This window comes from Salipiger sp. PrR003 (genome assembly GCF_010500785.1).
Lineage (GTDB): Bacteria > Pseudomonadota > Alphaproteobacteria > Rhodobacterales > Rhodobacteraceae > Salipiger > Salipiger pacificus_A.
In genome coordinates, this window is record NZ_JAAGOV010000052.1 from 1 (window position 1) to 47,130 (window position 47,130).

The following is a 47,130-nucleotide window of genomic DNA, read 5'->3' on the forward strand; positions in this document are numbered from 1 at the left end:
GTCGACGCACACCACCTCGTGGCCGAAGTCGGAGAAACACACGCCCGAGACAAGGCCCACGTAACCGGTGCCGATAACTGCGATTTTCATAAGGGTCGTCCCACAATTCCTTTTGCCGGTTTATGGGCTGCGCACCGCGACATTTGCAAGAGCAAGGGCGACGCGTCTCCTGCCTCACGCGCCCACGGAAGCAGCACTTCGCTCATGGAATAAGCGCTCAGGGCGGATCGCCCCTTTTTCCGCGGCGCTTTCCTCTGTAGACAAACCACGAGACTGTAGCGGACGCGAAAAGTTAAGATTTATGCTGGAAATAGAAGAAACTGCCCTCCCCGGGGTGAAGCTCCTCACCCCCCGCCGGTTCGGCGACAATCGCGGGTTCTTTTCCGAGAGCTGGAACAAGGCGCGGATGGCCGAGCAGGGGCTCGACTATGAGTTCGTGCAAGACAACCATTCGCTCTCGGCGAAGACCGGCACGGTGCGGGGGCTGCACTTCCAGGCGCCGCCGCATGCCCAGGCCAAGCTGGTGCGCTGCGGGCGCGGGCGGCTCTTCGACGTGGCGGTGGACATCCGCAAGGGCTCGCCGACCTATGGCAAATGGGTGGGCTATGAGCTCAGCTTCGAGAACGGCCGCCAGCTGCTGATCCCCGAGGGCTTCCTGCATGGCTTCATCACCCTGCAGGATGACACCGAGATCATCTACAAATGCACCGATTACTACGCCCCCGAGTGCGACGGCGCGGTGCGTTTCGACGACCCTGGGATCGGCATCGACTGGGGCATAGACACGAGCGGCGCGGTGCTTTCAGAAAAGGACGCCGCCGCCCCCTTGCTGGCCGATTTCGACAGCCCCTTCACCTTTGAGGACTCCCAGGCATGAAACTTCTGGTCACCGGCGGCGCCGGCTTCATCGGATCGGCGGTGGTGCGCCTTGCCATTGCCCGCGGCCACGAGGTGGTGAACCTCGACGCGCTCACCTATGCCGCCTGCCTCGACAACGTCGCCTCGGTGTCCGGCAGCCCGCTCTACGCCTTCGAGCAGGCCGACATCCGCGACCGCGCCGCGCTTGACCGGATCTTCGCCGCCCATAAACCCGATGCGGTGATGCATCTGGCGGCGGAAAGCCATGTCGACCGCTCGATCGACGGCCCCGGCGATTTCATCGAGACCAATATCACCGGCACCTACAACATGCTCGAAGCCGCCCGCGCCTACTGGACAGCGCAGGGCAAGCCCGAGAGCTTCCGCTTCCACCACATCTCCACCGACGAGGTCTTCGGCTCGCTGCCCGCCGATCCTTCGGTGCAGTTCACCGAAGAGACCCCCTACGATCCGCGCTCGCCCTATTCGGCCTCCAAGGCCAGCTCCGACCACCTGGTGCGCGCCTGGCACGAGACCTACGGGCTACCCGTCGTGCTGACCAACTGCTCGAACAACTACGGGCCCTACCACTTCCCGGAAAAGCTGATCCCGGTGGTGATCCTCAACGCGCTGGCCGGAAAGCCGCTACCGATCTACGGCACTGGCGAGAACATCCGCGACTGGCTCTACGTGGAGGACCACGCCGACGCGCTGCTGCTGGTGGTTGAAAAGGGCCAGCTGGGCCGCAGCTACAACATCGGCGGCGAGAACGAGCGCACCAACCTTGAGCTGGTGAAGACCCTCTGCGCCATCCTCGACGCCAAGCGCCCGAAGCAGAGCGGCTCCTACGCCGACCAGATTTGCTTCGTCACCGACCGCCCGGGCCATGACGCGCGCTACGCGATCGATCCGAGCCGCATCCGCGAAGAGCTCGGCTGGCGCCCCTCGGTGACCGTCGAGGAAGGCCTCGAGAAAACCGTGCAATGGTATCTCGACAACGAGGCCTGGTGGCACCCGCTGCAGGCCCGCGCGGGGGTCGGTGAACGCCTCGGAAAAGGACGCTGACGTGCCGATCATCCGCATCGGATCGCGATTGTGCTTTTTTGCCCATGTGCCAAAATGCGCCGGCTCGTCGATCGAGGACTATCTGGAGGAACGGTTTGGACCATTAGCTTTTCTGGACCGGAAATACCGGCAGACCCCCAAGCGCTTCCGCTGGACCAACAGTTCCCCCCAACACATCCCGGCCGACGCTCAGGTTAGGCTGTTCCCGGGAGACTTCTTCGACGCCAGCTTTGCAGTCGTAAGACATCCGTATGACCGCCTGATGAGCGCCTTTCGCGTCCAGCGCGACGGATTGGGACGCATCCCCCCCGATACCAGCTTGTCGAGCTGGATTATGGGCCTGCCGAAGCTTCTACGGACAGAGCCTTTTGCCTTTGATGGCCATTTCCGCCCGATGGATGATATTGTCCCCCCCAACTGTCGAATCTTCCGCCTCGAAGACGGGCTTAATCATCTGGTCGATTGGCTGGACAGGCTCTCAGGCGACGCGCAGGGGCCACGGCATATCGGCCAAAGCAACAGCGTTGCAGAGATCCTCGCTGAACAGAACAGCGGAATTTCGTCTTTAAAAATGACTCGCCCGGATCGAGTCCGTATAGCCCGCATCTACAGTGCAGATTTTGATCGCTTCCGGTACGAACCTTACGGGATCGCCCCGAGAACGGAGTAGGATGTGACGCTGCAAACTCCCGGAAAGACAATCCTGGTCACAACGAAAGAGCTGCGGCGTATTCCCAAGCCGCAGCCGTCATGCCTTTCTGCGGCAGACCTCACAGATGCCACGCTCCGGGCGATGCTTATAGCTCGTCCGCTTGGTGCCGCGGCAACCGATACCGCCAGCGGCACCGATGCGGGAAGTTCCGGACAATGACGGACCTGCTGCGCTACGTCCGCTCCGAGGATGTGACCCTGCCACAGAACAAGACGCATGGCTTCGCAGCCCATTACGCATTGGTGCATCACTGTTCCGGCGCGGTCTACAGATTCATTCCGAAGAACGCCTGCTCGAGGCTGCGCTATTCGATGGCGGTGGCCAACAAGTGTATCGAAAGTCCCGAAGACAGGACTTGGCTCCACCTCAACAACAGCACTTTCGCCGCCATCCTGCCCGAACAGGTGCGCGCGCCCCTCAGCTTTGTAGTGCTGCGCTACCCGCACGTCCGTCTGGCCAGCGTGTTTCTCGACAAGACCGTCGAGAATACCCCCGAGCTCTGGCAGCTCTACCGGCTGACCAGCGACGGTTTTGATCCCGATGCGCTGACCTTCCACGACGTCGTCCCCCTGCTCGACGGGCAGGTTCCACTGAAGGTCAATTGGCACTGGCCTCCGCAGCAAGACTTCTTGGTCTACGAGCACTGCAGCCATGTCTTAGCGCTGGAGCGGTCCCTCGAGGCCACCCCGATCCTGCAAGATACGATCGGCTTGACCATGCAGGGCGCGCCCGGCCTCACCGGCCATGGCACCGACCAGTTCGAAGTGATCCGCGAGGGCGATTTCGCCGATGTCCCTATCGCCGCACTGGCAGAGATGAACCATAGTGGCCGACTACCTGCGCATGACCGGCTCGACGCCGGCGATATGACCCTCTATGCGGCGCATTTCGGCGCGCATCTGCTTCCCTTCCCACGCCTTCTCCCGACTGAGGTACATTTCCAAGATGACCAAGCGCAAAGGTATCATCCTCGCCGGCGGCTCCGGCACGCGGCTCTATCCCATCACCATGGGCGTGTCGAAACAACTGCTTCCGATCTACGACAAGCCGATGATCTATTATCCTCTATCCGCGCTGATGCTGGCCGGAATTCGCGAGATCTGCCTGATCACCACACCCCAGGATCAGGAGCAGTTCAAGCGTACGCTCGGCGACGGCAGTCAATGGGGGATTTCGCTCACCTACGTGGTGCAGCCGAGCCCCGACGGGCTGGCGCAGGCTTTCATCCTCGCCGAGGAGTTCCTCAACGGCGCACCCTCAGCGCTGGTGCTGGGTGACAATATCTTCTACGGCCACGGGCTGCCCGAGATGATGGCCCAGGCCGACGCCCGCGAGAGCGGCGGCACGGTCTTCGGCTACCGCGTCGCCGATCCCGAGCGCTACGGCGTGGTGGATTTCGATGCGGACGGCCGCGCCACCTCGATCATCGAGAAGCCCGAGGTGCCGCCCTCGAACTACGCGGTGACCGGGCTATACTTCCTCGACGGCACGGCGCCGGAGCGGGCCAAGCAAGTGCAGCCCTCGCCGCGCGGCGAACTGGAGATCACCACGCTCTTGGAGATGTACCTGCACGAGGGCCAGCTCGACGTGAAGCGCATGGGCCGCGGCTATGCCTGGCTCGATACCGGCACCCATGGCTCACTGCTCGACGCGGGCAACTTCGTGCGCACGCTGGAGAAGCGTCAGGGCCAGCAGGCCGGCTGCCCCGAGGAGATCGCCTTCGACCAAGGCTGGATCGACCGCGAGCAACTGGCGGTCCGCGCAGAGAAGTTCCGCAAGAATGACTACGGGCGCTATCTTATGGGGCTGCTGCGGGGATAACCCTGCACCCCGGATCACCCGCCACACTATCAAGGCCACATCGTAAGTGCTCTATGCTTAAAGGTTTCAACAATGAAAATCGGGACGGCCGTCAGCCAACTACAAGAAAAACTCGTGCGTCGAAAGACTGGCAGTTTTTACGGTAACATTGATCTCTTCAACGAGACTGTTCTGGCAGGATGGCTCAAGCGTAGAACCGACGACAGGCCCCAGTCCGTCGATATCTACCTGAACGGGACCCTTATCGCGTCAGGCATTCCCGCTGACCTCGAGCGCCCCGACGTCCGCGAAGCCGGCTTCGGTAACGGCTTTTACGGCTTCCATATTGCGCTGAACGACCTGACCCCTCCCTTACACGGGAGCGTCAAGGTCTCTGTCCATCCGGCGGGCGTCAACACTCCGCTGTTCAGCCAGATCAAGACCTTTACCGCCGGGACCGTCTCGGTGCAGCCAAATGCCGCGCAGGGAAATCAGCCCGTCTTCCCTGCGGCTAATGCCCCTGCACTGAAGCCTGTCTACGAGTTCGCATTCGAGAAGCTCTCGCAGCGCCACCTTCAGGGCTGGGCAGTCGATACCGGTGAGACCGACCGTATCTTCGACGTGCGTGTTCTGATCGACGGCGTGCCCTATTGCACCCTGCGCAACAACATCCATCGAAACGACCTGCTGCGCGCCGGCGTCTCGAAAGGGATAGGTGGCTTCGCAACCTCCTTCAACCTCGAGCACCTCGAACCTGGCGATCACACTGTCACCGTCCAGCTTCCGAACGGCACCTCGGTGACAGAGACTATTCAATGCGGTCGGTCGCAAAATAACAACAAGGAGATCATCACCGTCACCGGCAAGGACTGCCCGCAAACGGTGAACGCGTGGCTGTCGAGCGCGCCTTACCCTCTTGCGGTTGTCGTTCCCGTTTATAATGCTGCTGAAGATCTCGAAATCTGCATCGAGCGCTTGGCCGCCTACACACCGGAATGGGTCGATATCCTGTTCGTGAACGACGCTTCTCCGGAACCCGCGATCATGGAAATCCTTTCGGGGACCGAAGCCCATGCGAACATGCGTGTCCTGCACAACGACGAAAACATGGGTTTCACCCGGACAGTCAACCGGGGCCTTAACGAAACCGGGCGCGCAGATGTCATCATCCTAAATTCGGATGCACGGGTGACTCCCCGCTGGGTCGCGGGTCTGCGCGCAGCCGTCGTTTCGCGACCCCGGGTCGCCACTGTCACAGCGATGTCGGATCGTGCTGGAGCCTTTTCAGCACCGACGATCGGCAACGACAACGAGCTGCCCGCCGGCGTCGACGAGGTCACCTATGCCCGGGCCTTTCGCCGCCGCAGCCTAGGCCTTTACCCCGCAGTTCCAACCGGGAACGGCTTTTGCATGTATATCACCCGCGCTTGCATGGATGATATCGGCCTGCTCGATGCCCAAGCGTTCCCACGCGGCTACGGAGAGGAAAACGATTTCTGCATGCGCGCTGGACGTGCTGGCTGGCACAACCTGATCGACGATCGCACTTATGTGTTTCATGATCGGTCCAAGAGCTTCGGCGACACAAAGACCGACTTGATGCGACAGGGGCGCGAAGTCGTCGATGCGCGCTATCCTGAATACAAAAAACTTACTGCTGTCTACAAAGAACACCCGGATATCCTGATGGCCCGCCATCGCGCCGCATTGGCGCTGCGCGATTGTACCATGCCGGAGATGAGCCAGACCCGGGTGCTCTTTGTAGTGTCCACCAAGACTGGCGGAACGCCTCAGACTAACCGCGATCTGATGAATGCCCTGGACGATGCGCTCGATGGCTGGCTGCTACGCTGCGACTCGCATATCTTAGAGCTCAGTCGGCTGGTCGAGGGCAGGATGGTCACGCTACGGCAACACCGGCTGACGGAACCGGTGGATCCGATCTCGCACGGTTCCACCGAGTATGATGCAGTCGTGACGAGTTGGCTTACCACGCTCGATCCGGACATTCTCCACATGCGTCATTTGGGCTGGCACGGCCTGTCGTTGCCGCGGATTGCGCGCGAACTCGATATCCGGACCGTGTTCTCCTTCCATGATTTCTATGCCCTCTGCCCGACCGTCAAACTGATCGACGCCGAACAGCGCTTTTGCGGGGGCACCTGCACCGCCGGCCAAGGCGACTGCAAGGCAGAGCTCTGGCCGGAAAACAGCCTGCCGCGGCTGCGAGACGGGTGGGTTCATACATGGCGACAACGCTTTTCTGAGGCGCTAAGCCAATGCGATGCCTTCATTACCACCTCCGAAAGTGCCCGGGCGCGGATCCTGTCGCATCTTCCCGGAGTGTCCGCAGAACGGTTTTCGGTAATTCCGCACGGTCGTGATTTTCCGGATTTCGGCACAGTCCGCAGCACCCCTGATGGTGATCAGAAAATCCGCATCCTGATGCCCGGCAACATCGATGAAGCCAAGGGGCTGCGGGTTATCCAGGATCTGGTCCGGCAAGACAGATCCAAGCACCTGGAATTCCACATTCTCGGCAAGATATACGCCCAGAATTATGAACCCCATCCGCAGATCATCCTGCATGGCTCCTACACGCGGGAAGAGTTCAAAGAAAAGGCAGCACAGATCAAGCCTCACCTGGGCGGCATCTTTTCGATCTGGGATGAAACCTACTGTCATACGCTGACAGAGCTTTGGTCGATCGGCTTGCCCGCCCTGGTCTTCGATTACCCCACCGTCGCCACGCGAGTCCGTAACAGCGGTGCCGGCTGGGTTCTAGATCACTCCGATATTCCGGCTCTTTACGAGCGTATCCTGGAGCTGGCACTCGACGACAAGGAAATGCAGGAGCGGGTTGCCGCCGTCAACGCGTGGCAGCGCGGCTATGGACGGGGTAACACCACGCGCCTGATGGGCGCCAAATACCTGAATGTCTATCGCAAGGTTATGACCCCCGGTGCCCGCGACATAACCCGGATTGGTGTCGTATGCCCGCAAAACGCGGACCTACGCAATGCCAACGCGTCGACGCAGATTCGTATTTGGGCTCGGACGCATAACTCAGTGGACCGCGACGTCTGCTATATCCGCCTAAGCCCCGCATCGCTTCTCGCACTTGTCCGACGCGGAGATCTTGACGGCGCCATCCTGCAACGGACCGCCATTCCCCGTCCGATGATCGATCCGCTGCGCGCGGCCTTCGCAGAGAGCAACATCCCCTTCGTTCTGGATCTGGACGACGACCTGCTAGATGTCCCCCAAGACAAGGATCCAGAGCAAACCTATGCCGACTACGCGCCGTTCCTGCGCCGCTTGATTAGAGATGCTGCTATGATCACCGTCTCGACGCAGCCGCTGCTCGAGAAGATGCGCGACATCAACCGCAACGTCGCGCTGCTTCCCAATCTCCTGAGCGACCGGCTCTGGCGCTCAACACCTCCGGCCCCGTCTCTCGGCGACACCGTGCGTGCGCTCTACATGGGCAGCCCCACCCATGGCGACGACCTCAAGCTTCTGATGCCCGCACTTGAGGAGATCCACGCCCGGCATCCCGAGTTCCGTCTGACGCTGATCGGGATTTCGACTAGCTTCGACACGTCCCTTCCAGACTATGTGGAAACCCTTGAAATTCCGAACGGGATGAAAAGCTACCGCAACTTCGTGCCATGGCTGCGCGAACAGTCCGCCCGGTTCCATTTCGCCGTCGCGCCGTTGCGAGACACGTCGTTCAACGCGAGTAAATCCTCCCTGAAGGGTCTTGAATACGCGGGGCTCGGGCTGCCGACTCTGGCCTCCGAAACAGATGTCTACCGGCCTCTCGCGCAAAATGCGCCGCATATTGAGACGGTGGCGAACGAGACCGAGGCATGGGTGGAGGCGCTGAGCGCGCGCATAACCGCCGGGGCCGCGAACCGGGTGGATGGTGCCGAACTGCGGGCGTGGGTGGAGAAGCACGGGCTCATGGGCGATAGCCTGCACGCCTATGACGAACTCATCCGCCGCATGACCGCATCGTCAGACAATCGCAAGGAGCGCCGGACACCTACAGAGCCAACAGAAGGCCATCTGCGACATTCCGACGGCCCTTACGTCGGCAATCATTTCCATACAGCCCCCCGGATGGGATAGACAAGATCAACCGACAGCAAGACATCCCCGTCCCGGCCCCCCAGGATATCCGGGGGCCGGGACGGGGATGTCGTCTCCGGGGCGAAGGAAACCCGATCTTCCCCCGGGGCCAGAGTAGCTGAAAGCGGGATCAACCCACCGGGCCAGACGATCTGCGCCCCTCCCAGAGTGCGGATAGCTGTCATGTCAGACACCCTGTCGGACCTGCCTGGATAGGGCAGGCCATGAAGGTACAATCCCGCCATATCCGCTCTGGGAGAAAGCGGGATGTCGCACACCACCCTGACATGAGAGCCCTCTAAGAAGAACAGGCCTCGTGAGGCTATATCCCGATCTTCTGCCTCCTTTTCGGCAAAGGACAGAACGGCCCTCCAAGGCATGGGCCCCGATAAGCTCCCGCCGGAGACAAGCGGAGGGGCGCTTCCCGAGATCGGCTTGCGGGCATCATAGGCGTTGCACCCGCTCAGATGGCACTCCTCTCCGAGGACATGGTACGCACCGAGTGTCTCGGTGACGACCTCGACCCGGTCGTCCTGTGTCAGCGGCTCATGAAACGTCACGCTTTTTACCGCTTCCGCATCGCCCTCACCCTCCGCAAGGTAATGCTCCGGACTGCTCAAAAGAGACCCATTGCGGTAGACCTTCAGCCCATCGGCCCTGTGAGGCCGCTGCAGCTCGAGACGTCCGTTCGCAGCGGCAAGGTTCTCACGTTTCGCTGAGAAGGAATCCTTGGCCCCCAAAATGGTACCGTTCGTCAGCGTGACCCTGGAGCTTTTCAGGAAGACGCCCTCGTCCCAGCACCCTTCGGCAGAAAACCCGGTCAGGGAGGCTCCTTCGGACGTGTCGCCAGTTCCACTCGCGGCGTCCCCGAAAGAAAAGGCGCGCCGACAGTTCCTGACCGAAACATTGCTAGCGTTTGTCCCCCTGCTCGACAGAAGAACCAGCCCCATGCTGCCCTCCACCGAGGGGTCTCCGGAATCGATAGTGATGTTGGAGATGTTCGAGAAACTGGAGGGGGGCCGATATTCGTCGTCCTCCTCGGACACCACCGAAGATGAAAGCCTGATGCCGACATTGCCCTGTCCTGGCTTGGCGAAATCCCTGACGACCACATTAGTCATGACCACACCGCCCCGGCAATCCACCCCGGCGCTCTCGGTTATTCCGCTTCTCTGCCCATGCCGTTCAACGAGAAAGTTGGATATGAACGTCTGCGGCTGCCGGCTTCCTACAAGGCCGCGGTTCTTGTTGTCCAAACCATCCGCGCCGCAATCATGGAGATAGAGGTCGTGCAGGCGCAGATTTTCGACCAGTCCGAATTGTGTAGCAATACAATAGGACCCCACATGGGAGATCTCGAGCCATCCGAATTCGACAGTCCCGAGACGCTTATCGGCGCTCGATATCGCCAGGGCGATTCCATGCCCGGTGCCTTTCTCTATCCAGCCACCGGACACCTTGCCCCACTGCGCGGGCTGACCGGTAACGCCCGAGCCCGTCTCCGCGTCGAGTACCAGGATAACCGTCAGGCTGGGATCGTCGGACATAAGTCCGCCCCCATTCCGGAACGAGATGCTGACCCTGTCCCGCAAAACCAAACACACGCGACCCTTGGTCCGATGCGTGCTGCGCATATCCCCTGTCAGATAGGCTTCGTCGGTGCGGGTCGCAGAGACGCGGGCGATGCCGCCATCTACCGTTACCGCGCCTCCGCCCACTTCATGTGCCGCATCGATTGCAGCCTGTATCGCGACCGTATCGTCGTCGATCCCGTTGAGCCGCGCACCGAAATGCCGCGCGGACCAGTCGCCGGACGGCAAGAAGCCCGGCATATCCGGAATCGGCGATGCATCATGCAGAGCGTGGGCTTGGGGCACCTTGAACCAGGACAGGCCGGGAACCCCGACTTCCGCGCCATCGGCAAGTTGGTGCCGCAGCTGCGCAATATTCGCTAGCAACTCCCTCCGGCTGGCATATCGGACCGGCAGAACCTTTTGCGGACTGCCCCAGCCGCTGGCAGGAGAGAGCGTGGAGCAGGCTGCGAGAACTCCGATATTCTGGACGACGTCTCTTCGGTGCATGACATATCCTCCAAGCTTGGCAGCGGGTCGCCTGGAACGGCTGGAACGGCAGGCCCGCGCACCGGGCACGCCATACAGTTTTGGCCACCGCAGGCGCGCGCCGCAAGCATTCTGAATGCCGCCATGCATTTTCCGGCCGAGCACTGCCCAGATGCACGGCTTGGAGCGTACCCACCACCGCTCCAAGGTCGTCCGACACCGGTCCAGTTCGGTTGACAACCCCCTAGTTGCATGGGAGACCGGATGCGTTAACAGACTGCATGACCGCGTAGGTCTACACATCCGGGACAGGGCCATACGCGCTCGGACCTTCGCGAGACATCCGAGGGAGTGCGTCCGAAGCTTTCGCTCTCGATGCGTAAGAAGGAAAGAAACGTGCCCGGACGAAAGCCGAACTTTCTCATCATCGGAGCGCAGAAAGCAGGGTCTACCTGGATTTACGATGTGCTGCGCAAACATCGTGAGGTTTTTCTTCCAAAGCGTGTCGAACTTCTGTTCTTCAACCGTCTGGACTGCGAGACCCCCGAAAATGTCGCGGAATACCTAGGGCGGTTTGAGAAGGCGGGTCCGCAACACAAGTGGATCGGCGAAAAGACCCCCGGCTATTTCTGGTCTTCCGAATCCCATGCCCTGCCGCGGCAGCCCCCCCCCATGCACAATCCGCATATTCCCGAAAGCGTCCGACGCGTTCTCGGGCCGGACGTGTCGATCATTCTGTCGCTGCGCCACCCGGTCCGCCGCGCCATCTCAGCCTATGGGCACCATGGCAGCCGTAACCGAATCCGGCCGGAGGTCCATCTTGACGAGGTCGCAAAGCAGCTCGGGATTCTCGACATCGGGTTTTACGATCGCCATCTCGATGCCTGGGAGCAGGTCTTCGGGATGGATCAGATCGAGACCCTGATTTTCGAAAGCGACATTGCCCGGACCCCGGACACGGGCATCCAGAGGCTGTGCAGCTTCCTCGACATCGACACCGAGGGCTTCAGCGATGTTTCCTTCGCACCTTCGAACGAGGGGCGACCAACAACCATCGCCGAGGACGTCATCGAAACCGGCATTTCCGACCTTCAGCCGATCCGTCCGGAAGACGTGGACTTCCTCCTCCAGGCCTACGAGCCGACGATCAAGAACCTGCAAGCACGTTTCGGCAACCGGCTCGACATCTGGCAGGAGGAAACCGAGCGGCTGCGTGAGTTCGCGGCACGCAATCCGACCGTGCGCCACCGGAACATTCCCCGCCCGCTGCCAAAACGCAGGGACATCTTGATAAAGGTCTCCGAATTAGACCATGCAAAGGCCGTCAGTCACGGCTGGGATTGCAACCCGCAGACGCTCCAATCCTTCGGCGCCGCTATGACCGTTGAGCCCCCAGCCAAGACCTCGCGCACGACCTTCCGTGGGAAATGCTCGATTGGCGCGTTCTCCTACACGACGGATGGCGCCATCTACGTCACCGAGATCGGTCGTTATTGCTCTTTCGCCCGCAGCCTGAACATCGGCCAGACCGATCACCCGTTCAGCTTCCTCTCCACCAGCCCGGCACATTTCCAGGGGAACTTCAAAATCTCGACGGGTGCCGACTACCCTTACAAAGACCTTTACGATGCGGATGCTCCATCTCCCGCCATCGCGAAGGCAGCAACAGATGCCACCCGCCGGAGCACCAAGATCGGGAACGACGTGTGGATTGGCCATGGCGCTATCGTGATTGCCGGCGTGACAATCGGCGACGGCGCTGTCGTCGGCGCCGGGGCCGTGGTGACCAAGGATGTGGCGCCCTATGCCATCGTCGCCGGTGTCCCCGCCCGCGAGATCCGCAAGCGGTTCCCAGACGCGATCATCCAGCGTCTGCTGAATTGCGCTTGGTGGGATTACGCGCCATGGCAGATGCGCCATATCGACTTTTCGGATATCGAGTCTGCGGTCACTGAGGTCGAGAAGATGCGCGCTGAGGGTCTCCAGCCCTATCGTCCAGACGTGATCGTGACAGCCCCTGCACCAGCGCAGCAGGCCGAAGCTCTCCCCCTGTCCAGGGCGAAATGACACAAAAAGTGTAGGGACGCGGCACATGCGAAGGGCGGTTTATACGAGTCTAGACTATGCACGCTCGCCGTCCACCCGTATCGCCGCACCCGCCCCCACGCTTGTCGCAGCCCGTCTCCGAAAGCGCCCACATGATCGGAGCTTGTGACCACGCGAGGTGACAATTCCTCCCAATGCAGACAAATTCTGCCACTAATACTGCCGCATGGCGCAAGATGTGGTACATACATCGTTGATGTTGCTCGCCAACTACCGACAGAGGCCTTTTTTAATGACTAGCTTCATCGAGACGACCGTCTCTTCCTCCGATTCCGCGCAGCCGCCCACCGTCATCGTCCTCGGTCCACCTCGCTCGGGAACCTCTATGATCTCCGGCATCCTGCGCCTGCTTGGAATCTACATGGGGGAATGCAATCCCAAGAACAACGAGGACCAGCGGTTCAACAAGACCAACGACACCGCGGACATCGAAGCACTGATTTCCCAGAACAATACCTCCCACGGGATCTGGGGGTGGAAACATCCCTCCACGCACATCTACTACGAATCCATCGCAGGCAGCGTGCGGAATCCGTTCTTTATCGCCAGCTTCCGCAATGTGTTGGATGCTGCGGCGAGCAAGCTGAAGCACACCGGAAGCGGCGATCCGCTAGATCTGATCCGGCCCTACGCCTCGCATTACGTCAAAATTTCCAGCTTGATCGCCGAGAGCGGGCGTCCCTGCATCTATGTGAACTACGACAAGGCCGCAGCCGATCCGGTTCCCCTAGCGGAACATCTGGCTCAGAGGTTGCTCGGACGCACCCTCGAGGACAGAGAACGCAAAAAAGTCACCGAGTATTGCACGCCGGGTTCGTACAAGTCGATCGACGAGCTGCTTGACTGATCTCCGCCCTCCGGTGGCCAACAGGCCTGCCGGATCCAGATAAGCGTGTCTTCCGGTCCCCGCCCCGAGACCCTCCTTTCCCTACCTTCGGGTCCAGCTGGGACCAGAAGCCCTGTGATGCTGCCATGCCGACCCTGCCACAAGCAGCGGGAAGCAGAACGATGCGGCCCGATCCCGGCGGAGGACCACGCGCTTTGCAGGAGCAGATCCGTCAGTGGGCGTGGCGGGGACTTCCGGCCACGGTAGCCTCCTATATTGCCCATCCCGGCGTTACGGCCTCAAGCACGAAGCGCGCGCTCCACCAGAGGTCCATAATCCGCACGACCCCGTAAAGATCGGCGAGGGCGCGGCAAACGTTGTGATAATACACCGCGATCTCTGATGTGATCCCCGAAAACGCCTCCGTTCCAGCTTAGAGTTTTCCGGAGGGAAGCCTTGGCTGGGAGAGGAACGGAAATGCATGAAGGCATCGAAGTTCACGGACGCGCAGAAGGCGTTCATCATCAAGCAGGCGGAGGATGGCACGCCTGTCGTGGAGGTCTGTCGCGCGGCTTACCGTTGCTCGGCGACCAGCCCGGCGCGCAGTCAGCTGTCGTAATACACCCTATCCGGCCCCAGCACCTGCGCAAGGTAGGCCCCCTCCGGGTCAGGGATGTAATCCACCTCGGCGCGGTCATGGCCCGAGGCGAGCCCGGGACGGCCGGTGCCGCCCTTCAGCCCAAGGTGCAGCGCCGGATGATCCTGAATGAGGTACTTGGGCCCCTCGAAACCGTGCCACCAGTGGCGGTCGATCAGCCCCTGCTGGCGGATCTCGTCGTTCTCCGAGCGGCAGACGCGCGCCAGGCATTCCGACGCCGGGCCGCGGCGGAAGCCGCTCTGGGCAAAGGCGGTATGGGCGGGCTGGAAGCCATGTTTCCAGGCGCGCCCCTGCAGGTGGTAGTAGCGGATCAGGTTGAGCCCGACGAGATCGAAGCTGTCCAGCCAGGGCAGCAGGAACGCGGCGTAGAGCGGCGAGTACCAGTCGTCATCCTCGAAGATCAGCACCCGCTCGGCGCTGAGGTGCTCCAGTCCCGCCAGCACGTTGCAGGGCAGAGTGTGGGGCGGATCCTGCGGGCCCGGGGTGCGGCGTACGTAGCGCGCCCAGTCCGGCAGCGCGATATCTTCGGTCAGCGGGCGCGCGCCGTCGTCCACCACGATCCATTCCCGTGGCTGCAGGCTCTGGGTCGCCACCATGCGCAGGCATTGCGCAAAGGCCTCGGGCCGGTCGCCGGTCGGGGTGAGAATGGCATAATCGCCCACCGGTGCCGCGGCCCGCGCCGCCGGGCTGTAGCACCGGTCCGCGCCGAGCCCCGGCGCCTGCCCCCCGGCCATCGCCGCCACCGCCGGTGTGATCCAGCGCGTGCCCAGCCCGCCAAGCAGCTCGGTCATCGGGATGTTGCGGCGCGGTGCCTCCCGCGGCAGCCCGGGCATCACCTCGACCGGCGCCTCCGCATCGAGGCAGGAAGCCAGCGCCACCTGCCCGCCCATCGCCTGAGCCAAGAGCCCCGGCAACCGCTCGCCGGCATGCGCCAGCTGGCCATCGCGCTGCACCGGCCCGGGATGAAACTCCCCGGCACCGAGGCAGGCCATCAGCCGCTCGACCAGCTCGGCGCGCAGCCAGCAGAAGGTGCCGCCGAAAAAGCCCCAATCGCTCTCAAGCACGTCGGGGGGAACCTCGGCCTTTTCCAGCAGCTTGGTCAGCGCCGCGGCATTTCCCAGCAGGTAGCTCGGCCCGTGCAGGAAGAGCTCGCGGGCGCCGCCGAGCAGCACTTCGGGCTGGTCGCGGAAGATCGCTTCGAACTCCGCCACCCGCGCCGCCGAGCCGACCGTGCCGCGCAGCAGCATCTCCCGCCAGACCGCGGGCAGCTTGTCGCCCATCTTCGAATGCAACTTGCAATAGACCCGGTAGCCGCGCCGGTCGATCCGCTCGAGCACCTGCAGGAAGGCGCCCACGTCCTGCCCGAGGTTGTCCACCGCCACAGGCACCGCGCCCGGGAAGGCGTCGCGGATCAGCGCCTCGTCATGGGTCTTCGAGCCGCGCGGGTAGCTGACGTAGATATCGGCGTGTTCGGGGAAGGCCGCCAGAGCCCGGCGCAGCGCGTCGAAGACCTCGAGGTGATAGGCATGCACGATCACCGCCATCTCGGCGGCCTGCCGTCCCTCCCGCTCCGGGCGGGCGACCGGCCCCAGCGGCGGCGTCAGTTCGCGCCCCTCGGCCCGGCCGTAGCGCTCGTAGTGCAAGAGCGGGTTCACCCCGGCGGCGGCGACATCGGGATGGGCGGCGAGATAGCCGCGGGTGCTGAACCCCGGTCCCGGATCGAAGCCGGCGGCCGCACCCTCGCGCAGGTAGTGCAGCGCCGCAAAGACCGGGCGCGCGCCCGGCAGGTAGCGTCGGACGTACCAGGAGCGGTCGAAATAGGGGCTCCGTCCGATACGCGCCGCTGCCAGAAATAGCCTCAAGAGATGCTCCTGTCCCGCCCGGCTCCGCCCCCGAAAGGCGCGGCGCCGGATGCTTTTCTCCTAGCTATCCGCCCCGCTCCAGCTTTGCCAGATCCGCGCCGCCAGCCTCGCGTGCCGCGGCAGCCACGCCACAGGCCCCGCCCGGCGCCCTGCGCTTGCCGCTGCGCGCGGGCTCTGCGAGAACCTTGGCACATCCCTCGCCCGAAGAGACCCCCAAGAGACGCATGGCCGAAACCGACCCCTCCTCCGCCCCCGTGCGCCTGCTGCTGCATGGCGGCGAGGACCGCACGCTCGGCGGCCCCAGCGTGCGGGTGCCGCGCAGCGCCGAGGCGCTGCGGCAGATCGGCTGGCCCGCAGAGACCGGGCTCTACGAAAGCGCCGCGGAGATCCCCGAGGAGACCGTGCATCTCTTCAACGTCTGGCCGCCCGAGAGCGCGCTGGCGGCGCTGCGCGATCTCAGGGCCGCGGGCAAGCGGGTGGTCTTCTCGCCGATCTACCTCGATTTCAGCGAGATGCCGCTCTGGGAGCCCCTGCAGCAGCCGGATCTGCCGCCGCAGACCCGCGCCGCGCTGCGCCGCCAGCTGCAGACCCGCGGCCAGCACCACGAGATCGCCCCGGGCTATCACGCCATGGTGCGCGAGATGCTGGCGCTTTGCGATCACGTGATCTTCCTCAGCGAGGCAGAGCGCGCGGCGCTGGCGGCACTCGGCGCGGAGGTGCCGCCCGAACGCGCCAGCCTGATCCACAACCCGGTCGATGCGGCGCTCTGGCCGGGCGGCGATCCGGCGCTTTTCCGGCAGGCCCACCTGCCCGCGGGCGCCGGCGATTACGTGATCTGCATCGGCCGCGTCGAGCCGCGCAAGAACCAGCTCAGCCTCGCGCGGGCGCTGCGGGACCTGCCGCTCGATCTGGTGCTGGTCGGCCATGACGGCGATCCGGGCTATGCTGCGCGGATCCGCGCCGAGCTGGGGGAACGGCTGATCCGCCCCGGGCGGCTCGAGCCCGGCGGCGAGATGCTGCGCTCGGCACTGGCAGGCGCCCGCGCCTTCGTGCTGCCGAGCTGGGCCGAGGGCGCTTCGCTCGCGGCGCTCGAAGCGGCGGCGGCGGGCGTGCCGCTGGTGCTCTCGGAGCGTTCCTCGGAGCGCGAGTATTTCGGCGATCTCGCGCGCTACTGCGACCCCGCCGACCCCGAGAGCCTGCGTGCGGCGCTCGCGGCCACGCTGGCCGACTCGGGCGCCGCCGACCGCGCCGAGGCGCTGCGCGCGCATGTCACCCGGCACATGTCCTGGGAGGGCTACGCCCGCGCCACCGGCGAGGCCTACCAGCGCGCGCTGCAGAGCCCGCCAAAAACGCCCCCAGAGACGTCTCCCGACCAGATCCTCCCACCGCTGCTCGCCGGCGAGATCGCCCGGGCCGGCAGCGAGGCGACCGAGCAGAAGATCCGCTTCGGCGCTGGCTGGCAGGCACCGGAAGAGGGGCTGCGCCGGACCTCCGCGCCGCGCGCCGAGCTCTGGCTGCGCGGAGACCGCGCGCTGCGCCCCGGGCAGGAGGCGCTCTTGCTGCACCTCGGCATCAGCGGCACACGCGCCGACGGCGAGACCGCCGAGCTGCGCGTCCAGTGCGGCAGGGCCTGTCTCTATGCCGCGCCGGTCACCGGCACCGGCCTGCCCGGCGACCTGCTGCTGCGCCTGCCCGCCAGCGCGCTCGATGGGGCAGGCGAGCTGCCGCTGGTGCTCGAACTGCCCCCCGGCCTCGGTCTCGGCTTCGCGCGGCTGTTCGACCCCGAGCTTTGCAACCCGCTCTATCTGCTTCCCAACCCGCAGGACTGGAGCTTTGGCCTGCTGCCGCAGGAGATCGACCTCGGCCTCGCGGCGCAGCGCGCCCTGCTCGCCCCGGGCCTGCAGGCCAGTGCCGCCTGGGGCGCCGGATCGCGCGCGCCGCACCTGGCGCTCTTCCTGCCGATCCTGCCCGGCGCCCCGGCGCAGCGCCTCGTTCTGAGCCTGCGCCCGGTGGCCAGCCCCGAGCACCCCTCGGGCGCGCGGATCTCCTGCAACGGCAGGCTGCTGGCCGAACCGCGCTGGCAAAGCAGCACCCCGGTGGAGATCGACCTCGACCTGCAGGCGGCCGACCTGCAAGCCGCCCCTGCGGTGCTGCTGATCGAGCCGCTCTCCTCGGCCACCCCGGCGGATCTCGGCCTCGGGCAGGAGCGCGGCCTGGCCGGGCTGGGGCTCTTCGACCTCAGCCTGACACCGGAGGGATGAACGCCATGCTGCTGCCGCCTCACAGCCGTTTCGAGCAGCCCATGGAAGGGCGCGAGCTGAGCACCGGGATCCGCCTTGGCCGCGGCTGGCACACCGGGGATCCCGCGGACGCAGGCGCGGCCTGGACCCGCAGCCCGCGCGCCACGCTGCAGATCACCGCCGGACATTTCCCCGAGCCGGTGCCGCTGCGCCTGACCCTGCGGGCCTTTTGCGCCAGCCCGGAGCGCCCCGGCACGCTGCGCCTGCTCAGCCCCGGCCAGCCGGTTCTGCAGCGTGTTCTCACCAGCACCGCACCTGTCACCCTGCTGCTAGCGACGCCGCGCCATGCGCCGGGAGCGGAAAGCACCGCGCTCACCCTCGCCTTCGACCTTTTCGGCAGCCCGCTGCTGGAGGGCGCCGGACCCGACGAGCGCCAGCTCGGCCTCACGCTCCTCGATGTCACCCCGCGTTGGCCTCTGCGCCGGCGCCTGAACGCGGTGCTGTCCCGGCTGCGGCGCAGCTGATCATTGCGCGGGTCCCCCCCCAGGCCGTGTCTTGCATGTAGCACCTTGCCCCAGGGGTACGGTGCTGGCCCTGTGCGCTTGATCCCCCCCCACCGGGCCTCTATCAAATCTACGGACTTGTCCTGCTCCTGCACGGGTTCCCGCGCAGGAGAGGGACCAAGAAGGCGGCGCATACCGCCCGGACACGGACGTTTCAGAGGCAGGACCCCATGAAGACAGCATTCATCACCGGCATCACCGGGCAGGACGGCGCCTATCTCGCGAAGCTGCTGCTCGAGAAGGGCTACGAGGTCCACGGCGGGGTGCGGCGCATCTCCCATTCCGAGACTGTCCGGCTGGAGCTGCTGGGGATCGCCGACCAGGTCACCCTGCACGAGTTCGACCTGACCGAGCAGAACAACATCTTCCGCACCATCCAGAAGATCGAGATGGACGAGTTCTACAACCTCGCGGCGCAGAGCTTCGTCGGCGCCTCCTGGGACCTGCCGATCTACACCTCCGACGTCGACGCCATGGGCGTGGTGCGGGTGCTCGACACGCTGCGCAGCCTGCGCCCGGACGTACGCTTCTACCAGGCCTCGACCTCCGAGATGTTCGGCCTCGTGCAAGCGGTGCCGCAGAGCGAGACCACGCCCTTCTACCCGCGCTCGCCCTATGGCGTGGCCAAGGTCTACGGCCATTACATCACCAAGAACTACCGCGAGAGCTTCGGCCTGCACGCCAGCTCGGGGATCCTGTTCAACCACGAAAGCCCGCTGCGCGGCGCCGAGTTCGTCACCCGCAAGATCACCCTCGGCCTGGCGGCGCTGGCCCGCGGCGGCGAGGCGGCGGTGGAGCTTGGCAACATGGATGCGCAGCGCGACTGGGGCTTTGCCGGTGATTACGTCGAGGGCATGTGGCGCATGCTGCAGCAGGACGAGGCCGATGACTACGTTCTGGCCACCGGGGTGACCACGACGATACGCGACTTCTTCACCTATGCCGCCGAGGAGCTGGGCATGGATCTGGCCTGGGAAGGCGAAGGGGAAGCCGAGACCGCCACCGACCGCAAGAGCGGCAAGCTGGTGATGAAGGTGAACCCGAAGTTCTACCGCCCCGCCGAGGTCGACCTGCTGATCGGCGACGCGACCAAGGCGCGCGAGAAGCTCGGCTGGGAGGCGCGCACCGACATTCGCGCCCTGGCGCGGATGATGGCCAAGTCCGACTACGACGCACTCGCCTGAGCCGCCTGCCCCACCGACTGCCCTTCTGCCCAAGGAAATCCCGATGAGCCCGCTGCTCTCCAAGCTCCGCTCCACCGCCCGCCGGGTGCTGAAGGGCCCACCGCCGCCGCCCGATGGCCACCAGTACCACGGCGCCTTCCGCGGCAGTCTCGACGGGCTCTCCGATGACGGTGTTCTGCGCGGCTGGGTGATCCGCCACGACAGCAAGAAGGGCCGGGTGCCGGTCGGGCTCTACGCCGGGACCACCCTGATCGACGCCCGCGTCGCCGATGAGCTGCGCGAGGACGTGCGCGACGTGACCGGCGGCGAGACGACCTGCGGCTTCCAGTTCCGCCTGTCGGAAATCCACCACCAGAAGATCGCCGAGGCCGGCGGCGCGCTGCGCCTGCGCATCGAGGGGCCGGAGGGGATCGAGCTGGGACGGCTGCAGCTCGAGGTCGAGGACGCCGCGCCCGGCGCCGGGGCCGACCTGGTGACCCGCTGCCGCTTCGCGCTGAAGCGCGAGTTGGCGGCCCTGCGCGCGCTGCTCGATGAGACCCCCGCCGCCGAGGCCCTGCCCTCCGCGCCCGAGCCGCGGCCCGCGCTGAGCCGGCACCGCAATCTCCTGACCACCGAGCGGCTGGTCCCCGATATCCCGCAGAGCGGCCAGCCCGCCTATCTCGATTACGTGCGCTACCGCTACCGGCTGAACGAGCGCTTCCCGGTCGAGCCCGGGCTCGAGTGCCAGGACCACTACCTCTACTGGTACATGAGCGCCTACCGCAGCGGCGAGAACCACCGCATCCCGGTCTCGGCGCAGCAGATCGCCTATCTCAACGCGCCGCAGACCATGGGCGGGCAGACCAATACGCTCACCCGCGTCATGTGGTGGCGGCTCATGGGCCGGCCCGACATGCTGGGACGGCTCAACCTCAACGATCGCGACGCCTATCTCGACGTGCTGTTCTGGTGGGCGCATCAGGACGTGGCCACGCTCTACTTCGAGGACTGCCTGGTGCCGGAGGAGGTCGCCGAGGCGCTGCGCGAGGTGCCCCCGGCACGCCGGCTCGCCGCCTTCCCGCTGAGCCAGTTCGCCGCGCGCTTCCACGCCGAGAACCCGAAGCTGAAGTTCCTCGACATCGAGACCGCCGAGGGCCGCAAGACCCTGATGCTGGTGCTGCTGCTGCAGGCGGCGCAGCGCCCCGACCTGCTGCGCTACATCCCGCAGGAGCAGATCGACGCGCTGCTCGCCCCGGGCGGTTCCGGCGGCGCCTCGGAGCTCGAACTCTTCATCAACGCCCTCCTCGAAGAGGGTGATGAGCCCACCCTCCAGCCCATTGCCCTGCCCCGCGCCCGCTACACCGCGGCGCTGCGCCGCAAGTACTTCGACCTCGGCAGCCGCGCCTTCCTGACCTTCGACCAGGCCGGCAACCGTTTCGAGGCCGCCGCCATGCCGCTGCCCGATCCCGCCCGCCGCGAGGTCGACGTGCAGCTCATCGGCCCGCTGGCCAAGGCCTCGGGCCTCGGCCAGGCCACGCGGCTCTCGGCCGAGATCCTGCGCGCCACCGGGCTCGACGTGCGCGGCGTCGACTTCGACCTCGACAACCCGGCGCCCGAGGGCTTCTCCTCGGAGACGCTGATCGAGGATTACGGCCCGGCCAAGATCAACCTGCTGCATCTCAACGCGGAATCCGTGCCGCTGGCCTATGCCTACCAGCCCGATGTCTTCTCGGGCGCCTACAACATCGGCTACTTCTTCTGGGAACTCGACATGCCGGCCTATTGCCACTACCTCGGCATGTCGCTGCTCGACGAGATCTGGGTCTCCACCGACTACGGGTTGCGGATCTACAAGCCGGGGGCCGAGGGCAAGCCGGTGGTCAACGTCGGCATGTGCTACGAGGAGCACCCCGACATCACCCGCGAGACCGCCCGCGGCTTCGTCGAGGCCCGCTTCGGCTTCGATGCGAGCCACCACGTCTGCCTCGTCGCCTTCGACAGCTTCTCCTTCGTGCAGCGCAAGAACCCGGTGGCGGTGCTGGAAGCCTTCCAGCAGGCCTTCGAGGGCGTGCCCGAGGCGCGGCTGGTGGTGAAGACGCAGAACCGCACCAAGGTCTTCGACCCGGTGCAGGTGGCGCTCTGGAACCGCGTCGACGCGATCATCGAGAGCGATCCGCGCATCGTGGTGATGAACGAGACGCTGAGCTACCGCGACCTTCTGCAGCTCAAGGCCGGCTCGGATTGCTACATCTCGCTGCACAAGTCCGAGGGCTGGGGCTTTGGCATGATCGAGGCCATGGCGCTGAAGGTGCCGGTGATCTGCACCGCCTATTCCGGCAACATGGACTTCTGCTCGGACGAGACCGCCTGGCTGGTGGATTACGAGGAGGTGCCGCTCGAGCAGGGCGACTACATCTTCGTGCGCGAAGGCTCGCTCTGGGCCGAGCCCTCGGTCGCCGATGCCGCCCGCCAGCTGCGCGCCGCGCGCGACAACCCCGAGGCCAGCCGCGCCAAGGCCGAGGCGGCCTATTCCCACATTCGGGAGAATTTCTCGGTAGACGCCATCGCCGGACGCTACGGCGGGCGGCTGCGGGACATCCTCGCCGAGCTGCAGGCGCCGCGGGCGAGCTGAGGCCGGGGCGTCAGACCCAGCGGCCCACCGCCAGCACCGCGCAGGCGGTGGCGACCCGCGCGCCGCTGAGATCCCAGGCCGAGATCCCGGCGCTGCCCGCGGCCACCGCGCCCACCGAGAGCAGCTGCGCCGCGCCCGAGGCACAGCTGCCACTCACCACGGGCGGCGCGGCAAACCCCGCCGGGTAGCTCCAGCCGACCGCCCCCGCCGCGCTGCTGGTCAGCCTATGCCAGCAAAGCTGCGTGCCGTCCGCCAGCCGCAAATAGCTGCCCTCGGCGCCCGAGCCCTGCTCGAGCAGCGCGCCGGTGCTCTCGCCGGCCGCCTGCGCCACCGTGCCGAGCACGCCCGAGCCGCAGAGCGCGCCATCGACCCGCGCGCCCTGCGGCAGATGCGCCACCCCCGTGGCCGCCGAAACGCTCAGCCCGGTCCGCCAGTTCGCGCCATCGCCCGAGACCTTCACCGCGAAATCATCGCCCCCGGCGCAGCCCATCTCGGCACGGCCCGACCAGCCGGACTGGAAGAGCAGGCTGGCGGCGTCGCCCGCCGCAGCCTTGTTGATCTTCAACTGGTGACCAGCGCCGGCGTGGCTGAGCAGCGTCGCCTCCGAGGCCACCGCCAGCCGGTTCACCGCGTCGGGCGCGGCATTCACCCCGAGCTCGAGCATCTGGCCCCGGCCGGGCAGCGGCATCTCCTGCCAATCGCCGCCCTGCCAGACCAGCGCCGCCGCCTCGTCGAGCACGAAAGCCCGCCAGCCCGGCCCCGGCGCAAGGAACTGCCAGGCCGTGCCGTCCCAGAAGGCCAGCGCCCCGCCCTGCCCCGACCAGGCGCCGCCGGCCTCCGCGGGCAGCAGGTAGCGCGCGCCGCGGGCAGGCGCGGCGGGCGGCTCGGAAAGGTTGCGGCTCAGCACCGCCAGTTGCACCAGCGCATCGAGCCGCAGCAGCGCCTCGTTGTGGGTGACGTGCTTCTGCGCCTGCGCCGGGGCGAGATAGGGCAGCGAGAGATTGGCGGACAGATCGGACATGCGGCGGCTCCCTGCGCGATACCCCCTCGCGGAGGCTCATGGCAGGCAGGGTAGGCGCAGCGCTCTTAAGCGAATCCTGCGCCGCCGCGCGCGCGACGCGCAACGGCCCAGGCGTCCCTTGGGGAGGCTTCGAGAAAGGATCGATCCGGGCGAGATCGCCCGGATCAGAGAATGTTTTCGGCTCCGGCCCTCAGGCCAGCTCGAGCCGCGCCCCGGTCATCAGCTCGAGATCGGTGCCCAGCAGCACCAGGTCCGAGCCGCCCGAGGTCAGCAGCAGGTCGTCGCCGTCCTGCACGAAGGCCGCTTCCGCCTCTGCCGCATCGGCAAAGTCGAAGCCCTCGAGGCGCAGCGTGTCCCAGCCCTCGAAATCGGCGATCGTGGCGCTGCCGCCGCTGGTGAAGATGAACAGATCCGCATGGGTCCCGCCGACCAGCACATCCTCGCCGGTGCCGCCTTCGAGCACGTCATCGGTGCCCTGGCTCCGCATCCAGGCCTCGTAATCGGCCTCGGTGCCGGCGGTGAACTCGGCGCTCTGGGCAAAGCCCTGCACCACCTCGGCGCGGCTCATGCCGGTGTCGAGCCGCTCGGTCCAGTTCGCCAGCCCCGTGGCATCGGCCTCGCGGCCCAGCACGTTGTTGTAGAGCAGGTTGACGAAATCACCGTTGTCGAGCGCGCCGTAGGTGTTCTGGAACTCGCGGCTCTGCACGAATCCGTCGACCACCCCGAGATAGGACTGCCCGTCGGCCAGCCGGCCGCTCCAGTTGTCGAAGCCGGTGACATCCGGCGCGCGGTCCAGCGTCGCCTGGTAGAGCCGGAAGACATCGTCCCCCCAGGAGGCCACGGTCTCGCCGGTCACGGCGTGGTGGTGAATGCCGTAGGCCGCCGCATCCGCCGCGGTGTTGCCGATGAACTCGGGGCTCTGCGAGAAGCCCAGCACCACCTCGGGGCGGCTCCAGGAGCCATCGTCGAGCCGCGTGGTCCAGTTCGCCAGCCCGGTGGCATCGGGGTCGCGGTCCAGAACGTTGTTGTAGAGCAGGGTGACGAAGCCCTCGTTGTCGAGCGCGCCGTAGGTGTTCTGGAACTCGGGGCTTCCGGTGAAGCCCGCCGCGACCTGCTCGAGCGTCATCTCGCCGCTCTCCAGCCGCTCCGACCAGTTGCCGTAGCCCTCGAGGTTGGGGGCGCGATCCAGCGTTGCCAGGTAGAGCCGGTAGACCGTGTCGCCCTCGGCCGGGCGCTCGAGAGCATGATCGCCGAAGAGCACGTCATCGCCCGCGCCGCCAAGCAGCGTGTCCGACCCGCCCCCCCCGATCAGGGTCTGATCCACCGTGCCGGTGCCCTGCAGCAGCTCGTCCGCCGCCGTGCCCTGGATCAGCGCCGCCGAAGAGACGAGGTCTCCTCCCGCCGCCTCGTCGGCGATGGCGTCGAGCTTGAGGTTCTCGCCATCCATGCGCACCGTGTAGCTCAGGTCGCCGGAAATCCCCGCGCCCGAGAAGCTGACCTCGTAGACCCCGTCCGGCAGCACCAGCTGGTAGCCGCCTGCACCCCAGCTGGTGGTGGTGTAGGTGCCCGCGGCGCCGGTGGCGGTGACGGTGATCCCGCCCAGCCCCTCGCCCATGTCGTAGAAGTCATCGCCGTCGGCATCGTCGATCACCACGCCCAGCAGCTGCGACTGGTAGTCCGCGCGGGTGCCAAAATCCTGCGTCATCGCATAGGGGCCGATTTTGCCCGAGGCGGCGGCGACGCCGATGCCGATCTCGGTCACCCCCGAGGAGAGAATGGCGTTGCGGTGGCCCGCCGGGCTCTGCATGCCGCCGGGGCCGGCGCCCCAGTCGATGTAGAAGGCCGCGTGGCTGTGCAGCGGATCCTCGGCATAGGAAAAGACGTTCTCGTTGAGCCGGGTCCAGCCGGTGTAGCCCGCCGCCAAGACCCGGTCGCGCAGCACCGGCTCGTCGCCGATCTGGTGCGCCTGGGTCTCGGTGTCGATCATCAGCTGGGTGTGGCCGTCGGCGGCATCGGCCAGGGCGCTGTTCCAGGCCAGCGGCGCCACCGGGTCATAGGCGGCGAGCTGCTGCTTGAAGAGATCGAGGTCGACGCCGAAGTAGTCCAGCGCCTGGGTGATGTTGGCCTGGGCGCCGGTGCCGCTGGCGGCGTCAGTGATCAGCGCGTCGAACTCCCCCGTGGGATCGAGGCGGGCGCGGTTGATGTATTCCAGCATCTGCTGTTCAAAGGCGGTGGGGGTCTGGGTCGACATGATGTCCTTCGTTTTTCTACTCTGGTGCTTGGGAAATTCCGAACTTCTGAACTCTGAAACCCCTGGAAGCCGGGCTTACAGGTAGGTCTAACCTGCCAAAGCTAGCTCACTCCCCCCTCACCGGCCACAGGCTTGACGGGGTTTCGCACGCGCCCCGTATGGGCCCGGCTCTGGCCTGACACTGGCCGGCCCTAGAACAGCAACATGTCATCGTGAATATCAGATTGAACCACCCCCTGCAGGGTAACGCTGCTGCCTTGGGCGGAAAACACCACCCCCTGCTCCCCCTGATCCAGATGCGCCCGGACCTCCGCCGCCGAGCCGAAACCGAAGCCCTCGAAGACCAGCAGGTCCCAGCGTTCGAGATCGGCCACCACATGGGTGCCCCGCGCCTCGGCGCGAAAGACGAAGCGATCCGAGAGCATGCCGCCGACCAGCAGGTTGGCGCCGCCGCCGCCGTCGAGCAGGTCGTCCTCTCCGGGCCCGCGCAGGAAAGCCAGCAGGTCCGGCGCGCAGCGGGCGGTGAACTCGGCGCTCTGGGAAAAGCCGCGCACCACCTCGGCGCGGGTCACCCCCGCCTCGAGCCGCGCGGTCCAGTTGGCCTGCCCCGGCGCGTCGCCCTCGCGGCCCAGCACGTTGCGATAGAGCTGCGCGACAAAGCCCGCCGCGTCGAGCGCGCCGTAGCTCTGGTGGAACTCGGCGCTGGCGGTGAACCCCTCGACCACCTCCAGAGACGACCGGCCCTGCGCCAGCCGGGCGCTCCAGTTCAGCAGGCCCGGCAGATCGGGGGCGCGGTCCAGAACCGCCTGGTAGAGCCGGAAGACATCATCTACCCAGCCCTGCTGCAGCGCCTCGCGGCTGTGCCCGACCGCCCCCGCGGCACTGGCGGCGATGAACTCGGGGCTTTCGGAGAACCCCAGCACAACCCGCTCGCGGCTCAGGCCCGTCTCGAGCCGCGCGGTCCAATTGCCCAGCCCCTGCGGCTCGGGCTCCCGGCCCAGCACGTTGCGATAGAGCAGCGTCACGAAACCGGCGTCATCGGGGGCGCCATAGGTCTGGCGGAACTCGGGCGCGCCGGTGAATCCCGCCGCCGCCGAGACAAGATCGCGCTCGCCCGAGAGCAGCCGCGTGCTCCAGTTCCAGAGCCCGGTCGCGTCAGGGGCGCGGTCCAGCGTGGCGCGGTAGAGCCGGTAGACCGACGCCGCGACCGGATCGAAGCCGGGATCGCTCACCGCGCCGCTCAGCACATCGTCCCCCGGCCCGCCGAGCAGCAGGCTGCCGGCGGCGGTCGGCGTTCCGCCCGGAGAGCCCCCCGGCGACCCTTCTGGCGGCTCGTCCGGCGGTTCAGGCTCTGATCCGGGCTCTTCCTCCTCCGGCACCTCCTCCACCGGCTGCGGCTCGGGGATCGGGCTGGTGCCCAGATGCCACAGGTCGCGCAGGTCCCCGATGTCGAAATCCGCCGCCGAGAGCGGGGTGCCCGCGGCGCTGCGCACCTGCAGCACATCCCCGCCGATCTTGATCCGCGCGCCGGTGGAACTGGGGGTGATGGTCAGCGCCGCCACCGTGTAGAACCGCCCCATGCCCGAGAGGTCGATGCGATCCACCCCCGGCTCGAAATCGTCGATCCGGTCAAGCTCGCCATCGCCGCCGATCACGAAGACATCCGCCCCGGCGCCGCCGTGCAGCCGGTCCCGCCCCGGCCCGTCGATCAGCACGTCGTCTCCGCCGCCGCCGCGCAGCGTGTCATCGCCTGCCCCGCCCGCGACTTGGTCGTTGCCCGCGCCGCCCTGCCAGCTGTCCGCCCCGGCGCCGAGCTGCAGCCTTGCGCCGATCTGCCCCAGCTCGGCGCGCAGCAGGCTGATCCCGCCCCCGGCGCCCGGCGGCCCCTCGGGCCAGCCGCCGGCGACGTAGACCTCGAGCGCGGGGCCGGCCCCGCTGCCGCTGCGCGCCAGCGCCAGCGCCGCGGGATCGCTCAGCGCCATGCCCGCGTCATCGGCCAGCGTTGCCAGGTGCAGAAGCCGCCCGCCCGGCAGCAGGGTCAGCAGGCTGAGGCCGTCATCGCGGCCACCCGCCACCAGGTAGAGCTGGCCGTCCACCGTGAGGCTTGCCAGCGCGGTGACCCCGGCAAAGCGCGTGTCCAGATCGTCGCCGACAAGATCGGTGACCCGCATGCCGCCCTCCGCCGCCAGCGCCACCACCGCCAGGTGCCCCGAACCCGCGCCGATCAGCGCATAGCTCTGCCCGGCCACCCGGGTGACCTCGAGCAGGGTCGGCGTGTCGAGAAACAGCCCGTCGTACACCCGCAGCTGGCGCATGTCGCCGAGCGCGCCGGAGGGCGATATTTCCCATGAATAGAGACTGTTTTCCCCGGGCGAGAGCGCCAGCACCCGGCCCTGCGCGCCAAGCTCCGCCACCGCCAGCGCCGAAATCGGGCCCGTGCCGCCAGCCGCGGCCACCGTGCGCAGCACGCCCCCGGCTCCGGCCTGCCAGACCTCGATCCCCGCGCCCTGCCGCCCCGCGCCGACCAGAAGATCCGCGCCGTCGCCCTGCCCCGGAAGCACCGCCAGATCCGCCAGCGCCCGCGCCGCGCCATCGCCGTATCGCAGCGAAACCCGCTCCGCGAGCGCGCCACTTGCGCCGAGCCGCCAGCCCTCGATCCCCGCGCCGGCGCGGCCCGGCACCAGCAACATATCTTCGCCGCCGATCTCTGCGGCGAGCAGTCGGCGTGGCGCGGAAAGTCCTGAATGAGAGCCTGCATAGCCCTGGACCGCGGTGATCCCCAGCCCCGCCGACCAGCCCAGCAGCCCGGCCCCGGCGCTGTAGAGATGCAGGCCGCCCTCCGCAGGCCACGCCAGCAGCGCCGATATCCCCACCATCTGCGCCGCGCCCGCCGGAGCGAGTGCGCCCCCGGCAAACTGCGTCGTCACATGGCGGAGCTGCGCCATCTCGGCTCCTCGGTCCTGACCGGCATGAGTTCCAGCTATGCCCGCACGACCCTCGCCACGTGGTTAACGACGTGCCCTGAAATCCGCGCAAAATGTCTCGCATTGTCGAGAACTGCCGCGCGCAGTTGCGCGCTCCGCCGCGCTCCGGCATGACCTAGGGCAAGAGCCCCGGCAAAGAGACCCTCCATGCGCGCGCCCCAGCCCCCCTCGGGGCAGATCCGGATCACCATCCTGCTGGCCACCTGGAACGGCGCCGCGCACCTGCAGGAGCAGCTCGAGTCCTACCGGGCGCAGACCCATAAGGCCTGGGATCTCTGGGTCAGCGACGACGGCTCCAGCGATGCCACGCTGGCGATCCTCGAGGCCTTCCGCGCCGCCGAGAGCCCTCGCCGCGAGGTGCGCATCGTCGCGGGGCCGCGGCGCGGCCATGCCGCCAACTTCCTGTCGCTGCTGTGCCACCCCGAGCTGCCCGCCGGTCCGGTCGCGCTCTCGGACCAGGATGACGTCTGGCTGCCCGGCAAGCTGGCGCTGGCGCTCGCGGCGCTGCAAAATGCCGGGCCGGTGGCGCTCTACGGCGCGCAGAGCATCCACACCGACCAGGCGCTGCGCCGCATCGGCGGCTCGCGCCCGCCACGCGGCCGGCCCTGTTTCGGCAATGCGCTGACCCAGAACGTGGTGAGCGGGCACAGCGCCACGCTCAGCGCCGGGGCGCTCGAGCTGGTGCGCCGCGCGGGCGTGCCCGAGGGCATCCCCTACCACGACTGGTGGCTCTACCAGCTGGTCAGCGGCGCCGGCGGCGAGATCGTCATCGACCCGGCCAAGGTGCTCTATTACCGCCAGCACCTCAGCAACGCGATGGGCGCGCACCAGGGTCTCTCGGCGCGGCTGCTGCGGGCGCGGCAGGTGCTGGGGCGGACCTACGCGAACTGGATGGCCGCCAACCTCGCGGCGCTGGAGAGGGTCTCGGGGCTGCTCACACCGGAGAACCGCGCCCTGATCGAAACCCTGCGCGCGGAGCGTCCGCATCCGGGACTGTCACGGATGCTGACCTTCCGCCGACTCGGCCTGCACCGGCAGACCCGGCTGACCACGGTGAGCCTCTACCTCGCCGCGGCGCTGGGGCGGGTCTGAGGCGAAACAGTCTCTGATTAGGGGAAATATGGCCAAGCGGCGGGCAGGTTCAGGCGCGCCGCTTCATGTTCTCCTCGTGCTCGCGGATGCCCCGGTCGACGTCGTCGTGGAAGGTCAGGTGGCCATCTTCCAGCACCACCACCGCGTCGCAGAGCTGGCTGATCTGCTTCATCGAATGGCTCACCACCACCGCTCCGGCATTGCGCATGCGCTCTTTGAAGAGCGCGTCGCTACGCGCCTTGAAGGAGGCATCGCCCACCGCGGTGATCTCGTCCACGAGGTAGGTGTCAAAGGCGATGCCCATGGAGGTGCCGAAGGCGAGGCGCGACTTCATCCCCGAGGAGTAGGTCTTCAGCGGCAGGTGGAAATGCACCCCGAGCCCGGCGAAATCCTCGACGAAGGCAATGAGCTCGTCGGTGTCGACGCCGTAGATTCTCCCAATGAAGCGGCAGTTCTGTGCGCCGCTCAGTTCGGGATGAAAGGAGCCGGCAAAGCCCACCGGCCAGGAGATCGAGCCCGAGGAACTAATCTTGCCCGAGGTCGGCGGCTCGGTGCCGGCGATCATCTTCAGCAGCGTCGACTTGCCCGCGCCATTGCGCCCCAGAAGCCCCACCGAGCGACCGCTGGGGAAGGTCATGGAAACATTCTCCATGATGGTCTTGCGCTTGCCTTCCATGACGAAGGTCTTGCTGACGTTCTCGAAGCGAATCATGTCCGGCGCGCCCTTAGCGGCGGTCCTTGACCGAATAGGCCACGAGCATCGCGGTCGACCAGAGCAGGAAGAGGAAGAGCGAGACGACCATCAGCAGCGTGCCCCGGCTCGGGTATTCGGCGGTCTCGGCGCTGGTTGGCTGCATGTAGGCGGCAAGATAACGGCTCTTGCGCTTGGCATCGGCCAGCGCGCTGTCATAGGCGGCTAGCGCTGACAGGTACGCGCGCTCGGCGAACTCACGGTCAACCGAGAGCCGCTCATAGTCGCCGACCAGGTCGGCGAAGACCTGGCCGTTCGCCCCCGAGCCCTCAAAGCCGAGCTTCTGGCGCTCGGCCTGGATACGGGTGCGGATCACGTCGAGCCGGCGCTCGGCCTGGCCAACGCGCGGGTCGTTTTGCTGCGAGGTCTCGCGCAAGAGGTCGAGCTCGATGATCTGCTCGGCTTCCTGGGCCTGCAGGTTGCTCAGCAGCCCGGCCTGGCTCTGCAGGTCGATCTGCGGGTCGATGATCTGGGTCTCGTTGCGGAAGCGGGTGACCGTCTCGCGCGCCACCTTGAGCCGCTCGACCGCCTCGTCGAGTTCGTCGCGCGAGTAGCTGATCGCATCGGCGCGTGCCACAGCGCTGAGCTCGTTGATCACGTCCGAGCTCTCGTCGAGCAGGGTCTGGGCGATCAGCGTCGCATCCTCGGGACGGAAGGCGCGGACCTCGACCTCGATCAGCCCGGCGCTGTAGGAGATGCGGACCATGTCGCCCCAATAGGCCAGCAGCTGCTCGATCGAGGCATTCTTCTCGAGTTTGAACACCGGGTCCCAGCCCTCGGGCGACCAGATCGCGTGCAGGTCAATCTTCTTGTCGATATCCGAGACCAGCTTCTGACTTTGGATGAACTCGTAGAGGATGTCGGTATCCGAGGAGCTCGAGCTCGACAAGTTCGTCAGCCCGCCCAGCAGGTCGACCGCCGACGTGGCATCCTCCTGGCGCACGGTGAAGCCGACCCGAGAGGCGTATTGATCCGCCGCCACCAGCCAGAGGTAGAGTGCGGTGAGAATGCCCGGCAGCACGACGCCGCCGAGGAAGCTCAACAGCATCAGCTTGTGTCGACGCCGCGGCTTCGCCGCCCCTGCTGGCGGGCGGGCCGGAGCTTGGGGCACGGCCTTCGGACCTGGCTTGCGCGGCTGGCCCGGGGCAGGCACGACCGCCGGGCGCGGCAACCCGGGTGCGGCCTTCTGCTCGGCGGGGCTGCTAGGCTGGGCGGAACCGGGCTGAGCCTGTCCCCCCTGCTGCGGCTGCGCCTGCTTGGCAGCCTTGTCCTTGGCGGGTTGTGTCAAACGAGCCCCATGGGAATGTCCTTTACCTCAAGGCAATGCTAATACACCTCAGACGCACAAGATACCAGTTTCCGGAAGACCCCCAAATGAGCACCGAAGGTTTTGCGCCGCCGCCCCAGAGCCCTGCCCCAGCCACCGTCTCGGGCCGGCGCTCGTTTCCCGGGGCACGCTCGGTCGCCGCGCTGGTCCTGCGCGAGATGGCCACCAGCTACGGTCGCTCTCCAGGCGGCTATATCTGGGCCATCCTCGAGCCGATCGGCGGCATCCTCATGCTGTCGCTGGCCTTCTCGGCCTTCCTGCGCAATCCCAGCCTCGGGATCAGCTTCCCGATGTTCTACGCCACCGGCATGCTCCCCTTCCTCATGTACAGCGAACTGCAGGGCAAGATCGCCAGCGCGCTGAACTTCTCGAAACCGCTGCTGGCCTATCCCACGGTGACCTTCGTCGATGCGATTCTCGGGCGCTTCATCCTCGGGGTGATGACCAAGCTCCTAGTCAGCTACATCATCTTCGGCGGTATCATGCTGCTAGAAGAGACCCGAGTGACGCTCGACTTCCTGCACATCTTCGAGAGCTTCGCGCTGGCGGCGCTGCTCGGGCTCGGGCTCGGCACGATCACCTGCTTCGTCTTCACGCGCTTTCCCATGGCGCAGCAGGCCTGGGGCATCGTCACCAAACCGCTGTTCTTGGTCTCGGGCATCATTTACCTCTACGAGACCATCCCCCATCCCTACCAGAGCTACCTGTGGTACAACCCTCTGGTGCATATCATCGGCATCATGCGCAAGGGCTTCTACCCGACCTATGACGCCAACTTCGCCTCGCCGGTCTACGTGCTCTCCATCGCGCTGATCAGCTTGGCCCTCGGTCTGCTGCTGCTCCAGCGCTACCACGCCGAGATCCTGAACCGCTGAGCCTATTCTCCTCCCTTGGCCTTCTCCCCTATCCTAATACTTCATCCCCCCGGAACCACATGCCCACGCTTTTCCTTCATGTCGGTCTGCATAAGACCGGCACCACCAGCCTGCAGAAGGCCTTTTTCGACAACCGTGCCGCGCTTGAACGCCAGGGGGCTCTCTATCCCCGCACCGGCCTTTCCCCGAAGCCGGTGAACTGGGGACATCACGAACTGGCCTATGCCTTGCGCCATAAGCTCCAAGGAACCGAGATGTGGCAGGCTCTGCGCAAGGAAGCCGATGACGCCGGGCTGCCGAACGTGGTGGTCTCTTCCGAGGAGCTTTCGCTTCTGCCCTTCGCCAGCCTGCCCGGGTCCGCAGCCTTCAAGCTGATTTCCAATATCTTCGAAGGCTACGATGTCCGGCTGATCTGCTACCTGCGGCCGCAGGCGGAGATGATCACCTCGCTCTACAACCACCATGTCAAATCGGTGGGCGAGAAACGCGACGTTCTCGAGTTCCTCGCACAGGTCGCCCCGCGGCTCGACTACCAGAACTATCTGAACGTCGCCGCCCATGGGCTCGGCACCGACGCCATCGAAGTCCGGCTCTATCAGAAGAGCCAAATGAAAAACGGCGACATCATCTCCGACATGGCCGACCGGCTCGGCATCGACCTCACTCGAGGGTTTACCTTGCGTCAGACCTCCCTCAACTCCGGACTGACGCGCGAAGGCCTCCAGGCCATGCTTGAGGCCAACCGCCGGCTCGCGGGCGACCCCGAGCGGCTCAAGGCCGAGCGCACCGCCATCGTCGAGCGGCACCGCGCACCAGCCTTCTACCGCCACCAGCTGCTTTCGGACGAGATGCTGCAGGTGATCGAAGCGCTCTATCGCAACAAGAACCGCCAGATTGCCCGCCGCTTCCTCGGACGCGACGAGCCCCTATTTGCGCTCAGTTCCGAAGCTGAAGCCCTGGCGTAGAGACCAACCGCGCCTCGGCGAGCGCCGCCAGCAGATCGGCGGGATCCATACGCGTCCCCTGCGGCACCGGCAAGAGCGCCCCGGGTGCGCCCTGCGCCAGGGCGCGGGCCACCGCTTCGCCCTGGGCGCCGAGATCGAAGCTCACCACCGGCAGGCCGGTGGCCAGCATCTCGTGGGTGGTGAAGGAGAAGGTCTCAGGCCAGATCGAGGGCATCAGCCAGCCCGAGATCCCGTAGCGCGCCACCAGCCCCGGCAGGTCGCGCAGCTCGTAGCTGCCATGCACGAGGCTCGGCGGGGCGAGCTTGTAGGACGGATCGATATGGCCCAACAACACAAGTCGCGCGGCCCCCGAGCGCGCGAGATCGCGGCTTAGTTCCTGCAAGAGCGCCACGCCCTTCTGCTCGCCGATATTGCCCAGCACGCCGATCACCGGCGCGCCGTCGGCCCCCGCGCCCGGCGCGATGCGTGGCGGCGTGGCGGGCAGCACATGCGGCACCACGGCGATGCGCCCCGCGATCTGCGGATAGGCCTGAAGCAGGATGTCCCGGCTCGAGCCGGAGAAGACCACCACCCGCTCGGCGGCCTGCATCAGCCGGCCCCAGGCCTCCTGCCAGTCGCGCAGCGAGGCGCGCTTGCCGCCGGGCCGCTCGTAGACATGCGCCGGGTCGGCCTCGAGCGGGCCGCCCGCCACCGGCACGCCGCGGTAGAGGCCATCCTTGCCCAGCAGCGTGTAGGAGGGGCTCACCGGGAAGAAGTCGTGCAGCAGGATCTCGACCGGGTGCCTGCCCTTCCCGTCTTCCCGCTCTGCCAGCCGCAGCAACCGGTCCGGCAGCTCCGAGGCATCGCGTTCATGCACGCCGCAGGAATAGACGATGCGCCGCTCGGGCAGCAGCGCCACCAGTCTCTCGACAAGGACAAAATCGTTGGTCAGGCCCTGGGTGAGCCCCGTCGACCCGTAGAGCTCGAGCTTCCAGCGATGGCCCTGCCCGACCCGCAGCACCAGTGCCGCACCGCCCGCGGCCACCTCCTGCGCGATGCGGCCCTGCAGGTAGTTCTCGGCGCCGCCGCCGAGCGCATGGGCGAGGTAGACCGGCACGGGCCCCGCTTGCAGCGCGGCCTGCCGACGCGCCGCCAGCACCAGCCCCAGCGCCAGCCGCGGGGTGTTGAGCGGGTCGCGGCGGATGAACTCCTGCACCTCGGCGTCATAGCCCGGGTAGCGCCCGGCGAGCACCCGCAGGTTGCGCTCGAGCAGCCGCTGCTTGTCGGCGCTGCCGAAGGATTGCCCGCCGCGGTGCTCGACGAAGAGGTTGGGCGCGCAGAGGTGCCGCCCGCCAAGCTCGGCCACCTTGCGGCACCAGTCGTTCTCCTCGCCGTAGCCGCGGCCGAAGATCGTGTCGAACTGCGGCACGCGGGCAAGGAAGCGCGGCGCCAGCGCCATGCAGAAGCCGACCCCGGTGGGCGCCTCGGCCAGCCCGGCGCGCGGGTCGAACCCCGCCGCCACGCGGTCGAGCGCATCGACATCGCCGGGCGCCAGGTCGTTGCGCTGGCAGATCACCGGCACAGTGAAGATCTCGGCATCGTTCGACATCGGGGTGACCGAGGCGACATCGGGGTCGGCCAGCGGCGCAAGCAGCCGCGGCAGCCAGCCCGCGGGCACCATGGCATCGGAATTGACCAGCACCACCGGGTCCTCGGGCCAGCGCGCCAGCGCCTCGGTGAAGCCGCGGTTGACCGTGCCGATGAAGCCGAGGTTCTCGGGGTTTTCCAGCAGGGTGACCTCGGGCCGCCCCTCGGCCCAGGCGCGCAGGAAGGGCCGCACCTCGGGGTCGGGCGAGGCGTCGTCGATCAGCAGCAGACGCCAGGCCGTGCCGGAATGCGCGGCGATCCGCTCCAGCACCTCGGGCAGCAGGTGGAAGGCATTGTAGACCGGAAGGATCAGCGTCGCGGCGCGCTCGGGCGGGCCAGGCGGCAGCGCCTCCGGCAGCAGCGCCGAGATCATCTCCACCGCCTCCGAGCGCGGCACCAGCCCGAGCCGCTCCTTGACCACCTCGCGCGCGCCGAGATCGCCCTGCCATTTCCAGCGGTAGATCACCGGCGCGAGCGCCCCCAGCGTCGCCACGAAGCGCAGCGCCATGGGCAGCCGCGCCCGCATAAGCGTGGCCTGGGAGAAGCCGGGCAGGCTCTGGCCGGCCTTGGGCAGACCCTCGCCGCGCTCGGCGACGAGATCGATCGGCCCGGTCTCGCAGGGGATGTCGAGCGCAAAGCCGCGCCGCGCGCTGCCGCCCTGCACCAGGTCGGGTACGGTCCAGGCACGGGTGCGGTTCACCGCGAGCCCGATCCGCTCGGCCTCGGCCCAGCCCTCGACATGGATGCGGTGCCGGCGCAGGGCGATGCGGGTGATCTCGCCGTAGGCGGCGCCCCCTTCATCGGTGAGCGAGGTGCCCGGGAGATCCCGCGCGATGTTCATCTCGGCATAGCGCTCGAAGATGCGGTAAATCCGGCCCAGCAGCACGCGTCGTCTCCTTCAGTCTTCCGGCCCGCTTACAGCACGATCCGTCTTCTAACAGGCCCTGCCCGGCGCCGCGCGAAAATGTTTCGCAGCGAAACAAATGCCGGAACAGAGCCTGTCATGGTGTTTATCCGCCGAACCGGGCCGAGAGCCAGGCGGCGAGATCCGCGCCCAGTTCGGCATCCGCGCCCGGCCCGTCGATCTCGAGCCGTGAGCCGCGGCGGCGCAGGGTGAGCCCCGGCCATTGTGCCAGGGTCTCGGGCGCGGGCTTCGGCTCTACCTCGGGGGTTTGGCTCTGGATCGGTGCGGGCTCGGAGACCGGCTTCGCCGCCATGCAGCAGGTCAGGATTTCGCGCTCCGCCGCGGCATCGGCGGGGGGCGTGGCCTTCAGCGCCTGCGCGATCTCCCGCGCAAGTCCCGGACGGTCGCGCAACTGCTGCGCCAGCTCCAGCCCGGCCCGCTCGCTCAGCGCTTCGGGAAAGCGCAGCGCCCGGTCGAGGCTCTTCACGATGGCGATGAAGGAATTGATCTTCGAGCGCCGCGCCCGCGGCACCGAGGCGAAGAGCGTGGCCAGGGCGGATTTCTCCGAGGCGAAGACGCCGCGCTCGGCGGCCTTCACCACGATGCGCGCGCGCTCGTAATGGCTGAGGTTGGCGCGGATCTCGTTCTCCTCGATCATCGCGACATAGGCCGCGTGGCCGTCCTCGGGGCGGCGAAGCAGCGCCTGCACCGTGCCGAAGCGCGCCTCGCCGGTCTCGTCCCGCAGCGCCGCCAGCGCCCGGCAGCGGCGCCAGCCCGAGAGCAGCCCGTAGGCGGCGCGGCCGGGCAGGGCGACCACCTCGATCGGCGTCTGCTGGCCGCGCGCCCGCAGACTGTCGCGCAGCGCCTGCGCCTCCTCCGGGTCCTCGGCGATGCGGTCGCGCACCAAATGGGTCATCTCGATCTGCTCGAGCGGCAGCTCCAGCACCAGCTTGCCCTCGCGCCGGGCAGCCTCCCAGCGTTCCGAAAGCTCCTCGAGCGCGGCGCTGGCCGCGGCCCCTGCCGCCACGTCGGCGATCGGCGCCGCCCGCCGCGAGGCGGTGAACATGGATTTGGTCTCGAGCGCGGCTGCGGGCTCGCTGCTTTGCGGGCCGGTCTCGAGCGGGGTTAGTCTCTTGCGCTTGGCCATCCGTCTGCTCCTGTCAGGAAAGGGTCCAGGCACAAGCCCGCCCGAACTTGGTTAAGACGGGGTAAGCCCGTCGCGCAGAAAATTGTTTCGCAGCGAAACAGAGTCTCATTCGGCGGCCTTCAGAGCCTGTTCGTCGCGCCGCCAGCTGCCGAGCAGCAGCTGCTTCAGCGCCGCGTAGGTGGCGTCGAAGGTCTCGCGGCCGCGGGCATAGGTCTCGCGGTTGAAGTCGCGGTAGTCCGCCTCGTAGATGCCGCGCACCTGCTCGCCGGCCTGGCCGATGAGCGCGGTGAAATCCTGCCGGTGCGGCGAGAGCACCGGGCCGAGGTAGGCCTGCATCAGCGCGGCGAGCTCGGCCTGCTGGGTGCCGTCGTAGCGGGTGATCACCGCGCGCACCGCGTCCCATTGGAACGACAGCCCGTCGCGGCCCAGGGCCCGGGCGGCCATGTTCTCGGCCTCCTCGATCGAGGAGAAGGTCGAATGCAGCATGTCGAAGAAGCGCCCCGTCGAGTCGAACTCGAGGAAGGAGGCGCCGAGCGGCACCAGCAGGATGTCGGCGGCGGCGAGCCCGTTGATCGTCAGGTAGCCAAGGGCCGGGGGCGTATCGAGGAAGATCACGTCGTACTGGTCGAGGATGCCGTCTTCTTCGAGGCTTTCGGTCAGCGCATCCCAAAGCTTCCAGCCGCGGCCCTGCATGCGCCAGACGGGGATCTGGAACTCGGCCCAGTAGAGGTTGAGCTGCGCGCCGATGAGATCGATGTTCGGCCAATGGGTCTTCTGCACGAGGTCCGGGGCCTTGATCTCCAGCGCTTCGGTCAGCGTGTCGTCGAGCGGCAGGGGGGCCTCGCCGCGGTCGAGCCGGCGCTGGTTCTCGCCGCGCAGGTGACGACCGTAGTGGCGCGCCAGCAGCGGGAAGACCGTCTGCCATTCGTCCTCGACCTTGCCGCCGAAGATCGAGGTCATCGAGCCCTGGCTGTCGAGGTCGATCACCAGCACTTTGTAGCCGTCGAGCGCGGCGGACATCGCAAGATGCGCGCAGGTCGAGGTCTTGCCGACGCCGCCCTTGAAGTTGGCCACGGCGACCATCTTGGCGGGCAGCCCCTCGGGGCGCCAGGGCAGGTAGTTCTTGGTCTTCGACCCGCCGGCGGCGAAATGCGCCCGCAGCCGCAGCACCTCCTCGAAGGTGAACCACTTGGCGCCGCCCTCGGTCTCGGAGCGGCCCTGCGGCAACTCGGGGTTCTGCTTCAGCACCCGGCGGAAATGCCCCATGGCGACGGGGATGAGATAGCGGGTGATCTCCCAGGTCGAGAAGAGCCGCAGGCTGCGGCCACCGTTCTCCTCGAGCCCGCGCCCGGCAAGATCGCCCCGGCCCGCCTCGCAGGCCTGGGCGATGGCGGAGAACCCGGAGGTCTCGAAGGGCCCGCCGAGGGCGCTCAGCGCGGCATCGGGATCGATGTTGAAATAGGGGGGGAGCTCGGTCTTGATCTCGGCTTTCATGTCCCTGCTCGGCCTTTATGTGTGGCGTTTTTTGCAGAATATCGAAAAACTGCGCACATGAAAGCAAAAGCTGCACATCCGCAGATTTTCTCAGCAAATTCGTGGTTTTGGGAGAGGGCAGGTTGCTGCGAGCCAGGGCAGCCCTTTTCTGCGGTGTTGTTATTTTTTGTTAGTTTATTCGTTACGGGCTGGGAAGCACTTTCCCAAGTCTCTGATACTGAACGGCAAAAATGCATCGCTGTGCACCGCTCCGACTCTGAACCCACGTTGAGCCGACTCTGAACCCACGGCAAAGCGACTCCGATCCCCCGAACTCGGGCTGGACGGGGGCTGTGGATAAAACTAGGCTGAGCGTCACTGAAACCCCGAAAGCGGGCGGGCGCAGATCCGCCGCGAAAAACCGGGGGCCGGGCAGGCAGGACGAGACGATGAGCGCAGCGACACAGCCTCCCGCGCAGGGGGCGGACCACTCCGGCGGCGGGCTGCTGCCCGACCGTCATCCGACCGCCGACTTCTTCGTCTGTGACATCTTCGATGCCGCGCCCAAGGATGATCTCGGCTCTATGGAGCACCCGATTTTCTCGCTCTCGACCCGGCCCGACCGGCGGCTGCTGAGCTACGCGCACAACGGCACGCAGATCGACGTCATCCCCTCGGTCAAGGGCCGCGCCACGATCCACGATAAAGATATTCTGATCTACTGCGTCAGCCAGCTGATGGCGGCGCTGAACGCCGGCCGCGAGGTCTCGCGCACGCTGCAGCTCAAGGCGCATGACCTGCTGGTTGCCACCAACCGCGACACCTCGGGCGACGGCTACACCCGGCTCAAGGATGCCTTCGAGCGGCTCGCCGGCACCCGCATCACCACCAACATGACCACCGGCGGCCTCGAGACCACCCGCGGCTTCGGTCTCATCGAGAGCTGGGAGATCGTCCGCCGCTCGCGCGGCGGGCGGATGATCTCGGTGACGGTGACGCTCTCGGAATGGCTGTTCCGCGCGGTGCTGGCAAAATCGGTGCTGACCCTCAGCCGCGACTACTTCCGCTTGCGCAAGCCGCTCGAGCGGCGCCTCTACGAGCTGGCGCGCAAGCATTGCGGCAAGCAGGCGAGCTGGCAGGTCTCGGTCGGCACATTGCACAAGAAGTCCGGCTCCGCCGCGCCGCTGCGGGTGTTTCGCGCCGCGCTGCGCAAGATGATCGCCGAGGCGACGCTGCCCGATTACACGCTGCGCGAGCTGCCGGGCGATCTCATCGTCATCGAGCGCCTGCGCGTCCCCCGCACGGCCACCACCACCGGACCGCATCTGTCGGAGGATGCCTTCGAGGCCGCCCGCGCCCTGCGCCCCGGCGCCGACGTCCACGCGCTCGCCGCCCGCTGGCGCGGCTGGTGGGAAGAGACCGGCCGGCCGCGCCTTGGCAATGCCGACGCCGCCTTCCTCGGCTGGGTGAAGGCGCAACGGTGAAGGTGAAGAGATGCTGACCTTCGACAGAATTGTTTCGCTGCGAAACAAGGCCGGACGGCTGCTCGGCCGGGGCAGGGGGGCGCCGCGTCCGGCCGAGCCGATCCGCGAGCGGGTGGTGCTGTTTCATTTTCCGAAGACCGGCGGCACCTCGCTGCACGATTTCCTGGTACCGCACTTCCCGCGCGAGACGATCTGCCCCGAGCGGCTGCGCAACCTCGACCGGCTCGATTCAGCGCAACTGGCGGCCTACCGCTATGTCTCGGCGCACATGGATTACGAGCGCTTCCGGCTGATCCCGGCGCCGCGCTACGCGATCACCTTGCTGCGCGAGCCCAAGGCGCGGATCCTGTCGCTCTACTATTTCTGGCGGGCGCACTCCTGGAAGGTGATCGAGGAGCGCGGCCTGCACGGCCCGCGGAGGGCCAAGGAGTTGGGGCTGCTGGAGTTCCTGCGCCACCGCACCGGCGGGCTGCCCTCGGACACCGACAACTATTATGCCCGCAGCCTGCTCGGCCGGCATTGGGTCGGCCCCCGCGGCGAGATGCGGTTGAGCGATGAGGAGGCGCTTAGCGCGGCGCTGAGCCACCTGGCAGAGTTCGACACGGTGGGCATCACCGAGGACATGCCGGGGCTCTTCCGCCAGGTGAGCGCCCGGCTCGGGCTCGTGATGCCCGAGGAGCTGCCCTGGGCCCGCTCGTCGCGCAGCTATGGCGCGCTGCCGGACATGGAAGAGGTGGTGCGCGAGGCGATCACCCCCGAGATCGACGCCGAGCTCGATCGCCTGACGCGGCTCGACCGGGTGATCTACGAAGAGGCAAAGCGCCTGTCCAGCGGGTGACGCCCTGACTGCGGAGTCGCGGCAGATCTGCCGCGTGGCTAGGCCCCGGCATCGCTGCTGGGCAGGGGGCATGAAAAAGGGACCGCGGCGGGGCCGCGATCCCTTGGAGGACTGAGGGGGGGAGCTGGGCCGGAGGGCCCGCCGCCTCAGACCAGCACCATCCCGGCGTTCAGATCGGCCATCGCGGTGTCGTGCAGCGTGACCGTGACGTCCTGATCCATGAAGACCAGGTCGTCGCCGACCTCGGTCATCTGGTCCATGGCCGCCTCCGCGCTGCCGTAGCCGAAGGCGCTGAAGTCGAGCATGTCCCAGCTCTCGAGATCGGTCACATCATGGCTGCTGCCGGCCTCGGCGCCAAAGACGAAGCGGTCCGAGAGCAGCCCGCCCGAGAGCGTGTTCGCCCCGCCGTCGCCCATCAGCACGTCGTCGGTGCCCTGCTCCATCACCCAATCGGTGACGTCATCGGCCATCGACATGCGGAACTCGGGGCTTTCGGAGAAGCCGAGCAGCACCTCGGCCCGGCTCATGCCGCCGTCGAGACGGGCGGTCCAGTTCGCCAGACCCTGCGCGTCGGCGCCGCGGTCGAGCACGTTCATGTAGAGCGCGTCGACATAGGCGGCATTGTCCAGCCCGCCGTAGTCGCGGGTGAACTCGGCGCTGCCGGTGAAGCCCGAGGCCACCTGCCCGAGCGAGAGCTCGCCGGTCTCCAGCCGTTCGGTCCAGTTGTAGAAGCCCCCCGCGTCGGGGGCGCGGTCGAAGGCGGCCTGGTAGAGGCGGATGATCTGGCCGCTTTCCACCTCGGCGCTGCCCGTGGTGGCGAAATCGCCGTAGATCATGTCATCGCCGCCGCCGCCGCCGATATTGTCCGCGCCCTGGTCGCCGTAGAGCGTGTCATTGCCGCCCGCGCCGCGCAGGATGTCGTCACCCATGCCGCCCGAGGCCCAGTCGGCCATCATGCCGGTCGAGGCATTGACCAGGCCCTGGTCGCCGTCGGCCCAGCTGCCGGTGTGGATCTCGTCGTTGCCGGCGCCGCCGTAGATCGTGTCGGAGCCGTCGGCGCTGGCGTCGAAGGTCAGGCCAAGCGCGTCGGCGACGCGGCTGTCGTCGTCACCGGTGAGGATGTCGTCCCCGGCGCGGCCGCGGATCACGTCATTGCCCGCGCCCCCGGCGAGGCCGTTGTCGTAATCCGAGAGCATCAGCCCGCCCGCGGCACCGCCATCGGCGGCATCGGCCAGGTTGTCGTCCTCGACCGAGGCATCGACGAGGTCGTCTCCCGCGCCGCCATGCAGCACATCGCGGCCCGTGCCGCCCGAGACCGTGTCATTGTCGGCGCCGGCGGCGATGCTGTCGTTGCCGCCGCGGGCGTCGATGAAGTCATCGCCGGGGCCGGCGTTGAAGCTGTCGTCGCCCTCGGTCAGGGTGATGCGCCCCGAGGTCATGGCGCGCTGCGCGGCGAAGAGCGCCATGGCCTCCTCGAAGCTGGCGCTCTCGATATCGCCGGCGGCGGCGGGCAGGATGCCGGTATAGCCGTTGGTGCCGCCGTCGACCTCGCCGCCGGTGCCTTCGCCGATGCCGTCAGGCACCTGCACCCCGTGCAGCACGATCTCGCGCAGGGTCAGCGGCATGAGATCCTCGGCGGTGTAATCGGTCATCGACACCGGGCTGAAGAAATTCTCGTCATCGCCCAGATCGTAGCTCTGGACGAAGGCCAGCATGCCGCTGCTGTCGGCCATGGGCATGGCGCCATCCGCGGCCGAGACCAGCGGCAGCAGCACGTCGCCGTATTGGCCGAGCCCCTCGATCACCTCGACCATGCCGTCGGCATCGGCGTCATCGGCCAGCGTGGGGGCGGTCGAGTCGATCGGGTTGCCGCCCTCGTCGAAGAGCCCGTGGATATGCTGCGCATGGGTCTGCGACGGGGTCATCCCGCTGGCCGCGATGGCCACGTTGAGATAGGCGCTGCCATCCTCCTCGGTGGCCATGGCAAGGACCGCGGAGGCCTTGACGCCGGAGCTGTTCAGGGCGGTGAAGTCGACGGTCCAGAAGGCATCAGCCCCGGACAGGAAGGTCTCGAAGGACCGGTAGGAAGGCGCCAGGTGGGCCATTGGTGATCTCCTCTCTCATCAGTGGTCGCACCGGAGGAGACACGGAAGGCTGGCGGGAAAAGTTTCCGGCAGGCTTCGCACGGATCCGTGATCGCGCCGGGCAGGGGCCCGGCCTGTCATGAAAAAGGCCCCGGTGATGCGCCGGGGCCTTTCGTATTTCGGCGAGCCGTCCCTCTTACGGGATCAGCCGTGCGATGATCAGGTCCGCGGCTTCCTCGGGCGTCATCTCGGTGGTGTCGATGCGCAGCTCCGGCGATTCCGGGTGCTCGTAGGGGCTGTCGATGCCGGTGAAGTTCTTCAGCTGGCCCGCGCGGGCCTTGGCGTAGAGACCCTTCACGTCGCGGCCCTCGGCCACCTCGAGCGGCGTGTCGACGAAGACCTCGACGAATTCACCCGGCTGCATCATGCCGCGCACCATGTCGCGCTCCGAGCGGAAGGGCGAGATGAAGGCGGTGATCACGATGAGGCCCGCGTCGGTCATCAGCTTGGCCACCTCGCCGACGCGGCGGATGTTTTCCACCCGGTCGGCCTCGGTGAAGCCGAGATCCTTGTTGAGCCCGTGGCGCACGTTGTCACCGTCCAGAAGGAAGGTGTGGCGGTTCATCCGCGCCAGCTTCTTCTCGACGATATTGGCGATGGTCGACTTGCCCGAGCCCGAGAGGCCGGTGAGCCAGAGCACGGCCGGCTTCTGGTGCTTCATCGAGGCGTGGTGCTCGCGGCCGATGTCGGTGGCCTGCCAATGCACGTTCTGCGCCCGGCGCAGCGCGAAATGCAGCAGCCCCGCGGCGACCGTGTGGTTGGTCAGCTTGTCGATCAGGATGAAGCCGCCGAGGTCGCGGTTCTCGGCGTAGGGGGCAAAGGGGATCTCGCGGTCGGTGGTGATGTTGGCCACACCGATGGCGTTGAGATCGAGCGTCTTGCTGGCGAGGTGCTCCTGGGTGTTGACGTTCACCTCGTACTTCGGCTCGGCGACGGTGGCCGAGACGGTCTGGGTGCCGATCTTCAGCCAGTAGGCGCGGCCCGGCACCAGCTCGTTCTCGTCCATCCAGACGATCGTGCTCTCGAACTGGTCGGCGACCTCGAGCGGCGCCTGCGCCGCGACGATCACCTGCCCGCGCGAGCAGTCGATCTCGTCGGCGAGGGTGATGGTGACCGACTCGCCGGCCACGGCCAGATCCTTGTCGCCGTCCATGCTGACGATGCGCGCCACACTCGAGGTCTTGCCCGAGGGCAGCACCCGCACCGGATCGCCCGGGCGCAGCTGGCCCGAGGCGATCATCCCGGCAAAGCCGCGGAAGTCGAGGTTGGGGCGGTTCACCCATTGCACCTGCATGCGGAACGGGCCGGCCTGGTCGCGGGTGTCCTCGACCTCGACCTCTTCCAGCAGCGGCAGCAGCGCCGGGCCGTCGTACCAGGGGGTGTTCTCGCTCGGGCCGGTGATGTTGTCACCCTTGAAGCCCGAGATCGGCATGGCGGTGAAGCTCTCGATGCCGATGCTCTCGGCGAAGGCGCGGTAGTCGGCGACGATGCGCTCGAAGGTCTCCTGCTCGTAGCCGACCAGGTCCATCTTGTTGACCGCCAGCACCACGTGGCGGATGCCGAGCATGTTGACGATGTAGCTGTGACGGCGGGTCTGGGTCAGCACGCCCTTGCGCGCGTCAATGAGGATCACCGCGAGATCGGCGGTCGAGGCGCCGGTCACCATGTTGCGGGTGTACTGCTCGTGGCCGGGGGTGTCGGCGACGATGAACTTGCGCTTCTCGGTGGCGAAGAAGCGGTAGGCGACATCGATGGTGATGCCCTGCTCGCGCTCGGCAGCGAGCCCGTCGACGAGCAGTGCGAAGTCGATCTCTTCACCTTGCGTGCCCGAGCGCTTGGAGTCGGATTCCAGCGCGGCGAGCTGATCCTCGAAGATCATCTTCGAATCGTAGAGCAGCCGGCCGATCAGCGTCGACTTGCCGTCATCGACGGAGCCGCAGGTGATGAAGCGCAGCATGGTCTTGTGCTGGTGCGCCTCGAGATAGGCATCGATGTCCTCGGCGATCAGCGCGTCGGTCTTGTAGATGGGGTCCTGGGTGGTCATGGCGTGTCCCTGAAAACTGGGGCTGGAAGGGGAGGGTGGCGCGGCGCTGTCGCGGCGCTCAGAAATAGCCTTCCTGCTTCTTCTTCTCCATCGAGGCGGCCTGATCGTGGTCGATCGCCCGGCCCTGGCGTTCCGAGGTGGTGGTCAGCAGCATCTCCTGGATGACCTCGGGCAGGGTCTGCGCCTCGCTCTCCACGGCGCCGGTCAGCGGGTAGCAGCCGAGCGTGCGGAAGCGGATCGAGCGCATGACCGGCTCCTCGCCGTCCTTCAGCGGGAAGCGGTCATCATCGACCATCAGCAGCAGCCCGTCGCGTTCCACCGTCGGGCGCGGCTGCGAGAAATAGAGCGGCACGATCTCGATGTTCTCGAGGTGGATGTACTGCCAGATGTCGAGTTCGGTCCAGTTGGAGATCGGGAAGACCCGCACGCTCTCGCCCTTGGTCTTGCGGGCGTTGTAGAGCCGCCAGAGTTCCGGGCGCTGGTTCTTCGGATCCCAGCGGTGGTTGGCCGAGCGGAACGAGAAGACGCGCTCCTTGGCGCGGGATTTCTCCTCGTCGCGGCGGGCGCCGCCGAAGGCCACGTCGAAGCCATACTTGTCGAGCGCCTGCTTCAGCCCTTCGGTCTTCCACATGTCGGTGTGCAGCCCGCCATGGTCGAAGGGGTTGATGCCGCGCTCTTTCGCCTCGGGGTTCTGGTAGACCAGGAGCTCCATGCCCGCGTCGGCGGCGGCCTTGTCGCGCAGCTTGTACATGTCCTGGAACTTCCAGGTGGTGTCCACATGCAGCAGCGGGAAGGGCGGCGGCGAGGGGTAGAAGGCCTTTTTCGCCAGGTGCAGCATGACGGCGCTGTCCTTGCCGACGCTGTAGAGCATGACCGGGTTCTCGGCCTCGGCGACGACCTCGCGCAGGATGTGAATGCTTTCAGCTTCCAGGCGCTGCAGGTGGGTGAGGGTCTTGGTGTCCATCGGGGGGCCTCTGGTCGGAACTGTACTGAAGGCCTCATCTACCCTTGCTGCGGATGCGAAAAACCTCCCATATGGGGGGTATCTGGCGAGAAGGCGGGGCATGTCCGACGAAACCGAGATCCTCGCGGCGCTCTTTGCCGCATCCATGGGCACATCGGGGGGCACCTCAGGCGAGGGCGCGGAGAGCGAAGAGGGTCTCTGGCAGCACTTCCTCGCCCGGCTCGCCGCTGCCACTTTGGCCGAGAGCGCGCTCTTGCGGCTTTTCTGGCCCGGCAGCCCGGTGACGGGCTGGCACGTCGGCCCGGCCTGGGAGGGCCCGCCCGAGAGCGTGGTCGAGCGCATGCGCAGCGGCCGGGTCTATTCGCAGGTCGACCTGCCGGACCCGGGGCCGGCGGATCCGGCGGCGCAGGGCGAGCCCCTGCCGCTGCGCGCCCTGCGCTGGCGCCTCGGCCGCGGCGGGTCCGGTGGGTCTGGCGGCACCCCGGGCGCCCGCGTCCTGCTGGCCCTGCGCCGCCGCGGCGAGGATTTCCGCGCCGTCGACGGCCTGCAGCTGGCCAATCT

General features: G+C 66.9%; 31 protein-coding genes and 2 pseudogenes. 19 read left to right on the forward strand and 14 right to left on the reverse strand.

Annotation, left to right across the window (positions count from 1 at the left end):
* Window positions 1-90 (reverse strand): hypothetical protein (locus tag G0D83_RS19065; protein ID WP_164196353.1); only part of this gene is annotated, 90 nt, incomplete at its 3' end.
* Window positions 91-301: 211 nt separating this feature from the next.
* Here G0D83_RS19065 and rfbC point away from each other — a divergent pair.
* The 6 genes and pseudogenes from rfbC (at window position 302) to G0D83_RS19095 (ending at window position 8,569) form a co-directional block, all read left to right on the forward strand.
* Window positions 302-877, forward strand: a complete 576-nt coding sequence (rfbC, locus tag G0D83_RS19070; RefSeq protein ID WP_164196354.1) for a dTDP-4-dehydrorhamnose 3,5-epimerase — start codon at window positions 302-304, stop codon at window positions 875-877.
* Complete coding sequence (gene rfbB, locus G0D83_RS19075) at window positions 874-1,923, forward strand: dTDP-glucose 4,6-dehydratase (RefSeq protein ID WP_164196355.1); 1,050 nt, start codon at window positions 874-876, stop codon at window positions 1,921-1,923. Before rfbC ends, rfbB begins: the two co-directional genes overlap by 4 nt.
* Window position 1,924: 1 nt before the next feature.
* Complete coding sequence (locus tag G0D83_RS19080; RefSeq protein ID WP_164196356.1) at window positions 1,925-2,593, forward strand: sulfotransferase family 2 domain-containing protein; 669 nt, start codon at window positions 1,925-1,927, stop codon at window positions 2,591-2,593.
* A 197-nt stretch (window positions 2,594-2,790) separates the two neighbouring features.
* Window positions 2,791-3,279: pseudogene (locus tag G0D83_RS32805) on the forward strand (sulfotransferase family 2 domain-containing protein); the annotation flags it as partial.
* A gap of 301 nt (window positions 3,280-3,580) precedes the next feature.
* Window positions 3,581-4,456 (forward strand): glucose-1-phosphate thymidylyltransferase RfbA, encoded by an 876-nt coding sequence (rfbA, locus tag G0D83_RS19090; RefSeq protein WP_164196358.1) that lies wholly within the window; start codon window positions 3,581-3,583, stop codon window positions 4,454-4,456.
* Between the two features lie 72 nt (window positions 4,457-4,528).
* Window positions 4,529-8,569, forward strand: coding sequence for a glycosyltransferase (locus G0D83_RS19095; protein ID WP_164196359.1), 4,041 nt, complete (start codon window positions 4,529-4,531; stop codon window positions 8,567-8,569).
* Here the strand turns inward: G0D83_RS19095 and G0D83_RS19100 are convergent.
* Entirely contained in the window at window positions 8,539-10,650 is a 2,112-nt protein-coding gene (locus tag G0D83_RS19100; RefSeq protein WP_164196360.1) for a hypothetical protein, read from the reverse strand. The genes G0D83_RS19095 and G0D83_RS19100 overlap by 31 nt on opposite strands.
* Window positions 10,651-11,025: 375 nt before the next feature.
* On the opposite strand from G0D83_RS19100, the gene G0D83_RS32660 reads away from it, so the two are divergent.
* The 3 genes and pseudogenes from G0D83_RS32660 to G0D83_RS19115 form a co-directional block, all read left to right on the forward strand.
* Entirely contained in the window at window positions 11,026-12,696 is a 1,671-nt protein-coding gene (locus tag G0D83_RS32660) for a sulfotransferase (RefSeq protein WP_164196361.1), read from the forward strand.
* A 271-nt stretch (window positions 12,697-12,967) separates the two neighbouring features.
* On the forward strand, window positions 12,968-13,582 hold the full coding sequence (locus G0D83_RS19110; protein WP_164196362.1) for a hypothetical protein: 615 nt from the start codon (window positions 12,968-12,970) through the stop codon (window positions 13,580-13,582).
* A 460-nt stretch (window positions 13,583-14,042) separates the two neighbouring features.
* Window positions 14,043-14,153: pseudogene (locus tag G0D83_RS19115) on the forward strand (transposase); the annotation flags it as partial.
* 14 nt (window positions 14,154-14,167) lie between these two features.
* On the opposite strand, the gene G0D83_RS19120 reads toward G0D83_RS19115, so the two are convergent.
* Complete coding sequence (locus G0D83_RS19120; protein ID WP_164196363.1) at window positions 14,168-16,081, reverse strand: rhamnan synthesis F family protein; 1,914 nt, start codon at window positions 16,079-16,081, stop codon at window positions 14,168-14,170.
* A 224-nt stretch (window positions 16,082-16,305) separates the two neighbouring features.
* Here G0D83_RS19120 and G0D83_RS19125 point away from each other — a divergent pair, with 224 nt between their 5' ends.
* From G0D83_RS19125 to G0D83_RS19140, 4 genes are all read left to right on the forward strand, one after another.
* On the forward strand, window positions 16,306-18,342 hold the full coding sequence (locus tag G0D83_RS19125; protein ID WP_164196364.1) for a glycosyltransferase: 2,037 nt from the start codon (window positions 16,306-16,308) through the stop codon (window positions 18,340-18,342).
* A gap of 5 nt (window positions 18,343-18,347) precedes the next feature.
* Window positions 18,348-18,845, forward strand: a complete 498-nt coding sequence (locus G0D83_RS19130) for a hypothetical protein (RefSeq protein WP_164196365.1) — start codon at window positions 18,348-18,350, stop codon at window positions 18,843-18,845.
* A 209-nt stretch (window positions 18,846-19,054) separates the two neighbouring features.
* The gene (gene gmd / locus G0D83_RS19135; RefSeq protein ID WP_164196366.1) at window positions 19,055-20,068 is read left to right on the forward strand and encodes a GDP-mannose 4,6-dehydratase; all 1,014 of its coding nucleotides are present in this window, start codon (window positions 19,055-19,057) and stop codon (window positions 20,066-20,068) included.
* 43 nt (window positions 20,069-20,111) lie between these two features.
* The gene (locus G0D83_RS19140) at window positions 20,112-22,679 is read left to right on the forward strand and encodes a glycosyltransferase (RefSeq protein ID WP_164196367.1); all 2,568 of its coding nucleotides are present in this window, start codon (window positions 20,112-20,114) and stop codon (window positions 22,677-22,679) included.
* A gap of 10 nt (window positions 22,680-22,689) precedes the next feature.
* On the opposite strand, the gene G0D83_RS19145 is transcribed toward G0D83_RS19140, so the two are convergent.
* The 3 genes from G0D83_RS19145 to G0D83_RS19155 all read right to left on the reverse strand — a co-directional run bounded on the left by G0D83_RS19145 (window position 22,690) and on the right by G0D83_RS19155 (window position 28,896).
* Window positions 22,690-23,700 (reverse strand): DUF2793 domain-containing protein, encoded by a 1,011-nt coding sequence (locus tag G0D83_RS19145; protein ID WP_164196368.1) that lies wholly within the window; start codon window positions 23,698-23,700, stop codon window positions 22,690-22,692.
* 190 nt (window positions 23,701-23,890) lie between these two features.
* The gene (locus tag G0D83_RS19150; protein ID WP_164196369.1) at window positions 23,891-25,951 is read right to left on the reverse strand and encodes a DUF4214 domain-containing protein; all 2,061 of its coding nucleotides are present in this window, start codon (window positions 25,949-25,951) and stop codon (window positions 23,891-23,893) included.
* A 191-nt stretch (window positions 25,952-26,142) separates the two neighbouring features.
* Window positions 26,143-28,896, reverse strand: a complete 2,754-nt coding sequence (locus G0D83_RS19155; protein WP_164196370.1) for a DUF4214 domain-containing protein — start codon at window positions 28,894-28,896, stop codon at window positions 26,143-26,145.
* Window positions 28,897-29,082: 186 nt separating this feature from the next.
* Here G0D83_RS19155 and G0D83_RS19160 point away from each other — a divergent pair, with 186 nt between their 5' ends.
* A complete protein-coding gene (locus G0D83_RS19160) occupies window positions 29,083-30,027 on the forward strand; it encodes a glycosyltransferase (protein ID WP_164196371.1) in 945 nt (314 codons plus the stop codon).
* Window positions 30,028-30,076: 49 nt separating this feature from the next.
* Here the strand turns inward: G0D83_RS19160 and G0D83_RS19165 are convergent, their stop codons facing one another.
* Both G0D83_RS19165 and G0D83_RS19170 read right to left on the reverse strand, forming a co-directional pair.
* Entirely contained in the window at window positions 30,077-30,739 is a 663-nt protein-coding gene (locus tag G0D83_RS19165; protein ID WP_164196372.1) for an ABC transporter ATP-binding protein, read from the reverse strand.
* 13 nt (window positions 30,740-30,752) lie between these two features.
* Entirely contained in the window at window positions 30,753-32,066 is a 1,314-nt protein-coding gene (locus tag G0D83_RS19170) for a hypothetical protein (protein WP_235958145.1), read from the reverse strand.
* Window positions 32,067-32,152: 86 nt separating this feature from the next.
* Here G0D83_RS19170 and G0D83_RS19175 point away from each other — a divergent pair, with 86 nt between their 5' ends.
* Window positions 32,153-32,980, forward strand: a complete 828-nt coding sequence (locus G0D83_RS19175) for an ABC transporter permease (RefSeq protein ID WP_164196373.1) — start codon at window positions 32,153-32,155, stop codon at window positions 32,978-32,980.
* A 59-nt stretch (window positions 32,981-33,039) separates the two neighbouring features.
* Window positions 33,040-33,945 carry a hypothetical protein gene (locus tag G0D83_RS19180; RefSeq protein WP_164196374.1) on the forward strand — a complete coding sequence of 302 codons (906 nt, stop codon included), beginning with the start codon at window positions 33,040-33,042 and terminating at the stop codon, window positions 33,943-33,945.
* On the opposite strand, the gene G0D83_RS19185 is transcribed toward G0D83_RS19180, so the two are convergent.
* The 3 genes from G0D83_RS19185 to G0D83_RS19195 all read right to left on the reverse strand — a co-directional run bounded on the left by G0D83_RS19185 (window position 33,917) and on the right by G0D83_RS19195 (window position 39,116).
* Window positions 33,917-36,457 (reverse strand): glycosyltransferase, encoded by a 2,541-nt coding sequence (locus G0D83_RS19185; protein ID WP_164196375.1) that lies wholly within the window; start codon window positions 36,455-36,457, stop codon window positions 33,917-33,919. The genes G0D83_RS19180 and G0D83_RS19185 overlap by 29 nt on opposite strands.
* 124 nt (window positions 36,458-36,581) lie before the next feature.
* Window positions 36,582-37,622 carry a ParB N-terminal domain-containing protein gene (locus G0D83_RS19190; protein ID WP_164196376.1) on the reverse strand — a complete coding sequence of 347 codons (1,041 nt, stop codon included), beginning with the start codon at window positions 37,620-37,622 and terminating at the stop codon, window positions 36,582-36,584.
* Between the two features lie 105 nt (window positions 37,623-37,727).
* Entirely contained in the window at window positions 37,728-39,116 is a 1,389-nt protein-coding gene (locus G0D83_RS19195; RefSeq protein ID WP_164196377.1) for an AAA family ATPase, read from the reverse strand.
* Between the two features lie 428 nt (window positions 39,117-39,544).
* Between G0D83_RS19195 and G0D83_RS19200 the strand changes: the two genes are divergently transcribed.
* The gene (locus G0D83_RS19200) at window positions 39,545-40,579 is read left to right on the forward strand and encodes a replication initiator protein A (RefSeq protein WP_164196378.1); all 1,035 of its coding nucleotides are present in this window, start codon (window positions 39,545-39,547) and stop codon (window positions 40,577-40,579) included.
* A gap of 10 nt (window positions 40,580-40,589) precedes the next feature.
* Window positions 40,590-41,417, forward strand: a complete 828-nt coding sequence (locus tag G0D83_RS19205; RefSeq protein WP_164196379.1) for a sulfotransferase family 2 domain-containing protein — start codon at window positions 40,590-40,592, stop codon at window positions 41,415-41,417.
* Window positions 41,418-41,563: 146 nt separating this feature from the next.
* On the opposite strand, the gene G0D83_RS19210 is transcribed toward G0D83_RS19205, so the two are convergent.
* From G0D83_RS19210 to cysD, 3 genes are all read right to left on the reverse strand, one after another.
* Window positions 41,564-43,522, reverse strand: a complete 1,959-nt coding sequence (locus tag G0D83_RS19210) for a DUF4214 domain-containing protein (protein ID WP_164196380.1) — start codon at window positions 43,520-43,522, stop codon at window positions 41,564-41,566.
* Window positions 43,523-43,697: 175 nt separating this feature from the next.
* Entirely contained in the window at window positions 43,698-45,605 is a 1,908-nt protein-coding gene (cysN, locus tag G0D83_RS19215; protein ID WP_164196381.1) for a sulfate adenylyltransferase subunit CysN, read from the reverse strand.
* 58 nt (window positions 45,606-45,663) lie between these two features.
* Window positions 45,664-46,569: a sulfate adenylyltransferase subunit CysD gene (gene cysD, locus G0D83_RS19220; RefSeq protein ID WP_108970832.1), complete on the reverse strand. Its 906-nt coding sequence runs from the start codon at window positions 46,567-46,569 to the stop codon at window positions 45,664-45,666.
* Between the two features lie 100 nt (window positions 46,570-46,669).
* On the opposite strand from cysD, the gene G0D83_RS19225 reads away from it, so the two are divergent.
* A partial coding sequence (locus tag G0D83_RS19225; RefSeq protein ID WP_203595627.1) for a hypothetical protein occupies window positions 46,670-47,130 on the forward strand: 461 nt, incomplete at its 3' end.

Bases quoted from the DNA above. Each gene is read 5' to 3' on its own strand.
- rfbB (WP_164196355.1), top strand. From the start codon at position 874: ATGAAACTTCTGGTCACCGGCGGCGCCGGCTTCATCGGATCGGCGGTG.
- G0D83_RS19175 (WP_164196373.1), top strand. From the start codon at position 32,153: ATGAGCACCGAAGGTTTTGCGCCGCCGCCCCAGAGCCCTGCCCCAGCC.
- G0D83_RS19195 (WP_164196377.1), bottom strand. From the start codon at position 39,116: ATGAAAGCCGAGATCAAGACCGAGCTCCCCCCCTATTTCAACATCGAT.
- cysN (WP_164196381.1), bottom strand. From the start codon at position 45,605: ATGACCACCCAGGACCCCATCTACAAGACCGACGCGCTGATCGCCGAG.
- G0D83_RS19095 (WP_164196359.1), top strand. From the start codon at position 4,529: ATGAAAATCGGGACGGCCGTCAGCCAACTACAAGAAAAACTCGTGCGT.
- G0D83_RS19165 (WP_164196372.1), bottom strand. From the start codon at position 30,739: ATGATTCGCTTCGAGAACGTCAGCAAGACCTTCGTCATGGAAGGCAAG.
- G0D83_RS19200 (WP_164196378.1), top strand. From the start codon at position 39,545: ATGAGCGCAGCGACACAGCCTCCCGCGCAGGGGGCGGACCACTCCGGC.
- G0D83_RS19190 (WP_164196376.1), bottom strand. From the start codon at position 37,622: ATGGCCAAGCGCAAGAGACTAACCCCGCTCGAGACCGGCCCGCAAAGC.
- G0D83_RS19130 (WP_164196365.1), top strand. From the start codon at position 18,348: ATGCTGCTGCCGCCTCACAGCCGTTTCGAGCAGCCCATGGAAGGGCGC.
- G0D83_RS19100 (WP_164196360.1), bottom strand. From the start codon at position 10,650: ATGCACCGAAGAGACGTCGTCCAGAATATCGGAGTTCTCGCAGCCTGC.
- G0D83_RS19205 (WP_164196379.1), top strand. From the start codon at position 40,590: ATGCTGACCTTCGACAGAATTGTTTCGCTGCGAAACAAGGCCGGACGG.
- G0D83_RS19140 (WP_164196367.1), top strand. From the start codon at position 20,112: ATGAGCCCGCTGCTCTCCAAGCTCCGCTCCACCGCCCGCCGGGTGCTG.
- G0D83_RS19155 (WP_164196370.1), bottom strand. From the start codon at position 28,896: ATGGCGCAGCTCCGCCATGTGACGACGCAGTTTGCCGGGGGCGCACTC.
- G0D83_RS19160 (WP_164196371.1), top strand. From the start codon at position 29,083: ATGCGCGCGCCCCAGCCCCCCTCGGGGCAGATCCGGATCACCATCCTG.
- G0D83_RS19150 (WP_164196369.1), bottom strand. From the start codon at position 25,951: ATGTCGACCCAGACCCCCACCGCCTTTGAACAGCAGATGCTGGAATAC.
- G0D83_RS19180 (WP_164196374.1), top strand. From the start codon at position 33,040: ATGCCCACGCTTTTCCTTCATGTCGGTCTGCATAAGACCGGCACCACC.
- cysD (WP_108970832.1), bottom strand. From the start codon at position 46,569: ATGGACACCAAGACCCTCACCCACCTGCAGCGCCTGGAAGCTGAAAGC.
- G0D83_RS19125 (WP_164196364.1), top strand. From the start codon at position 16,306: ATGGCCGAAACCGACCCCTCCTCCGCCCCCGTGCGCCTGCTGCTGCAT.
- G0D83_RS19110 (WP_164196362.1), top strand. From the start codon at position 12,968: ATGACTAGCTTCATCGAGACGACCGTCTCTTCCTCCGATTCCGCGCAG.
- G0D83_RS19210 (WP_164196380.1), bottom strand. From the start codon at position 43,522: ATGGCCCACCTGGCGCCTTCCTACCGGTCCTTCGAGACCTTCCTGTCC.
- rfbC (WP_164196354.1), top strand. From the start codon at position 302: ATGCTGGAAATAGAAGAAACTGCCCTCCCCGGGGTGAAGCTCCTCACC.
- G0D83_RS19145 (WP_164196368.1), bottom strand. From the start codon at position 23,700: ATGTCCGATCTGTCCGCCAATCTCTCGCTGCCCTATCTCGCCCCGGCG.
- rfbA (WP_164196358.1), top strand. From the start codon at position 3,581: ATGACCAAGCGCAAAGGTATCATCCTCGCCGGCGGCTCCGGCACGCGG.
- gmd (WP_164196366.1), top strand. From the start codon at position 19,055: ATGAAGACAGCATTCATCACCGGCATCACCGGGCAGGACGGCGCCTAT.